Origin of the sequence: Rhizobium sp. AP16 (genome assembly GCF_000281735.1) — a bacterium.
Lineage (GTDB): Bacteria > Pseudomonadota > Alphaproteobacteria > Rhizobiales > Rhizobiaceae > Rhizobium > Rhizobium rhizogenes.
On sequence record NZ_AJVM01000002.1, the window covers coordinates 57,238 to 113,537 of the forward strand.

The 56,300-nt window shown below is 60.7% G+C and carries 59 protein-coding genes (2 of these 59 only partly in view); 25 read left to right on the forward strand and 34 right to left on the reverse strand.

The annotated features are described in order from the left end of the window. The 6 genes from PMI03_RS03255 to PMI03_RS03280 form a co-directional block, all read right to left on the reverse strand. Positions 1-116, reverse strand: partial view of an ABC transporter ATP-binding protein gene (locus tag PMI03_RS03255; RefSeq protein ID WP_007689842.1) — the start only. It extends 973 nt beyond the left edge of the window; only the first 116 of its 1,089 coding nucleotides appear in the window; it begins with the start codon at positions 114-116; its stop codon lies off the left edge, out of view. A 112-nt stretch (positions 117-228) separates the two neighbouring features. Next, positions 229-1,113, reverse strand: coding sequence for a carbohydrate ABC transporter permease (locus tag PMI03_RS03260; RefSeq protein ID WP_007689843.1), 885 nt, complete (start codon positions 1,111-1,113; stop codon positions 229-231). Between the two features lies 1 nt (position 1,114). Further along, positions 1,115-2,017 (reverse strand): carbohydrate ABC transporter permease, encoded by a 903-nt coding sequence (locus tag PMI03_RS03265; protein WP_007689845.1) that lies wholly within the window; start codon positions 2,015-2,017, stop codon positions 1,115-1,117. Between the two features lie 73 nt (positions 2,018-2,090). Beyond that, positions 2,091-3,359 carry an ABC transporter substrate-binding protein gene (locus PMI03_RS03270; protein WP_007689847.1) on the reverse strand — a complete coding sequence of 423 codons (1,269 nt, stop codon included), beginning with the start codon at positions 3,357-3,359 and terminating at the stop codon, positions 2,091-2,093. Positions 3,360-3,608: 249 nt separating this feature from the next. Then, positions 3,609-4,502: a sugar phosphate isomerase/epimerase gene (locus PMI03_RS03275; RefSeq protein ID WP_007689848.1), complete on the reverse strand. Its 894-nt coding sequence runs from the start codon at positions 4,500-4,502 to the stop codon at positions 3,609-3,611. A 19-nt stretch (positions 4,503-4,521) separates the two neighbouring features. Further along, a complete protein-coding gene (locus PMI03_RS03280) occupies positions 4,522-5,550 on the reverse strand; it encodes a Gfo/Idh/MocA family protein (protein WP_007689850.1) in 1,029 nt (342 codons plus the stop codon). A gap of 135 nt (positions 5,551-5,685) precedes the next feature. Here PMI03_RS03280 and PMI03_RS03285 point away from each other — a divergent pair, with 135 nt between their 5' ends. From PMI03_RS03285 to PMI03_RS03295, 3 genes are all read left to right on the forward strand, one after another. Then, the gene (locus tag PMI03_RS03285; RefSeq protein WP_012652082.1) at positions 5,686-6,726 is read left to right on the forward strand and encodes a substrate-binding domain-containing protein; all 1,041 of its coding nucleotides are present in this window, start codon (positions 5,686-5,688) and stop codon (positions 6,724-6,726) included. Between the two features lie 85 nt (positions 6,727-6,811). Beyond that, positions 6,812-7,201 (forward strand): group II truncated hemoglobin, encoded by a 390-nt coding sequence (locus tag PMI03_RS03290; protein WP_007689854.1) that lies wholly within the window; start codon positions 6,812-6,814, stop codon positions 7,199-7,201. Between the two features lie 8 nt (positions 7,202-7,209). Then, on the forward strand, positions 7,210-7,587 hold the full coding sequence (locus tag PMI03_RS03295) for a DUF423 domain-containing protein (protein ID WP_007689856.1): 378 nt from the start codon (positions 7,210-7,212) through the stop codon (positions 7,585-7,587). Between the two features lie 16 nt (positions 7,588-7,603). Here the strand turns inward: PMI03_RS03295 and PMI03_RS03300 are convergent, their stop codons facing one another. The 5 genes from PMI03_RS03300 to PMI03_RS03320 all read right to left on the reverse strand — a co-directional run bounded on the left by PMI03_RS03300 (position 7,604) and on the right by PMI03_RS03320 (position 10,474). After that, the gene (locus PMI03_RS03300; protein WP_007689858.1) at positions 7,604-7,918 is read right to left on the reverse strand and encodes an antibiotic biosynthesis monooxygenase; all 315 of its coding nucleotides are present in this window, start codon (positions 7,916-7,918) and stop codon (positions 7,604-7,606) included. A gap of 20 nt (positions 7,919-7,938) precedes the next feature. Then, on the reverse strand, positions 7,939-8,217 hold the full coding sequence (locus tag PMI03_RS03305; protein ID WP_007689860.1) for a hypothetical protein: 279 nt from the start codon (positions 8,215-8,217) through the stop codon (positions 7,939-7,941). Continuing rightward, positions 8,214-8,612, reverse strand: coding sequence for a DUF2325 domain-containing protein (locus PMI03_RS03310; RefSeq protein ID WP_007689862.1), 399 nt, complete (start codon positions 8,610-8,612; stop codon positions 8,214-8,216). The genes PMI03_RS03305 and PMI03_RS03310 overlap by 4 nt, the downstream gene beginning before the upstream one ends. Before the next feature lie 205 nt (positions 8,613-8,817). Next, on the reverse strand, positions 8,818-10,014 hold the full coding sequence (locus tag PMI03_RS03315) for a cell envelope integrity protein TolA (protein ID WP_007689863.1): 1,197 nt from the start codon (positions 10,012-10,014) through the stop codon (positions 8,818-8,820). Between the two features lie 4 nt (positions 10,015-10,018). Next, positions 10,019-10,474 (reverse strand): hypothetical protein, encoded by a 456-nt coding sequence (locus PMI03_RS03320; RefSeq protein ID WP_007689866.1) that lies wholly within the window; start codon positions 10,472-10,474, stop codon positions 10,019-10,021. Positions 10,475-10,671: 197 nt separating this feature from the next. Between PMI03_RS03320 and hemP the strand changes: the two genes are divergently transcribed. The 7 genes from hemP (at position 10,672) to PMI03_RS03355 (ending at position 15,705) form a co-directional block, all read left to right on the forward strand. Beyond that, positions 10,672-10,845 carry a hemin uptake protein HemP gene (gene hemP, locus PMI03_RS03325; RefSeq protein WP_034519271.1) on the forward strand — a complete coding sequence of 58 codons (174 nt, stop codon included), beginning with the start codon at positions 10,672-10,674 and terminating at the stop codon, positions 10,843-10,845. A gap of 9 nt (positions 10,846-10,854) precedes the next feature. Further along, the gene (locus tag PMI03_RS03330) at positions 10,855-11,910 is read left to right on the forward strand and encodes a hemin-degrading factor (protein WP_007689867.1); all 1,056 of its coding nucleotides are present in this window, start codon (positions 10,855-10,857) and stop codon (positions 11,908-11,910) included. A gap of 10 nt (positions 11,911-11,920) precedes the next feature. After that, positions 11,921-12,853 carry a hemin ABC transporter substrate-binding protein gene (locus PMI03_RS03335; protein WP_007689868.1) on the forward strand — a complete coding sequence of 311 codons (933 nt, stop codon included), beginning with the start codon at positions 11,921-11,923 and terminating at the stop codon, positions 12,851-12,853. Position 12,854: 1 nt separating this feature from the next. Then, positions 12,855-13,964 (forward strand): iron ABC transporter permease, encoded by a 1,110-nt coding sequence (locus tag PMI03_RS03340; protein WP_007689870.1) that lies wholly within the window; start codon positions 12,855-12,857, stop codon positions 13,962-13,964. A 7-nt stretch (positions 13,965-13,971) separates the two neighbouring features. After that, positions 13,972-14,763: a heme ABC transporter ATP-binding protein gene (locus PMI03_RS03345; protein ID WP_007689873.1), complete on the forward strand. Its 792-nt coding sequence runs from the start codon at positions 13,972-13,974 to the stop codon at positions 14,761-14,763. A gap of 174 nt (positions 14,764-14,937) precedes the next feature. Continuing rightward, complete coding sequence (locus tag PMI03_RS03350) at positions 14,938-15,291, forward strand: YqjD family protein (RefSeq protein WP_007689875.1); 354 nt, start codon at positions 14,938-14,940, stop codon at positions 15,289-15,291. A 9-nt stretch (positions 15,292-15,300) separates the two neighbouring features. Further along, positions 15,301-15,705, forward strand: coding sequence for a hypothetical protein (locus tag PMI03_RS03355; protein ID WP_007689877.1), 405 nt, complete (start codon positions 15,301-15,303; stop codon positions 15,703-15,705). 99 nt (positions 15,706-15,804) lie between these two features. On the opposite strand, the gene PMI03_RS03360 is transcribed toward PMI03_RS03355, so the two are convergent. After that, entirely contained in the window at positions 15,805-16,356 is a 552-nt protein-coding gene (locus tag PMI03_RS03360; protein WP_007689879.1) for an RNA polymerase sigma factor, read from the reverse strand. Between the two features lie 11 nt (positions 16,357-16,367). Beyond that, positions 16,368-16,574: a NepR family anti-sigma factor gene (locus PMI03_RS03365; protein WP_007689881.1), complete on the reverse strand. Its 207-nt coding sequence runs from the start codon at positions 16,572-16,574 to the stop codon at positions 16,368-16,370. 266 nt (positions 16,575-16,840) lie between these two features. Here PMI03_RS03365 and PMI03_RS03370 point away from each other — a divergent pair, with 266 nt between their 5' ends. The 4 genes from PMI03_RS03370 to preA all read left to right on the forward strand — a co-directional run bounded on the left by PMI03_RS03370 (position 16,841) and on the right by preA (position 22,012). After that, positions 16,841-17,635 (forward strand): response regulator, encoded by a 795-nt coding sequence (locus PMI03_RS03370; protein WP_007689883.1) that lies wholly within the window; start codon positions 16,841-16,843, stop codon positions 17,633-17,635. 186 nt (positions 17,636-17,821) lie between these two features. Continuing rightward, complete coding sequence (locus PMI03_RS03375) at positions 17,822-18,814, forward strand: sensor histidine kinase (RefSeq protein WP_174052487.1); 993 nt, start codon at positions 17,822-17,824, stop codon at positions 18,812-18,814. Positions 18,815-19,323: 509 nt separating this feature from the next. Then, positions 19,324-20,685: an NAD(P)-dependent oxidoreductase gene (locus tag PMI03_RS03380; RefSeq protein WP_007689887.1), complete on the forward strand. Its 1,362-nt coding sequence runs from the start codon at positions 19,324-19,326 to the stop codon at positions 20,683-20,685. Between the two features lie 13 nt (positions 20,686-20,698). Then, positions 20,699-22,012 (forward strand): NAD-dependent dihydropyrimidine dehydrogenase subunit PreA, encoded by a 1,314-nt coding sequence (gene preA, locus PMI03_RS03385; RefSeq protein WP_007689890.1) that lies wholly within the window; start codon positions 20,699-20,701, stop codon positions 22,010-22,012. A 62-nt stretch (positions 22,013-22,074) separates the two neighbouring features. Here the strand turns inward: preA and PMI03_RS03390 are convergent, their stop codons facing one another. Beyond that, positions 22,075-22,719 (reverse strand): TetR family transcriptional regulator C-terminal domain-containing protein, encoded by a 645-nt coding sequence (locus tag PMI03_RS03390; protein ID WP_007689892.1) that lies wholly within the window; start codon positions 22,717-22,719, stop codon positions 22,075-22,077. Positions 22,720-23,020: 301 nt separating this feature from the next. On the opposite strand from PMI03_RS03390, the gene PMI03_RS03395 reads away from it, so the two are divergent. Both PMI03_RS03395 and hydA read left to right on the forward strand, forming a co-directional pair. After that, the gene (locus PMI03_RS03395) at positions 23,021-24,274 is read left to right on the forward strand and encodes a Zn-dependent hydrolase (RefSeq protein WP_039973610.1); all 1,254 of its coding nucleotides are present in this window, start codon (positions 23,021-23,023) and stop codon (positions 24,272-24,274) included. A 49-nt stretch (positions 24,275-24,323) separates the two neighbouring features. Next, entirely contained in the window at positions 24,324-25,778 is a 1,455-nt protein-coding gene (hydA, locus tag PMI03_RS03400; protein WP_007689896.1) for a dihydropyrimidinase, read from the forward strand. Positions 25,779-25,808: 30 nt separating this feature from the next. Here hydA and PMI03_RS03405 read toward each other — a convergent pair whose 3' ends face one another. After that, the gene (locus PMI03_RS03405; protein ID WP_007689898.1) at positions 25,809-26,222 is read right to left on the reverse strand and encodes a cupin domain-containing protein; all 414 of its coding nucleotides are present in this window, start codon (positions 26,220-26,222) and stop codon (positions 25,809-25,811) included. 123 nt (positions 26,223-26,345) lie between these two features. On the opposite strand from PMI03_RS03405, the gene PMI03_RS03410 reads away from it, so the two are divergent. The 7 genes from PMI03_RS03410 to PMI03_RS03440 all read left to right on the forward strand — a co-directional run bounded on the left by PMI03_RS03410 (position 26,346) and on the right by PMI03_RS03440 (position 35,459). Then, positions 26,346-27,137 (forward strand): ABC transporter ATP-binding protein, encoded by a 792-nt coding sequence (locus PMI03_RS03410; RefSeq protein WP_007689899.1) that lies wholly within the window; start codon positions 26,346-26,348, stop codon positions 27,135-27,137. Positions 27,138-27,146: 9 nt separating this feature from the next. Further along, on the forward strand, positions 27,147-27,482 hold the full coding sequence (locus tag PMI03_RS03415) for a membrane protein (protein ID WP_007689901.1): 336 nt from the start codon (positions 27,147-27,149) through the stop codon (positions 27,480-27,482). Between the two features lie 2 nt (positions 27,483-27,484). Further along, a complete protein-coding gene (locus PMI03_RS03420; RefSeq protein ID WP_007689903.1) occupies positions 27,485-28,372 on the forward strand; it encodes an ABC transporter permease in 888 nt (295 codons plus the stop codon). After that, positions 28,369-29,502 (forward strand): ABC transporter permease, encoded by a 1,134-nt coding sequence (locus PMI03_RS03425; RefSeq protein ID WP_007689904.1) that lies wholly within the window; start codon positions 28,369-28,371, stop codon positions 29,500-29,502. The genes PMI03_RS03420 and PMI03_RS03425 overlap by 4 nt, the downstream gene beginning before the upstream one ends. Before the next feature lie 57 nt (positions 29,503-29,559). Continuing rightward, entirely contained in the window at positions 29,560-30,528 is a 969-nt protein-coding gene (locus tag PMI03_RS03430) for an ABC transporter substrate-binding protein (RefSeq protein ID WP_007689905.1), read from the forward strand. 396 nt (positions 30,529-30,924) lie between these two features. Next, positions 30,925-32,115: an efflux RND transporter periplasmic adaptor subunit gene (locus PMI03_RS03435; protein ID WP_007689906.1), complete on the forward strand. Its 1,191-nt coding sequence runs from the start codon at positions 30,925-30,927 to the stop codon at positions 32,113-32,115. Positions 32,116-32,129: 14 nt separating this feature from the next. Beyond that, positions 32,130-35,459 (forward strand): efflux RND transporter permease subunit, encoded by a 3,330-nt coding sequence (locus PMI03_RS03440; protein WP_007689907.1) that lies wholly within the window; start codon positions 32,130-32,132, stop codon positions 35,457-35,459. A 39-nt stretch (positions 35,460-35,498) separates the two neighbouring features. Here PMI03_RS03440 and ureG read toward each other — a convergent pair whose 3' ends face one another. From ureG to urtA, 15 genes are all read right to left on the reverse strand, one after another. Further along, complete coding sequence (ureG, locus tag PMI03_RS03445) at positions 35,499-36,110, reverse strand: urease accessory protein UreG (RefSeq protein ID WP_007689908.1); 612 nt, start codon at positions 36,108-36,110, stop codon at positions 35,499-35,501. Between the two features lie 106 nt (positions 36,111-36,216). Next, a complete protein-coding gene (locus tag PMI03_RS03450; protein WP_007689909.1) occupies positions 36,217-36,903 on the reverse strand; it encodes an urease accessory protein UreF in 687 nt (228 codons plus the stop codon). Positions 36,904-36,909: 6 nt separating this feature from the next. Beyond that, a complete protein-coding gene (ureE, locus tag PMI03_RS03455) occupies positions 36,910-37,413 on the reverse strand; it encodes an urease accessory protein UreE (RefSeq protein ID WP_007689910.1) in 504 nt (167 codons plus the stop codon). Positions 37,414-37,492: 79 nt separating this feature from the next. Next, positions 37,493-38,350 (reverse strand): GGDEF domain-containing protein, encoded by an 858-nt coding sequence (locus tag PMI03_RS03460; RefSeq protein ID WP_007689911.1) that lies wholly within the window; start codon positions 38,348-38,350, stop codon positions 37,493-37,495. 339 nt (positions 38,351-38,689) lie between these two features. Beyond that, positions 38,690-39,364 (reverse strand): TIGR02117 family protein, encoded by a 675-nt coding sequence (locus PMI03_RS03465; RefSeq protein WP_007689913.1) that lies wholly within the window; start codon positions 39,362-39,364, stop codon positions 38,690-38,692. A 7-nt stretch (positions 39,365-39,371) separates the two neighbouring features. After that, positions 39,372-41,081 carry an urease subunit alpha gene (ureC, locus tag PMI03_RS03470; RefSeq protein ID WP_007689915.1) on the reverse strand — a complete coding sequence of 570 codons (1,710 nt, stop codon included), beginning with the start codon at positions 41,079-41,081 and terminating at the stop codon, positions 39,372-39,374. A gap of 4 nt (positions 41,082-41,085) precedes the next feature. Then, the gene (locus PMI03_RS03475) at positions 41,086-41,709 is read right to left on the reverse strand and encodes a hypothetical protein (RefSeq protein ID WP_039973611.1); all 624 of its coding nucleotides are present in this window, start codon (positions 41,707-41,709) and stop codon (positions 41,086-41,088) included. Between the two features lie 43 nt (positions 41,710-41,752). Beyond that, a complete protein-coding gene (locus PMI03_RS03480) occupies positions 41,753-42,058 on the reverse strand; it encodes an urease subunit beta (protein WP_007689919.1) in 306 nt (101 codons plus the stop codon). A gap of 23 nt (positions 42,059-42,081) precedes the next feature. Then, positions 42,082-42,384, reverse strand: a complete 303-nt coding sequence (locus PMI03_RS03485; protein ID WP_007689920.1) for an urease subunit gamma — start codon at positions 42,382-42,384, stop codon at positions 42,082-42,084. 31 nt (positions 42,385-42,415) lie between these two features. Then, complete coding sequence (locus tag PMI03_RS03490; RefSeq protein ID WP_007689921.1) at positions 42,416-43,237, reverse strand: urease accessory protein UreD; 822 nt, start codon at positions 43,235-43,237, stop codon at positions 42,416-42,418. Between the two features lie 165 nt (positions 43,238-43,402). Then, the gene (gene urtE / locus PMI03_RS03495) at positions 43,403-44,098 is read right to left on the reverse strand and encodes an urea ABC transporter ATP-binding subunit UrtE (RefSeq protein ID WP_007689922.1); all 696 of its coding nucleotides are present in this window, start codon (positions 44,096-44,098) and stop codon (positions 43,403-43,405) included. Position 44,099: 1 nt separating this feature from the next. After that, on the reverse strand, positions 44,100-44,855 hold the full coding sequence (gene urtD / locus PMI03_RS03500; RefSeq protein ID WP_007689924.1) for an urea ABC transporter ATP-binding protein UrtD: 756 nt from the start codon (positions 44,853-44,855) through the stop codon (positions 44,100-44,102). A gap of 4 nt (positions 44,856-44,859) precedes the next feature. Further along, positions 44,860-46,020 (reverse strand): urea ABC transporter permease subunit UrtC, encoded by a 1,161-nt coding sequence (gene urtC / locus PMI03_RS03505; protein WP_007689926.1) that lies wholly within the window; start codon positions 46,018-46,020, stop codon positions 44,860-44,862. Beyond that, the gene (urtB, locus tag PMI03_RS03510) at positions 46,017-47,642 is read right to left on the reverse strand and encodes an urea ABC transporter permease subunit UrtB (protein ID WP_007689928.1); all 1,626 of its coding nucleotides are present in this window, start codon (positions 47,640-47,642) and stop codon (positions 46,017-46,019) included. Before urtB ends, urtC begins: the two co-directional genes overlap by 4 nt. Positions 47,643-47,713: 71 nt before the next feature. After that, a complete protein-coding gene (urtA, locus tag PMI03_RS03515; RefSeq protein ID WP_007689929.1) occupies positions 47,714-49,003 on the reverse strand; it encodes an urea ABC transporter substrate-binding protein in 1,290 nt (429 codons plus the stop codon). A 229-nt stretch (positions 49,004-49,232) separates the two neighbouring features. Between urtA and PMI03_RS03520 the strand changes: the two genes are divergently transcribed. Continuing rightward, on the forward strand, positions 49,233-52,622 hold the full coding sequence (locus PMI03_RS03520; RefSeq protein ID WP_007689930.1) for an ATP-binding protein: 3,390 nt from the start codon (positions 49,233-49,235) through the stop codon (positions 52,620-52,622). Continuing rightward, positions 52,615-53,538 carry a response regulator transcription factor gene (locus tag PMI03_RS03525; RefSeq protein ID WP_007689931.1) on the forward strand — a complete coding sequence of 308 codons (924 nt, stop codon included), beginning with the start codon at positions 52,615-52,617 and terminating at the stop codon, positions 53,536-53,538. Before PMI03_RS03520 ends, PMI03_RS03525 begins: the two co-directional genes overlap by 8 nt. A gap of 140 nt (positions 53,539-53,678) precedes the next feature. Here the strand turns inward: PMI03_RS03525 and PMI03_RS03530 are convergent, their stop codons facing one another. The 4 genes from PMI03_RS03530 to PMI03_RS03545 form a co-directional block, all read right to left on the reverse strand. Beyond that, positions 53,679-54,800, reverse strand: coding sequence for a branched-chain amino acid ABC transporter substrate-binding protein (locus PMI03_RS03530; protein ID WP_007689933.1), 1,122 nt, complete (start codon positions 54,798-54,800; stop codon positions 53,679-53,681). Between the two features lie 179 nt (positions 54,801-54,979). Next, the gene (locus PMI03_RS03535; protein ID WP_007689936.1) at positions 54,980-55,333 is read right to left on the reverse strand and encodes a DUF6867 family protein; all 354 of its coding nucleotides are present in this window, start codon (positions 55,331-55,333) and stop codon (positions 54,980-54,982) included. A 24-nt stretch (positions 55,334-55,357) separates the two neighbouring features. Continuing rightward, positions 55,358-56,086, reverse strand: a complete 729-nt coding sequence (locus tag PMI03_RS03540; protein WP_007689938.1) for an ABC transporter ATP-binding protein — start codon at positions 56,084-56,086, stop codon at positions 55,358-55,360. Beyond that, positions 56,086-56,300, reverse strand: partial view of an ABC transporter ATP-binding protein gene (locus tag PMI03_RS03545; protein ID WP_007689939.1) — the final stretch only. Its footprint extends 658 nt past the window's final position; 215 of the gene's 873 nt are visible here — the last part of the coding sequence; its start codon lies beyond the right edge, outside the window; it ends in the stop codon at positions 56,086-56,088. The genes PMI03_RS03540 and PMI03_RS03545 overlap by 1 nt, the downstream gene beginning before the upstream one ends.

Below are 56,300 nucleotides of genomic sequence, written 5' to 3' on the forward strand. Positions count from 1 at the left end.
CCGGAGCCACCCAGGAACACGACGAATTCGCCGGGCTCAATCGTGAGATCGATGTCGTTGAGAACCTGCACCGCACCGAAATGCTTGGTGACGGATTTGATGTTGATTCCTGCCATTTTTCCTCCTCCGGAAGAATTGAACTTCGCCAGACCTGCCGTTTCTTGTCTTGTATCCCGGCCTCGTGCGAATGGATCGCTCGCATGAGGCTGCATGCATTCCGGCATTTATCTATTTGACAGCACCAGCAGCCACGCCCCGCGTCAGGGTGCGTTGGAAAATCAGGAAGAAAATCACCGTCGGCGTGACGCCGAGCAGCGAGGCTGCGGCAACCGCCGTCGGATCCTGCGTATTGGCGCCTGAGAGGACACCCATGGCGACCGAAACCGTCTGGTTGTTGTTGGAGACCAGGAACACCAGCGGGATCAAGAACTCGTTCCAGGTCCAGATGAAGAAGAAAGTCGCAAGCACGGCAAGCGTCGGCCTGAGAACCGGCACGATCACCAACCACAGGATCTGCCAGCGGCTCGCATTGTCGATCTGCGCCGCCTCGATGATCTCACGCGGGAAGGTGGTCAGCACCGAGGACAGAAGATATGTGCCGAAGGCGGTGTGCAGCACGCCGACGATCAGGATCACCGACAGCATGGAATCGAACAGGCCCACCTGCTTGGCCATGTAGTAAAGCGGATAGATCAGGGCTTCCTGCGGCGCCATGATCGAGATCAGCAAGATTACCAGCAACACCCGCCCTCCCCGCACGCGACCGATACCGATGGCATAGGCGTTGAGGAGACTGAGAACGACCGCGAGAATGGCGGTGCAGCCGCTGATCAGGATGCTGTTGAAGAGCTTTCGCGTAAAGTCGACATTGCTCCAGAAATTCTTGAGCGCCGTCAGGTCGAAGCTATGCGGGAAGGCAAGCGGACCATTGGCCGCATAATCGGTCGGGGTCTTGATGGCGTTGAAAGCCGCCAGGAAGAACGGAAACAGCGTACCGCCAAGAAAAACGAACAGGACGGCCAGGACGATCCAGCGGGTCATGCCCTTCTTCTGGCGATGCTCCGTCGGCGCATCCGATGCGACCGTGGCCGAAAGTGAAGCCGTAGCAGCCATCTCAGTGTCCTCCTTCGGTCTGTTTGGATTGCATGCGCAGGAAGAAGATGCCGAGCATGATCGTTACGACGGTTTGCAGTGTCGCGATCGCCGCCGCATAGCCAACGCGGTTGGTGGTGAAGAAGTGGTAGTAAGAGAGGTAAGACGGCACCGTTGTCGCATTGTCCGGCCCGCCGGATGTCAAGACGTAGATCGGCGCGAAAACCTTCAGGGCGGCGATCAACGTGGTGAGAGCAACCACGAAAATCTCCGGCATCAGCATGGGGATCGTGATGTAGCGAAAACGGCCGAACCAGCTGGCATTATCAAGCTCGGCGGCTTCGTAGAGCGAGGGATCGACCCGCGCCAGCCCCGACATGAAGACCACCAGACAGTAGCCGACCTGGATCCAGACGATGACGGCGGAGACGGCCCAGAGCGCATAGCTTGCATCCCCCAGCCAGTTCTGCGCCATGAAATCTAGACCGATCGCTTTCAGGACCGCGTTGACGATCCCGATCGGATTGAGGATCCATCCCCACAGCACGCCGGCCGCGGTTAGCGGCAGGATTTGCGGCAGGTAGAAACCGGCGCGGAAAAAGCTCGACAAGGTCTCGCCGAACTGTGCGCTGATATAGTCGAACAGCACCGCCGCCAGCACCAGGCCCAGAATGATCGGCACGATCGTCATCGAAATGATGAACAGGAGCGTGTGCTGGATCGATCCCCAGAACGCCGCATCCACGAGCAATCTTTCGTAGTTCTGAAACCCGACATACCTCGGCGTTCCGATGCCCTTCCAGGTCGTGAAGCTGATCGCGAAATTGGCGATCAGGGGGACAAGCACGATCAGAGCGAACCCCAGCATGCCGGGCAGAATATAGAGATAATACCCCGCCCTGCCGGAGTTTTTGGACTTCTCCATCGCATTCCTCCAGTCCGAGACAGCGAGACGGCATCAAGCCGTCCCGCCGCTGCGAATTGCTTCAATACAGGGGTTACTGCGCTGCCTGAGCGTCGTCGTAAGCCTTCTTCAGGCGATCGGCGAATTGCTCCGGCGTCGTCGAGCCGTTCACCAGGCCGGTGGTCGCCTGGATCAGCAGCTCATAATAGCCGGGAACCGGCCAGTCCGGATAGAAACCGAGACCGCCCTTGCTCGAAATCTCGTTGAAGAGCTCGACGTTGCGCTTGCCGACCGGATCGGTGATCGCTGCCGGATCTGCAGCAATGGCGACGCCGCCAAAATTGGCTTGGTCATTCTGGTTCTGTTTGCTTAGCACCAGATCGATGAACTCATAGGCGAGATCCTTGTTCTTGGAGCTTTTGGGCACCATGAACAGGTTGCCGGTCGAACCCGTGCTGTATTTCGGGGTCGGGAAGATAAACTGGCTCCACTTGAAATTCTTGATCGTGCTCGCGAAATTGCCGTTGTTCCAGGTTCCGCTGACAAACATCGGCGCTTTGCCGGAAGAGAAGAGGTTGTCGGCACCTCCCGTCCCCTTCAGACCCGTCGAATCCTTGGAGATGTAACCCTTCTTGACCCAATCGACGATCTTCTGCGCGGCAAACAGGAAAGGCTTGGTATCAAGCGGCGCCTTGAGGCCCTGATAGTTCTTAACCCAGGTATCGTCAGCCTGTGTCAGCGCCAGCGTATAGAGCAGATGCTGCGCATTGGAGTCGACTGTGCCATAAGCGAGTGGTGTGATGCCTTTCTTCTGGAAAGTCTCCAGGGCGGCCTCGAATTCGTCCAGCGTCGTCGGCACCTTGATGCCGTTGGCCTCGAACATATCGATATTGTAGAAGACCGAGACGAACTCGGCGTTGACCGGAAGGCCGATGATCGGACCGGAGCCGTAAACGCCGCTCTGATCATATTTGCTGAGCTGCGTGTTGGTTTCGTTGACAATCTTGTCCCAACCGCGCGTCTTGAATTCATCGTCAAGCGGGGTCAGAAGGCCCTGCGAGGCGACGAGACCGGCCGTCGCATTACCCTTGTTGTATTCCAGCACGTCCGGCGCCTGGTCCGAATTGAGAATAAGGCTGCCTGCCTTCTGCAATTGCTCGAAGGTCTTCTGTTCAAAATTGATCGTAACGTCGGGATGCTTTGCCTTAAGTTCGCCGAGCGCCTTCGTCCAGGCCTTGGCCTGAGGTGTATCCGGCAGCTCATACCACCAGACATTTAATGTCTTGCTCTGCGCTTGCGCGACGCCGGCAGCCAACAAGAGCGACATGCCGGCGGTGATCGCCAGCTTCGAAAACATGTTCATAAATTGTCCTCCACCATGCGAACCGTGACGGTCTCAGTCCGACGGCATGGCTCGCGATGCCCGTCGGTGCTCCTCTTATTTCACCCCTCGTCCGTTCATCGACGATGAGACGAACCACTTGGATGTCGCAACGCTCCTCCGTTCCGATATCCGGGCCGACTGGAACGCCGCACGGCGACGCCGCTCCAGTTCCCCGAATTAACGCATAACTCCGTCCTTAAATCGATTCAGATTTAAGGAGCGGGCACGCTATTCGACGAATTCGCCGCCCCGGCTGTGCTTCAGATAGTTCAGGCCATGGATCTGACCAGTCATTTCCAGCTCGTCGCGATAAACCGGGTCATGCCAGCCTTCGATATCGATCGAACCGGACCAGCCGGCGAGACGCAATTCGGAGATGATGTCCGTCCAGTTGCTGTCGCCGAAGCCTGGCGTACGCATGAAGACGAACTTCTCCTTGCCGAAAATGCCGTGCTCCTTGATGACGTCCCAGCGGATCGTCGCGTCCTTGCCGTGAACGTGGAAGATTTTGCTTGCCCATTTGCGGATCTGTGGCAGCGGCTCGATCAGATAGACCATCTGATGGCAGGGTTCCCATTCGAGGCCGATATTGTCGTCCGGCGTCTCGTTGAACATCAGCTCCCAGGCATCCGGATTATGCGCGATGTTCCAGTCGCCGGTTGCCCAGTTGCCGTCCATGGCGCAGTTTTCGAAGGCGATCTTGATGCCCTTGTCGGCGGCTCGCTTGGCAAGCTCGCTCCACACTTGCTTATAGCGCGGCAGGCTATCTGTCAGCGGCTTGTTGCGAATGCGGCCGGTGAAGCCGGCAACGCAGGTGGCGCCGAAGTGATGGGCGTTGTCGATGCAATCCTTCCAGCCCTGCAGCGTCTGCTGATCGAGCTCGGTGGTTTCAAGCGGATTGCCGAACATACCAAGCGTGGAAATGGTAATGTCGCGGCTGCCGATGGCGTCGAGGCAGCGCTTGCCGAGCTCCGCCAGATTCTGGCCGTTGGTCATCTGCCAGAAGAAGGGTTCAAAGCTTTCGAAGCCGTGATCGGCGATCTTGGCGATGCCCTTGGCGGCATCCTCACTGGTCGCCTTGATCATCGTGCCGATGCGGATGGCCTTTGCCGGATTTGTCATGGTCTCACTGTCCTTATGCTTAGATTTCGATACGCCGGCCCGACTTGGCGCTTTCGATCGCGCCGAGGACCATTGCGAGGCTATGAATATTGTCGCTGCTTTCGGTTTCCGGCCGCTTGCCCGTCTTCACCGCATCGATAAAGGAGGCGATGACGCTGGCATGCCCATGCGTCTCGTCATCATGCCTGGGGCCGGGAACGTCGATGGGGGTAAAACCATGCAACAGGCCCGGCTCATGGCCGGCGACGGAAGCTTCGAAATGCTCTTCGCCGTCCCAGGTCAGCATGCCTTTGCTGCCGGTGAGCCGCCATTGGCTCTCCCAGCTCGTGCGCTTGCCTTCAGTGCACCAGGAGCCGCGATAGCTGAAGACGACGTCGTCGGAAAACTCGAATAGCGCATGCGCGGACGCACCATGCCTGTACCAGGACCCGGCAGGGTTCTTCTCGACGCAATAGACCGAAAGCGGCGTCTTGCCGGCAACGAAACGGGCGGCATCGAAAGTATGGATCGCCATGTCGAGCAGGAGCACATTGTCCATCTCCTCACGGAAGCCGCCAAAATGCGGCCCAAGGAAGAAATCGCAATGAATGCCGGTGAGCTCGCCGATCGCGCCCTCTTCGACAAAGCGGCGCAGACGGCGCACGCCGGAGATGAAGCGGCGGTTCTGGATGATGGCGTGTACCTTGCCGGTCTTGGCGGCGAGATCGATGAGGGCAGCCCCCTCTTCAAGCGAGGTTGCCATCGGCTTTTCGCTGAGGACATGGCAGCCGGCTTTCAGCGCCGTCGAGACGACGCCGAAGCGAGCGGCGGGAATGACGACATCGAACACCAGGTCGGCCTTCGTCGCCGCGATGACTGTGGCAAGGTCCGAACCGATAACGGCCTCTTCGAGACCGAACTCTTTCGCAAGGTTTTCGGCGGTCGCTCGATTGAGATCGACCAGGCCCACGACCTTGATGGTTTCGGCAAGTGACGGCGTCGAGGCGATGGCCTTGAGCCAGCCTTTGGACATAGCTCCGCACCCGCACAAAATGGCGTTAAATTTCACGATTCCCTCCAGCGAATGGTGTCAAACTCCTCGTGACACGCATTCCGTAAACGTTTACGATCCTATGCGAAAAGATTTTCCTGTGTCAATAGAGGAGGACTATGGAAAATGGCGCATGGAGGAAAACACCCGCCGATGAAGGGAATTCGTCAGCTCGCCGAACATCTCGATATCTCGATCGGCACAGTATCACGCGCGTTGAACGGCAAGCCTGATGTCAACGAAGAGACCCGCAAGCGCGTACTCGCCGCCGCCGAACAGCTGGGCTATGTGGCCAACCAATCGGGGCGCAGCCTGCGGCAAGGCACGACCAACGTCATCGGCCTGATGATCCAATCCAGCAAGGAAACGGTTGAAAACAGCGACAATTTCTTTCTGACCGTAACGGGTGGGCTGCAGAGCGTGTTCGCGCGCCACAACCTCGATTTGGTCATGCTCCCCTGCCCGAACGACGAAGATCCCTACGAGTACCTGAAACGCATGGTGGCGAGACGCATCGTCGATGCCCTGATCATTTCCGAGACACAGCGCATCGACAAACGTTTTGATCTGCTCGCCAAAACGAAAATCCCTTTCGCAGCGCTTGGCCGCAGCCTCTCGATCGGGCAGCATTCCTGGGCTGACCTCGATTTCGACGGCGTCGCCAATTGCGCTGTCGACCGGCTCGTGGCGCATGGGCATCGCCGCATCGCTATCAGCGCGCCCTCCAGCGACATCAATCTCGGCTTCATCTTCGTGGAGGGTTATCGGCGCGCGCTCGAGCGGCACGGCATCGCCTACGACCCGGATCTGGTCATTCGCGCGAAATCGAGCGAACAGGGTGGCTATCAGGTCGCCGACAAATTGCTTCACCTCGATGACAAGCCGACGGCTGTAATCCTGATCTACGAATTGATGGCCATCGGCTTCTACCAGCGCGTGATGGAAGCCGGCATCATTCCAGGGCGCGATATTGCCGTCGTGGGCTTTCGCGAGGCGCCGCGCGCCAAATTCCTGCAACCGCCGCTAACCTGCTTTCGCACATCCCTGCACGAACTCGGTGTCGAATTGGCCGAGATCTTGCTCTCCAGCATGCCCGCCTACAGCCATATCTACCCCAAGACCAAGCGCCAAATGATCTGGCCGCTACAACTCGTCCCCGGAGAAAGCGACAGTTTTCACCTGAAGGCGGAATAGCGCCGAAACGCCGCATGGGTGAAATCTGCGATTGCGATCCGCCTTGCGAATTGCCATGTAGAACGCGGCGAACGGGGACCGGCATTTGAGCGAAGAGACCATCACACTCTACCAGGCGATCGGCGGCGATCAGACCGTGCGTGCGCTGACGACACGCTTCTATGATCTGATGGACACGCTGCCGGAAGCCGCCAACTGCCGCGCCGTGCATCCGCCGAGCCTCGAAGGCTCCCGTGAAAAATTCTACGAATATCTGACCGGCTATCTCGGCGGACCACAGCTCTATATCGAGAAACGCGGCCATCCACGCCTGCGCAGCCGTCATTTCGTCGCCGCCATCGGCCCCGCCGAGCGCGACGAATGGCTGCTCTGCTTCCGCCGCGCCATGGCTGAAACCATCGAAAACGAAAAGCTGCGGGCGATCATCTGGGAGCCCATCGAGCGCCTCGCCTTCCATATGCAGAACCGGGAATGAGAGAAGACATGAGCTTCAGCACGATAATCCGTCCGCTCACCCTGTTTGTTGCCGGCACCCTCGGCGCCGCCGGTGTCGCGCTTGCAGCCGCCGCGTCCCATGGCGGCGATACACTTTTTCTCGGCTCCGCCTCGACCATGTGCCTGGCACATGCCCCTGCCCTGCTCGCCCTCTACGCCGGCTATGACCGCATCCGCGCCGCGCCGGTGGCGACCGTCCTGCTTGGATTGGGAACGCTGATCTTCGCGGGCGATCTGGTCAGCCGCCATTTTCTCGGCAGCTCGCTATTTCCCCTGGCCGCGCCGACCGGAGGAATGGGCATGGTGGCGGGATGGGTTGTCGTGGCGCTGAGCGCTTTCTTCAGGAAAGGCGCGGCGGGAGCTTGAGACGTGTCAGCCTATCTCAAACCCCGGCAACCACATTGAACCCTTCGAACTGCGGCGGCCCCCAGTACAATGCCTTGTTACTGCCGGCATTGCGGTGCGCCTCGCGGAAATTCTCGGATTTCGTCCAGTTGAGGAAATCCTCTTCGCTGCGCCAGATCGTATGCGAGGAAAATAGCGTATAACCCTCCTCGACATTCATGGAACCGCGCAGCAGGCGGAACTCCACGAAACCGGGAACCTCCCCCAGCCGGGAATCACGGTCTTTCCAAATAGTTTCGAAAGCAATCTCTGAACCGATGACGACCTTGAAGCGGTTCATGGCGATGTACATGGGCTAGACCTCTCGGGCAATCAGACCTTCTTGCGATGGTCGACAGTTTTGCCCGGTCGAGATGTAAAGGCAATGACATTCGTGCCATCGCGTGCCGTAATATCTGGCGCTATATCCGATTGCTCTCCCGGCAGACGTGCCTGCCAGGATGGAAAGGTCGTCACGTTGGGAGCCTGCCGCTGCTCCTCGGCGCGACGCATCAGCAATTCATAGAGTTCCGGCACGAGGCCATCACCATTCTGCGCGGCCAGCTTGTGCAGACCGATCATCATGAACCCGTCAGGGCCTTTGTCATTCATCGGGCGGCGTCTCGTTCGTTCATTGTCGTCAGCGCCCGCTCCAGGCTCGACTTGCTGCCATTGCGCAAGGGTATGAACGCCTTGCCGAACTTCTTGCAGCCGGTCTTCACCCGCAAGCACGCATCATGGCTGATACAGTCAATCGGGCAGAAGACGCAGTCGACGGAAGGCAGCACGGTATCTATGCGCGACACCGCCTCGCGCAAGCCGCCATCATGATGGATCAGCTCGGCGCCGAAGTTGCTGGCGATCTGCCGCAGATGCGCCACCTGGCAATCGCGACCGCCGACATACAGGAAACTGCGCCCATCGAGGCTGGATTTCCCGGATGTCTGCTCCGGCTTTTGCGCCTCGCGACTATCCCGGCCCAAATCCCTCTTCCCCTTACGCGCCATACATCACCCGTTCATTGGTTGCTCTTGCGCACCCGATTCCGTCGAGCGCAGGGCGACCATATTAAACATGAGTTTTGGAGTAAAGTATAAAGTTGAGGATTTTTATCATATTTTGTCGCGACATGTTTCCGTACGCAACAATCAGGCCCAAAGATGGTCAAACGATTGAAATCGATACGATGCTTGCTACAGGCACGAACGCAACCTACCGCCCGGTTACCTGAACCTCTTGCGTGAACGTCCAGCTCGGCTTGCCCCATTCCGAGGGTAACGGCGGAAAGGGTGCAGCCCGCCTGACACCGTCGGTGACAGCTTCGTCCAGCTCTGGAATACCCGAGCTGCGTGCTACCGAGAGGGAAGCCAGCTCACCACTCGCACCAATTGTCAGGCGCACACGCACCGTTATGCCCTTTTCATATTTCGACGACAGACGGACGGCGCGGCGAATGCGGGCCTGGACCTTACCCGGATAATTGGCAACGGCTGCACTACCCGAGCCGGTGCGGCGGGCGTTTGACAGCGAATTCGTATCGGACTGCGAGGTCTCGGTTCCTTCCACAGAACCCCTCTTCGAATCCTGCTGGCTCTCGCCACTGGAGCCGGTCCTAACCTTCGCAATCTTCGGCACCGGCTTCTTAACAACTTCCTTCGCCTTTTCCTGGCGAACGGGCTTTGCGAGCGGAGTGACAACTTCAGGCGTCGGCTCAACGGGCTGCACAGTTTCGGCCGGCTGCACGACGGTCGTCTCGGCGGGCGCTTGCGTTGCAAGGACCTGTGGCTGCTCGGTCGGTTGAACCACCTCCGCCATTTCGGTCGGCTGCACTTCCGTCTCAGCGGGCTGAACGGCTTCTGGCTCGGCCGGCTGTACTTCATCCGGCTTGATTTCGGTCGGCTGAACCGTTTCCGGCTGCACAGCCTCTGCCGTCACCTCTTCCGGGGGCTGCTGCGGGCTTTCTTCACCTGCCGCCATCTGATCCATATCGGAATTGCCGATCATTACGACACTGACGGTATCGCCGGCTTCTTCCTGCGCCTCTTCAGGCGTTGCGACGATCGCCACCAGCAACGCCGCAATCACCATGGCGTGGAAGAAGCAGGACCCCAAGCCAGCGAAAGCAAGTGACTTCTTACCGGCACCCGCTACTTTTTGCGTCCTCTCCGCCGACAACATGTCCATGACCGGCGGCTCGGAGGCATCCGGCGCGGGCTCGGTCGGGTGAGCGGGATAGGAGCCGATCTGGGTGAAGCGGCTGTAATGCGATACCGCCTCCGCGGTCGGCGGACGCGGCAGGCCGTCGAGGCCGGCCAGTTCGTGGCCCGGAAGCACGCTCGGATAGTTGTCATTCAAGCCATCGCCGGAGCGGTGGCGGTCGATGGAAACCTGAGCCGAGCGGCGTGCCATGGCTTCAGCCTTCGAAAGGAACGGAAAGCTGGGAGCGTGTCGTCAAGGCGGCCTTGCAGGCGCCCGCCGCCGGGCCATCGCAGACCGGCGTATCGTTGACGATGATGCGGGTGACGCTCTCGCACTTCACGCCGGGCATATCGAATTGCCGTACGCGCTTCTTGCCGACCGGCAGGTCGCGGAAGTCGAGAACGGTGACGCGGTCAACCGCGTTCTTGTCGTTGAAGAAGGCAAGCTCGAAGGAGATCTTGCTGATCGGCGTCGCCAGATCGTTTTCCGCGACGAAGGTCATCATGCAGCCCTTCTGGGAGGGCGCCAGCGCGTTGAGTTCGACGTTGAGCTTCTGCGCATCCGTTGCAGGAGCCGGCGCCGCGACCGCATCCTCGGCGAAGGCCGGGACGCAGGAAGCCATGGCAAACAGCCCACCGGCGGCAACGGCCAAAATCGTCTTGGTCAGCATCAGCAATCACTCCCGAAATGTCTCTTGGCGAACGCAAAGCGAGCATTGGATGCCGGCGCGCGCACCACCTAAAATTTTAAACTTGACTCTAACAGTCTTCTATTGCGTCTTTAGGAAACCATGACTATGTGAGTCAAGTTAAATCTGGCCGAAGCAACCTTCGGTCCCCTATGAATTTTCAGGCAAAACCAAGCAGGATGATTGCTGAGAAGCCCCCAATACAGCCGGTGCCGCCAGTGGCCGCACAGCAAATTAGAATGGTCGAAAGCACGGATATTTTCCGGGGCCAGACCGAAATCATGATCAGACATGAGGGTGCGGTCTATCGGATGAAGATCACGCGCCAAGGCAAACTCATTCTCAACAAATAGGCATAGCAGATGACCGAGACGACCCGCCCCACCCCCGCCGCCATCCGCGCCTTCCGCGCCGAGAATTCGAACATGCGCGAGCGCGATATCGCAGCCCGCTTGAGCGTTTCCGAAGCCGCGCTGGTCGCCGCCGAAGTCGGCATTTCCGTCATTCGCATCGATGCCGACGCCAACCGTTTCCTTGAACACATCGCCTCGCTTGGCGAAGTCCTGGCGCTGTCGCGCAACGAGAGCGCCGTGCACGAGAAGATCGGCGTCTACGAGAACATCAAGTCCGGCGTACAAGCCGCCATCGTGCTCGGTGAGAACATCGACCTGCGCATCTTCCCGAAGCGCTGGGCACATGGCTTCGCCGTCACCAAGACGGACGGAGATCAACAGAAGCTCAGCCTGCAATTCTTCGACAAGGCCGGCGACGCCGTACACAAGGTGCATCTGCGTCCCGCCTCCAATGTCGAGGCCTATCACGACATGGTCGCGGCACTTCGCCTCGATGACCAGTCGCAGGATCTGATCGAAGATTTCTCCGGCTATGACAATGGCGCGATCGACGGCGATATCAGCCGCGACGAGCTGCGCGACCATTGGAGCCGCATGACCGACACGCATGAATTCTTCGGCATGCTGAAGAAGCTGAAGATCGGCCGCCAGGCGGCGATCCGCGCCGTCGGCGATGATTACGCCTGGAAGCTCGGAACCGGTGCTGTCGCCGAGATGATGCATGCCTGCGTGCGCGAGGGCCTGCCGATCATGTGCTTCGTCACCAACGAAGGCACCGTACAGATCCATTCCGGCCCGATCGTCAACGTTGCAACCATGGGACCCTGGATCAACGTCATGGATCCCACCTTCCACCTGCATCTGCGCCAGGATCACATCGCGGAAGCCTGGGCCGTGCGTAAGCCGACCAAGGACGGCCATGTCACCTCGTTCGAGGCCTATAACGCCAAGGGCGAGATGATCATCCAGTTCTTCGGCAAGCGGAAGGAAGGCTTCGACGAACGCCGCGACTGGCGCGCCATCATCGAAAACCTGACACGGGCTGACGCCAGCGTCGCCGCCTGAGGATCAAGCCATGACGATGTTGACCAATATCAAGCGCATCAAGCCGTGGGAAATCGCGCTCACCGCCGTGGTGATGATCGTGCCGCTGGTGCCCGTCAGCCCGATCAAGGGCAACTATAGCCTGGTCCAGCGCGCCCATGCGGCCGAGGTGCCAAAGATCGACACATCGCGGCTCGTCTCGGTCGGCGGCGACGTCACCGAGATCATTTATGCACTCGGCGAGGAAAAGCGGCTCATCGCCCGCGACTCCACCAGCAACTATCCGGAAGCCGCAGCCAAACTGCCTGATGTCGGCTATATGCGCGCGCTGTCGCCGGAGGGCATCCTTGCCGTCAATCCGACCGCCATCATCGCCGTCGAGGGCTCCGGCCCGCCGGAGGCACTCGCCGTGCTGCGCAATGCCAGCCTGCCCTTCGAAATCGTGCCGCAGACCTACGACCGTGACGGCATCCTGAAGAAGATCGACGTCGTCGGCTCGCTGCTCGGCGTGCCGGACAAGGCAAAGGCGCTGGAAGGCAAGGTCGCCGCCGATCTCGATGCCGCCATTGCCAATTCCGAAAAGCGTCCGGAAGCCGAGCGCAAGCGCGTGCTCTTCATCCTCAGCAACCAGAACGGCAAGATCCTCGCCTCCGGCGACAATACCGCCGCCAATGGCATCATCAAGCTTGCCGGCGCGATCAACGCGGTCGGCAGCTTCTCCGGTTACAAGCCGCTGACGGACGAAGCGATCATCGAGGCCAAGCCCGACGTCATCCTGATCATGGATCGCGAAGGCCCGCTGTCGATGAAGGACGAGGACCTGTTGAAGCAGCCGGCGATTTCGCTGACGCCCGCGGCCAGCCACAAGGCAATCGTCCGCATGGACGGCCTGCATCTCCTGGGCTTCGGACCCCGCACCGCCAGCGCCGTACGCGAGCTGAACGCGGCGATCTACGGAGGCTGACATGGCGCTCAGCGAGGTCGTGGCGGAGCTGAAGCATATGTCACAAGCAAAAGCGCGCCGTCGCGAGGGCGACCGCACGCTGCTCGCCCTCCTCGTCCTCGCCGGCCTCGCGGTCGCCTCCGTCCTCGCTTTCGCCTTCTCGATCACCATGGGCGCCTCGAATGCGTCGATCATCGATGTCATTCGCAGCATGGTCGGCAGCGGTGCGGATAGCGCGCTCAGCAGCCGTGACCGCATCATCATCTTCGATATCCGCCTGCCCCGCGCCATCCTCGGCTTCCTGATCGGCGGCGGGCTTGCCGTCTCCGGCGCGGTCATGCAGGGCCTGTTCCGCAATCCCCTGGCCGATCCCGGCCTGATCGGCATTTCGGCGGGCGCCAGTCTCGGGGCAGTCGGAATGATCGTCCTGGGCGCCGGCATCCTCGCGCCGGTCGCGCATCTCCTGGGCATCTTCGCCCTGCCCATCGCCGCCTTCATCGGCGGCCTTGCCACAACGATCATCCTCTACAAGGTAGCGACGCGGCATGGGCAAACATCGATCGCCACCATGCTTCTCGCCGGCATCGCCATCGGCTCGCTGGCGCTGGCGGCAACCGGCCTGTTGATCTACATGGCCGATGATCGGCAGTTGCGTGATCTCACCTTCTGGAGCATGGGCTCACTTGCCGGTTCGACCTGGAGCAAGATCGCCGCCGCCGGCCCCATCATCGTCCTTGCCATGCTGCCATTGCCGTTCATGGCGCGCGGCCTCAACGCGCTGACACTCGGTGAAGCCGCAGCCTTCCACATGGGCATCGCCGTCCAGCGCTTGAAGAATATCGCCATCGTCAGCGCCGCCGCCGCAGTCGGCGCTTCCGTAGCGGTCAGCGGCGGCATCGGCTTCATCGGCATCATCGTGCCGCATATCCTGCGCATGGTGATCGGCCCGGACCATCGCTTCCTGCTGCCGGCCTCGGCTCTGCTCGGCGGCTCCCTATTGATCATCGCCGATGTGGTTGCCCGCACCATCGTCTCGCCGGCGGAACTGCCGATCGGCATCATCACCGCCAGCGTTGGAGGGCCGTTCTTCCTGTGGATGCTGCTTCGGCAACGCTCGCGCCTCAGCCTGTGAGTTCTCGATGATCGACGTCTCGAACCTTTCCGTCCAGCTTGCCGGCAAAACAGTCGTGCAGGACGTCTCCTTCATCGCCGAACCCGGTGCCCTCACGGCGATCTGCGGACCGAACGGTTCCGGCAAGACGACGACAATGAAGGCCATTTCCGGTGAGCTTGCCTATCAGGGCTCGGTGCGCCTCAATGCGGCGGAGATCGGCAGCCTCCAGCCGTGGCAACTGGCGGAAATACGCGGCGTGCTGCCGCAGGCAAACATCATCTCCTTTCCCTTCACCGTCCGCGAAATCGTCCGTATGGGGCTGACGACCGGACGCAATCGCCATCCCGAACAGGCCGATCGCATCGCCGCCGATGCGCTTGCCTCCGTCGACCTCACAGGCTTCGAAGGGCGTTTCTATCAGGAGCTTTCTGGCGGCGAACAGCAGCGCGTCCAGCTCGCGCGCGTGCTCTGCCAGATCTCGGAGCCCGTCATCGACGGCAAGCCATGCTGGCTGCTGCTCGACGAGCCAGTCTCCAGCCTCGACATCAGCCATCAGCTGACGATCATGACGCTTGCCCGGCAATTCTGTCAGCGCGGCGGCGGTGTCATCGCGGTAATGCACGATCTCAACCTTACCGCGCTTTTCGCCGACCAGATGGTACTGCTCAAGAATGGCCAGCTGCAAGCAGCCGGCCCGGTCGCCGAGGTCCTGACAGACCGGCATCTGCTGGATGTTTTCGGCTGCGCGCTGAGGGTCAACCGCATTCCCAACGACGGCGCTCCCTTCGTCCTCGCCCATAGTGCGCTTGGCGACTGAACTCGCTTTCGTTGCAAAGCCTGGAACCTTTCGTTGCATCGCCGCGTTGTTGACGGGTGACCCGGATCGATTTTCTGCGCGCCTGACGGCGCAACATGTCTTGCAGCATTCGGTCATCGCAACAGCCAGCGCGCCGTTCCCGGCGCCAGAGCAAAGACGCAAGGGAGAAAGACCATGGCCACATCCATCCTCCATTCGGCGAAAGCCAAGCGCAACGGCAGCAGCACCCTGCACGATATGGAAACCAGCATCGAGGAGCAGATCGCACATCTGCGCAGCGAGATTGCCGCTTTTACCAAGATCGTCGGTGAAAGTAGCGCCAAGCAGGGCGAGACGATGCGCGCCCGCGCGGAGACCGGCTTGGAAGACCTGACGGCACGCGGCGAAGACCTACTGCATGAGCTGCAGCGAGGCTACGCCAAGGGTTCACGCGAAATGCGCAGGACCGTCCGGCAGCATCCGGTCGCAACCATCGGGGCCGCTACGATCTTCGGTCTGGCAATCGCCCTGCTTCTGTCCCGCCGCTAAGGAGCCGCGATGCTCGCTCCAATCCTTAGCCTGCTCCTGTCGGGCACACTGAACCGTACCGTTGCGCGCACCAAGCGCAACGGTATTTTTGTCGCCATTGCCGCGATCCTTCTTCTCACGGCCTATGGCTTCGCACTGGTGGCCGCCGCCATATGGCTTGCCACCATCTATGGTGCCGCCATCTCGGCGCTGCTGCTCGCCGCTGGCGCGCTGCTGCTCGGACTGATCGTCCTGGTCATCATGGCGATCCTCAACAAGCAGGAAGAGCGGCGCGCCCGCGAACGCCGCGCCTCGTTGGAATCCATGGCTGTTGCCGCGCTCGGCCTTGCAAAGACGCAGCCGCTGCTGACCGCCGCCATCGCCACGGCACTGGTGTTCGGCAACCTGCTTGGAACGAAAAAACGGGATGATTGAGCGGCGGCCCAGCCGCTCGATGGGGTTCGCGACTGCGCGCAAACGCATACAGTGATCAGCCCGCACTATCATGAGTGATCGTGCGGGCCGATTGCAATCTCAGAAGGCAAACGCCTTGGAGGTCAGCGGCGCGGACGTGGCGTCCGGGCCGAAATCCGCTTCTCCTGAAATCTGCAGCACTTCCTGCAGACGCTGGCGGGCGCGATTGACGCGGCTCTTGATGGTGCCGACGGCACAGCCGCAGATCTCTGCAGCCTCTTCATAGGAAAAACCGGAAGCGCCGACGAGGATGATGGCTTCGCGCTGATCGGGCGGCAGCTGATCCAGCGCCTTGCGGAAATCCTGCAGGTCGAGTGCGCCATATTGGGAAGGATGCGTCGCCATCGATTCGGTGAACAGGCCATCGCTGTCCTGTACCTCGCGGCCGCTCTTGCGCATCTGGCTGTAAAGCTCGTTGCGCAGGATGGTGAAGAGCCAGGCCTTCATGTTGGTGCCCATCTCGAAATGATCCTGCTTCGCCCAGGCTTTCATGATGGTATCCTGCACGAGATCATCGGCCCGGTCGTGACGGCCGGTGAGCGAAATGGCGAAGGCACGGAGGCTCGGCAGGGCAGCCAGGAGTTCGCGCTTGAAGCTCGGTTGCTGTTCCATGATGCTTCCCCTCAATCGGAGACTTTTGCGGAAGCCAAGCGTTCAACCTGATCCAGTTTCTCGAGCAGATCGAGAAAGCGATCGGGGATAGCCTCGTCCTGCACCGCGGCGTAGAAGGAGCGCAACCGGTTGCCGATCTGATTGTTGGGATCGAGGATATCGGCAGCGCGCAGATCTGCGCGGTTCCGGTCCGTTTCCTCTTGATTTTGGGTGGTCATTTGGCCTGCTCGCTTCCGCATTTTCTCGCGTTCATGGGTCGGGTGCGCCTATATGCCCTGGTCTGGGAGACCAATCTGCCTCGCCCACGTCCGTTTCGAGCCGAATTCGGAAGAGGATGAAACCTACTGTTCGTTGGCAGGGTAATGCCATTGCCTAAAAAAAGTTCCGGTGCAGAGGAACTTTTTTACCAAACTGGCGTTTCTTTGTCATTGCAGCTCGGAGGCTGTGTTTCAATTAAGAATTGATTAAAAGGCGGGAGCCATTAATGACACTTTCCACACGCATTGCGCCGCATCTTCCGTACTTGCGCCGCTACTCCCGCGCGTTGACCGGGACACAGACTTCGGGAGACGCCTACGTCGCAGCGGTCCTCGAAGCGATCATCAGCGATCTCTCCATCTTTCCGGAAACATCCAACGATCGCGTCGCCCTTTATAAACTCTTCACCAAGCTCTTCGGTTCCTCGGCGATCCAGATTCCCGAACCGACGTCGCCCTATGCCTGGGAGCAGCGCGCTTCGATAAACCTTGCAAAGGTGTCGCCGATCGCCCGTCAGGCCTTCCTTCTCGCCTCCGTCGAAAACTTCCGCCTCGGCGAGATCGCCAACATTCTCGAAGTGTCGGAAACCGAAGCCATGAGTTTGCTCGACAAGGCGTCGCAGGAGATTTCGCGCCAGGTTGCCACCGATATCATGATCATCGAGGATGAGCCGCTGATCGCGATGGATATCGAACAGATGGTGGAAAGCCTCGGGCATCGCGTGACCGGCATCGCCCGCACCCATGCGGAGGCTGTCGCCCTGCACAATGCCACCAAACCCAGCATGGTGCTTGCCGACATCCAGCTTGCCGACGGCAGCTCCGGCATCGACGCCGTCAACGAGATCCTCAAGACATCGAACATTCCGGTCATCTTCATCACAGCCTTCCCGGAGCGTCTGTTGACCGGCGAACGCCCCGAGCCGACCTTCCTCGTCACCAAGCCGTTCAATCCGGACATGGTGAAAGCCCTGATCAGCCAGGCGCTTTTCTTCAACGAAACCACAAAGGTGGCCGCCTGACACGATTCGACACCCTGTCGCGGAACAAAGATAGCAACCGAACGTTCCGGCTGCTAAGGGACGCTTTACCGACTGTTATGGCGAGTGAATATATGGACCGGATCGAGTTTTTCCGGCGGAGAATGCCCTGTTGGCGGGATTCTCGAAATTCGAGTGAAAGGCAAACCGGTGAATACGACTGAACCATTGTCCGGCGCGCCTTTAAGTTTTGAAGGCAAGGCCGCTATGATGGAGCGGGCGCTCGGAAGCGCCGGCATCTCGATCCTCTTTCAGGATACGACCCTTGCGATCCGCTATGCCGAAAACCTGCCCGACCACCTGAAACCATCCCTGATCATCGGCGGCACCGACCTGCACCTCTTCGGCGAGAAGGACGGCGCGCACCTGCTGCAGCTCAAGCGCGGCGTGCTGGAAAGTGGCAAGCCCGCCAGCGCGGAAGTGGAGCTTCCAACCGGCGATGGCGTACGCATCTACGAGCTGAAGATCGAGCGCATAGGCGGGCGCAAGCCGCAGGGCCTGCTCTCCGTCATCTCCGAGGTCACCGAGACGCGCCACCGCGAAAAGGTCCTGAAATCGCTGCTGCGTGAGCTGTCGCATCGCTCCAAGAACCTACTGGCAATCATCCAGGGCATCGCAACCCAGACAGCCCGCCATACGCTGACGATCGACAATTTCCTCATCAAGTTCCGCGGTCGCCTGCAGTCTCTGTCGAATTCTCAGGACCTGATCACCGATTCCAGCTGGCGCGGCGCCTATCTGTTCGAACTCGCCGAAAAGCAATTCGCCCCCTACTGGCCCGATGCCGGCGTACCCATGCCGATCTACGGGATCAACGCGCATCTGACGCCGAATGCCGCCGTGCATCTCGGCCTTGCCCTGCACGAACTGATTGTCAATTCCGCCTCGCACGGTGCCATTTCCGCGGGCGCCACGAGCATCACGCTGAATTGCAGGGAATCCGAACTCGACGGCAAGAAAGCAATCGAGGTCGCCTGGTCGGAACGCTTCTATTTCCCTGCCGACCACGAATTCGAGGATAATAGCTTCAGCCGCACCGTGCTCGAGCGCGTGGTCCCGAGCTCCATGAACGGCCGCGCCGATTTCTCCATCGGCGACGACAGCATCGGCTATCGCCTGATCATCCCTGAAAGCGAATACGAAATCCTCCGCCGCGGCTGAGCGCAGCTCATGAGAACGACAAATGAAAACAGCCAGTGCGAGGGCGGCGCACTGGCTGCTTTTCACTCATCGGGAGGGGACCGTGAGTAGTTGCCCGGTAACGATGTTGGGGGCGTGCATCGAACGATGCACTCATCACCAAGCATTCTCTAAACGACGGCGCCGGGGCCTTGGTTCCCATCTTTTTCAAAAAAAATTTTGATTTTCTTCTCATGCGTCCGCCGCCCATCTCGAAGGGGCAACGACAGCCGTCGCACGCCTTGAGAGCTTCTCCATAATTCCGGACTATTACAGTTAAGTTTTTCGATCTTTCCCCGATCAGAAACTCAAGAATACAAAATACAAAACATACTCTTAGTAGAAACCCTCCGGCCAGGTTCAGCACCGTGCGGTAGAGACCAACATTTCTACTTCGACGAAAGCGAAATCAAAAATTTTACCGTTTGATAAATTTTTTATCCTGAGTTACCGTTTGTTCCACTGGCCGTTTACTATAAGAGGGAACTTCAATGGGACGACTGGAAACTGGGATTCATAAAGGCCGGCTGACGCCCGCCGAGTATGATGCGAACTTCTCCGATCTTCATCCGCGCCTGAATGATCACGAGGCGCTGGTCGCTGCCGACCGCTGTTATTTCTGCTATGACGCGCCGTGCATGACGGCCTGTCCCACCTCCATCGACATTCCGCTGTTCATCCGTCAGATCTCGACGGGCAATCCGATCGGCTCGGCCAAGACGATTTTCGACCAGAACATCCTGGGCGGCATGTGCGCCCGCGTCTGTCCCACCGAACAGCTCTGCGAGCAGGATTGCGTGCGCAATACTGCCGAGGAGCGCCCGGTCGAGATCGGCCGCCTGCAGCGCTACGCGACCGATATAGCCATGGCCGAGAACAAGCAGTTCTACGCCCGCGCCGCATCGAGCGGCAAGAAGATCGCCGTCGTCGGCGCCGGCCCCGCCGGCCTTGCCTGCGCCCATCGCCTTGCGGTGAAAGGCCACGAGGTCGTAATCTTCGACGCCCGCGAAAAGGCCGGCGGCCTCAACGAATACGGCATCGCTACCTACAAGGCGGTCGACGATTTCGCGCAGAAGGAAGTCGATTACGTGCTGTCGATCGGCGGCATCGAGGTGAAGAACGGCCAGGCGCTCGGCCGCGATTTCAGCCTCGCCGATCTCGCCTCGCAATATGACGCCGTCTTCCTCGGCCTCGGCCTTGCCGGCGTCAACGCGCTGCGCGCAGAAGGCGAGGATCTTGATGGCGTCGCCGATGCCGTTGCCTATATCGCCGGCCTTCGCCAGGCGAACGACAAGGCCGATATCGCCATCGGCCGCCGCGTCGTCGTTCTCGGCGGCGGCATGACCGCCATCGACGCCGCCGTGCAGGCAAAGCTGCTCGGCGCCGAAGAGGTGACGATCTGCTATCGCCGCGGCAAGGAGCACATGAACGCTTCCGAGTATGAGCAGGATCTCGCTGCCTCCAAGGGCGTGATGATCCGCCATTGGCTGGCGCCGAAGCGCATTCTCGACAAGAACGGCAAGGTCGCCGGCATCGAGGTGGAATACACCGAACTGCGCGACGGCAAGCTCACCGGCACCGGCGATCTCGGTGTCATCGCCGCTGACCAGATCTTCAAGGCCATCGGCCAGACCTTCGAAGCCTCCGGCCTCGGGGCATTGCGCATGGAAGCCGGCCGCATCGCCATTGACGGCGAAGGCCGCACCTCGCTCGACCACGTATGGGCCGGCGGCGACTGCGTGCTCGGCGGCGACGACCTGACGGTCTCGGCTGTCGCACAGGGTCGCGACGCGGCCGAATCCATCAACCACGCGCTCGCTGCCTCTGCGCAGCCGAACGCCGCCGTCGCTTGAAGGAGAAATCGATATGGCAGATCTCCGCAATAATTTCGTCGGCATCAAATCCCCGAACCCGTTCTGGCTCGCCTCGGCGCCGCCGACCGACAAGGCCTACAATGTCGAGCGCGCCTTCAAGGCCGGCTGGGGCGGTGTCGTCTGGAAAACCCTTGGCGAGGAAGGCCCGCCGGTCGTCAACGTCAACGGCCCGCGCTACGGCGCGATCTGGGGCGCCGACCGCCGCCTGCTTGGCCTGAACAATATCGAGCTGATCACCGACCGTGACCTCTACACCAACCTGCGCGAAATGAAGCAGGTGAAGATGAACTGGCCGGATCGCGCCCTCATCGCCTCGATCATGGTTCCCTGCGTCGAGGATGCCTGGAAGGCAATCCTGCCGCTGGTCGAAGAAACAGGCGCTGACGGCATCGAGCTCAACTTCGGCTGTCCGCACGGCATGTCGGAACGCGGCATGGGGGCTGCAGTCGGACAGGTGCCGGAATATATCGAAATGGTCGTGCGCTGGTGCAAGCAATATACCCGCATGCCTGTCATCACCAAGCTGACGCCGAATATCACCGACGTCCGCATGCCTGCCCGCGCCGCCAAGGCCGGCGGCACCGATGCCGTGTCGCTGATCAACACGATCAACTCGATCGTTTCCGTCGACCTCGACAATTTCGCACCGAACCCGACGGTCGGCGGCAAGGGCAGCCATGGCGGCTATTGCGGCCCGGCGGTCAAGCCGATCGCGCTCAACATGGTGGCCGAGATCGCCCGCGATCCGCAAACCCAAGGCCTGCCGATCTCCGGCATTGGCGGCATCACCACCTGGCGTGACGCGGCCGAATTCCTGGCGCTCGGCGCCGGCAACGTGCAGGTCTGCACGGCGGCAATGACCTACGGCTTCAAGATCGTCCAGGAAATGATCACCGGCCTCTCCGACTGGATGGACGAAAAGGGACATCGCACGCTGGACGACATTATCGCCCGCGCCGTGCCGAACGTCTCCGACTGGCAGTATCTCAACCTCAACTACATCGCCAAGGCCAAGATCGACCAGGACGCCTGCATCAAATGCGGCCGCTGCTACATCGCCTGCGAAGATACCTCGCACCAGGCGATCACCAACATGGTGGATGGCGCCCGGCATTTCGAGGTGATGGACGAGGAATGCGTCGGCTGCAATCTCTGCGTCAGCGTCTGCCCGGTCGAAAACTGCATCACCATGGAGGAACTGCCGGCCGGCAGCCTCGACAAGCGCACCGGCAAGATCGTCGACCCGAACTACGCCAACTGGACGACCCACCCGAACAACCCAATGGCGCAGCAGGCGGCGGAGTAGCACGGGGGCAGTTCCAAAGAGAGCCTTCGCACTTATGTCGACATAAGTGCGAAGGCTAAGAACTAAGGCCGCCGAATGCCTAGCCCGTCGACAAATAGCTTTTCCAGATAGCGCGCCGCATCCTCGAAGCGCCCTTCTCCCGAATGTTCCTGCCCAAGCACAGCGCGCACCTGCACATCGAAATCGGCATAATGCTGCGTCGTCGACCAAATGGAGAAGATCAGGTGGTAGGGGTCGCATTTGGCGATCTTGCCGGCCTTGGCCCAGGTACGGATGACCTCGGCCTTTTCATCGACGAGGCTCTTCAGCGGACCGCGGAGCTCGTCCTCGATATGCGGCGCGCCCTGCAGCATCTCGTTGGCGAACAGGCGGCTTTCGCGTGGGAAATCGCGGGCCATTTCGAGCTTGCGGCGGATATAGGAGCGGATCTCGCTTTCGGGATTGCCATTGGCGTCGAAGGCGCGCAACGGCTCCAGCCAAGTGAACAGCACGCGGTCGATCAGCGCGCGGTGCATGGCCTCCTTGGTGCGGAAATAATAGAGCACATTGGGCTTCGACATGCCGGCGACATCGGCGATCTGATCGATGGTCGAGCCGCGGAAACCGTGGACGGAAAATACGTCCAGCGCGGCCTCGAGTATCACTTCCTCTTTTTCTTCCTGGATGCGGGTGCGGCGCTGGGTCCTGGCGGCTCTGGGAATGGCCATGTCTGCTCTGTTTCTCCTTGAAATCCAAGCCCTTCGGCCAAGTTCTCATTGCACCCTGCCCGCGCTGTAAATTTGGGCAATTGCCTGAAATTTTATCGGGAATTTTCGCGCTTTTCGTCTTGAGCGCCGCCACGGAAGTTGTAATGTTTACCAATCGGTCAAATTATCTGTCAGATGTCTTACAAAGGCAACCGGCGATTTTTCGGGGCAAGAAAAACAAGCAAACGCTCCGGCAACGACCATCGGGAACAATTGGGCATGCGCCTTGCATGCCCCAGGACAAACAGGTGAGGATTGCATCATGGTGGCAGCGCCAGGAGAAAACATGCGTATCAACGGCGATCGCCTTTGGGACGCATTGATGGACATGGCGAAAATCGGCCCCGGCATTGCCGGCGGTAATAATCGTCAGACGCTGACGGATGCCGACGCCGAAGGCCGCAGCCTTTTCAAAACCTGGTGCGAAGATGCCGGTATGAAAGTCGGCGTCGACAAGATGGGCACGATGTTCGCCACCCGCGCCGGCACCGATCCGGACGCGCTGCCGATCTATGTCGGCTCGCATCTCGACACCCAGCCGACCGGCGGCAAGTATGACGGCGTCCTCGGTGTCCTCGGCGCCCTCGAAGTCGTCCGCACGATGAACGATCTCGGCATCAAGACCAAGCATCCGATCGTGGTCACCAATTGGGCCAATGAAGAGGGTGCGCGCTTCGCCCCCGCCATGCTCGCCTCCGGCGTCTTCGCCGGCATGCATACGCTGGATTACGCCTATGGCCGCAAGGATCCGGATGGCAAGACCTATGGCGAGGAACTGAAGCGCATCGGCTGGCTCGGCGACGAAGAAGTCGGCGCTCGCAAGATGCACGCCTATTTCGAATATCACATCGAACAGGGTCCGATCCTCGAGGCCGAGGAAAAGACGATCGGCGTCGTCACGCATTGTCAGGGCCTATGGTGGCTGGAATTCACGCTGACCGGCAAGGAAGCCCATACCGGCTCGACGCCGATGAACATGCGCGTCAATGCCGGGCTTGCCATGTCGCGGATCATCGAGATGGTGCAGGGAGTGGCGATGGAAAACCAGCCGGGCGCCGTTGGCGGTGTCGGGCAGGTGTTCTTCTCGCCGAATTCGCGCAACGTCCTGCCCGGCAAGGTGGTCTTCACCGTCGACATCCGCACGCCCGACAAGGACAAGCTTGATCGCATGCGCGCCAAAATCGAGGTTGAAGCGCCAAAGATCTGCGACGCCCTCGGCGTCGGCTGCTCCGTCGAGGCCATCGGTCATTTCGAGCCGGTGACCTTCGATCCGAAGCTGGTAACCGCCGTGCGCAACGCCGCTGAGAGGCTCGGCTACAGCCACATGAACATCATCTCCGGCGCCGGCCACGACGCCTGCTGGGCCGCCAAAGTAGCACCTGCTACCATGGTCATGTGCCCCTGCGTCGGCGGGCTCTCGCACAACGAGGCGGAAGAGATTTCCAAGGAATGGGCGGCCGCCGGCGCTGACGTCCTGTTCCACGCGGTCGTGGAGACGGCGGAGATCGTGGCGTGATGCCCGTCTTCGCCGAGCACCAGAATCTCACATATCGGGAGCAGACACCATGAGCACTGTCATCAAGGGTGGAACCATCGTTACAGCCGATCTGACCTACAAGGCCGACGTCAAGATCGAGGGTGGGAAGATCGTCGAGATCGGGCAGAACCTGTCCGGTAGTGAAGTGCTCGATGCCTCCGGCTGTTATGTCATGCCGGGCGGCATCGACCCGCACACCCATCTCGAAATGCCGTTCATGGGCACCTATTCCTCCGACGATTTCGAGAGCGGCACGCGGGCGGCCCTTGCCGGCGGCACGACGATGGTGGTGGATTTCGCGCTGCCTTCGCCCGGCCAGTCGCTGCTCGAAGCGCTGACCATGTGGGACAACAAGTCGACACGGGCGAACTGCGACTACTCCTTCCACATGGCGATTACCTGGTGGGGTGAGCAGGTTTTCAACGAGATGGAAGCCATCGTCCGCGACAAGGGCATCAACACATTCAAGCACTTCATGGCCTATAAGGGCGCGCTGATGGTGGATGACGACGAGATGTTCTCGTCCTTCCAGCGTTGCGCCGAGCTTGGCGCGCTGCCGCTCGTCCATGCCGAAAACGGCGACGTGGTGGCACAGATGCAGGCAAAGCTGCTGGCCGAGGGCAATAACGGCCCGGAAGCGCATGCCTATTCCCGCCCCGCCGAAGTCGAGGGCGAGGCAACCAACCGCGCCATCATGATCGCCGACATGGCGGGCAGCCCGGTTTACATCGTCCACACCTCCTGCGAACAGGCCCACGAAGCCATCCGCCGCGCCCGCCAGAAGGGCATGCGCGTCTATGGCGAGCCGCTGATCCAGCATCTGACGCTGGACGAAACCGAATATGCCAATGCCGATTGGGACCATGCCGCCCGCCGCGTCATGTCGCCGCCCTTCCGCAACAAGCAGCATCAGGACAGCCTCTGGGCCGGCCTCGCTTCCGGCTCGCTGCAAGTGGTCGCGACCGACCATTGCGCCTTCACCACCGAACAGAAGCGTTTTGGCCTTGGCGATTTCACCAAGATCCCGAACGGCACCGGCGGCCTTGAAGACCGCATGCCGATGCTCTGGACCTACGGCGTCAACACCGGCCGCCTGACCATGAACGAATTCGTGGCGGTGACCTCGACCAATATCGCCAAGATCCTCAATTGCTACCCGAAGAAAGGCGCGATCCTCGTCGGCGCCGATGCCGATATCGTCGTCTGGGATCCGAAGCGCTCGAAGACCATTGCCGCCAAGACGCAGCAGTCGGCAATCGACTACAACGTCTTCGAGGGCAAGGAAGTGACGGGCCTGCCGCGTTATACCCTGACCCGCGGCGTAGTCGCCATCGAGGAAGGCACGGTGAAGACGCAGCAGGGCCACGGCGAGTTCGTCAAGCGCGAGCCCTTCACCGCCGCCAACCGGGCGCTTTCGACCTGGAAGGAAGTCACCGCGCCGCGCAAGGTGCAGCGCAGCGGTATCCCCGCGAGCGGGGTGTAGCGCTTGGCTCCGAAATTTCGGCCCATCAGCTCAAAGCGGCACCAATCGCTCCAGATCCGGCAGCAGGACGACGCTTTCCTGCTCGTTCGGGTCTGTGCGAGCGATGATGGCCGTCGCCGGCTGATCGCTGAGATTGGCGGGCAGATGCGGCACGCCGGCCGGAATGTAGAACATCTCGCCTTCGCGAACGATAACGTGCTCTTCCAGCTGGTCCCCAAACCAGCAATGTGTCTCGCCGGAGAGCGCATAGATCGCCGTCTCATGCGCGGCATGCAGATGCGCCTTGGCGCGGCCGCCTGGCGGGATGATCAGAAGATGCATGCAGATGCCTGTCGAGCCAACCGTCTCGGCGGCAATCCCCTCGAAATAGCTAAAGCCCTGCTTGCCGGCATAGGTGCCGCCAGGCCGCACGACACGGCAGGTGGGCTTCGATGACATACTCATGGCATTGCTCCTCTGGATCGGGCAGCCGCGCCGCGGCCTTGCCTTCCAAAGTTACCGCAATGCCAAACAGGATAACAAGCAATCCGCCGCTCTACGCGGTGAAAACATGACTGGTAGGTGTTAATGACGTCGCCCGCTTCCTCCGTCGTCTCTGCGCGGAACCTCTGTCTCACCTACGAGACCAATGACGGACCGGTGCACGCGCTGAGCAATGTCGATCTCGAGGTGAGCAAGGGCGATTTCGTTTCCTTCATCGGACCCTCCGGCTGCGGCAAGACCACGTTCCTGCGCGTCATCGCCGATCTCGAGCGCAAGACCTCCGGCGATATCACGGTCAACGGCATGACGCCGGACGAGGCTCGCGAGGCCCGCGCCTACGGCTATGTCTTTCAGGCGCCCGCCCTTTATCCCTGGCGCACCATCGAAAAGAACATCGCCTTGCCGCTGGAGATCATGGGCTATGCCAGGGCCGAACAGGCCAAGCGCATCGCCCAGACGCTCGATCTGGTCAATCTCACCGGTTTCGAGAAGAAATTTCCCTGGCAGCTTTCGGGCGGCATGCAGCAGCGCGCGTCGATCGCCCGCGCGCTCGCCTTCGATGCCGACCTGCTTTTAATGGACGAGCCCTTCGGCGCCCTCGACGAGATCGTTCGCGACCACCTCAACGAACAGCTGCTGAAGCTCTGGAAGCGCACGAACAAGACCATCTGTTTCGTGACGCACTCAATCCCGGAGGCGGTCTATCTCTCCACCAAGATCGTCGTCATGTCGCCCCGCCCCGGCCGCGTCACCGACATCATCGAATCCACGCTGCCGCTGGAGCGCCCGCTCGACATTCGCGAAACCCCCGAATTCCTGGAGATCGCCCATCGTGTCCGCGAAGGGCTGAGAGCGGGGCATAGTTATGAGGAATAGGATCGCACCATGAACCCGCAATTCCTCCTCTGGCTCGTCGGCGCCATGGCGATCTTCATCGGCGGGGCAACCGCCTCGCGAACCTATATCGCCAACAACAACATCCTGGTCCTAGTATTCGCGCTCGTTCTCTATTGCATCGGTAATCTGATGATGATCCGGCTCATGCGCGAGGGTGGGCTGGGGCTGGCGATATCAGCCTCCTCCATCGCCCAGCTCGTAGTCGTCAACATTGTTGCCTTCGTCGTCTTCGGCGAGCGGCTGAGCCTGCCGCAACTGGCCGGCGTCGGGCTCGGCATCGTCGCCATGGCGCTGATGCTGTTTCCCGCACAAGGGAGAGCGTGAGCATGGAGAAGGAGCAGTTCTTCAAGCACAAGTTCCTGCCGGTGACGACCATCGTGCTGGCGATCGTCCTGCTGTGGTACGTCTTCGCCGTCATCCTCAATGCGCCGTTCCAGCGCGATCTCGACCGGCGCGGCAACATCACCTCGACGACGATGGAATTCATCGGCAAGACGCTGGCGCAGCCGAAACCGATCCTGCCCGCGCCGCATCAGGTGGCGCAGAACGTCTTCGAAAACACGTTTCTGCGAGCCCCAACCAGCAATCGCAGCCTCGTCTACAATGCCTGGGTAACGCTCGCCCCCACCGCTGTCGGCTTTGCCTTCGGCACCGTGCTCGGTATTCTTTTTGCTGTTGGCATCGTGCATATGGTCGCGCTCGACCGCAGCCTGATGCCTTGGATCATCGCTTCGCAGACGATCCCTATCCTGGCAATCGCGCCGACGATCATCGTCGTCTTCAGTGCCTTAGGCATCGACGGCCTGATCCCCAAGGCACTGATTTCCACCTACCTGTCCTTCTTCCCCGTCACCGTCGGCATGACCAAGGGGCTACGCTCGCCGGAGACCATGCATCTGGACCTGATGCGTACCTATAACGCCAGTACGTCGCAGACCTTCTGGAAGCTGCGCGTGCCGGCCTCGATCCCCTTCCTCTTCACGTCAATGAAGGTGGCGATTGCCGCAAGTCTGGTTGGCACCATCGTCGGCGAACTTCCGACCGGAGCCGTCGCTGGCATCGGCGCCAAGCTGCTCGCAGGCTCCTATTACAGCCAGACGATCGACATCTGGGCGGCACTCGTCGCTGGCTCGGTACTTGCGGCGATCCTTGTCGCCATCGTCGGCATTGCCGCCCGTATCGTCAATCACTCGATGGGAGGGAGACCGGCATGAAACTGCTCCAGCTCTCCTGGCAGGGTCTTCTTGCCCTCCTGCTCTGCCTTGCCGCCGCGCTCACGCTACCGCTGTTTGCGGATGGCGCGCCGGAGCCGATCCCGTCGAGCGTTGTAGTACTCGTCTTCTTTCTCATCGTCGTCACTGCGATTTTTTCCCAATCTACTCTGCCGGCGCCTATCACTGCGGCCATCCTGTTTCTGGGCGCGCACGAAACCGCCTGGCTGCTGCTGTCCCAGATCACCGGCAACGAGGGCAAGGCTCAGCCCTCCTTCTTCCTGCTGGTCGCGGCCGGCTGGCTTCTCGCCTGGCGCTGCGTCTCCGTGTTGTCATCAACCCGGCCGCACTCCACCGTCGGCAATTATGGGCTGCGGCTGCTGATTCCATTGATTTTCGGCGTCTGGATTCTGATCATATGGGAGGCCGTGACGCGCGGCGCTGGCGTCTCCCTGGTTCTGCTGCCGCCGCCGAGCGCCGTCGGGGCAAGGATTGTCAGCTCGCTTCCAACACTTTGGACCGATATACAGCAGACCATCTTCAAATCGGTCCTGATTGGCTATATCATCGGCTGCGGCAGCGGTTTTATCGTCGCCATCCTCGCCGACCGCTTCGCTTTTCTGCGTCGTGGCCTGCTGCCGATCGGCAATTTCGTCTCGGCGATGCCGATCATCGGCGTCGCGCCGATCATGGTCATGTGGTTCGGCTTCGACTGGCAATCCAAGGCCGCCGTCGTCGTCATCATGACCTTCTTCCCGATGCTGGTGAACACCGTCGCCGGCCTTGCCGCCGCCGGCAACATCGAGCGCGACCTCATGCGGACCTATGCGTCGAGCTACTGGCAAACGCTGTTCAAACTGCGTCTGCCGGCCGCCGCTCCCTTTATTTTCAATGCGCTAAAGATCAACTCGACCTTGGCCATGATCGGTGCCATCGTGGCGGAGTTCTTTGGTACACCCATGTCGGGTATGGGGTTTCGCATCTCGACCGAAAACGGTCGGCTGAATCTCGACATGGTCTGGGCGGAAATCGCGGTCGCCGCAATTGCGGGGTCCGTCTTCTACGGCATCGTCGCCATTCTCGAGAGGATGACGACGTTCTGGCATCCGTCTATCCGCGGTGGAAAGACGTAGACTAAGATCCTGGGCAAGGGATCAGGGCATAACTTCAGAGGGAAAAGGGTGAAGACCATGAAAAGACTGATGCTTACACTGATGGCGAGCGCCATGGCGCTGACCATGGCTCAGGCCGCCAACGCCGCCGACAAGGTGACGCTGCAGCTGAAATGGGTGGCACAGGGCCAGTTCGGCGGCTACTTCGTTGCCAAGGACAAGGGCTTCTACAAGGAAGAAGGCCTCGACGTCGACATCAAGCCGGGCGGCCCGGATATCGCTCCGGAACAGGTGATCGCCGGCGGGGGCGCTGACGTGATCGTCGACTGGATGGGTGGTGCTCTGGTTGCCCGCGAAAAGGGCGTGCCGCTGATCAACATCGCCCAGCCCTTCGAAAAGTCCGGCCTCGAGCTGATTTGCCCGAAGGACGGCCCGGTCAAGACAGAGAAGGATTTCAAGGGCCATACGCTCGGCGTCTGGTTCTTCGGCAACGAATATCCCTTCTTCGCCTGGATGAACAAGCTTGGCCTGAAGACCGATGGCGGCAAGGATGGCGTCACCGTCTTGAAGCAGAGCTTCGACGTCCAGCCGCTCGTCCAGAAACAGGCCGACTGCATCTCGGTCATGACCTACAACGAATACTGGCAGGCGATCGATGCCGGCTTCAAGGCGGAAGACCTCACCGTCTTCAACTACTCCAAGCTCGGCATCGACCTTCTGGAAGACGGCCTCTATGTCAACGAGGACAAGCTGAAGGATCCGAAGTTCAAGGCCGACATTGTCAAGTTCGTCCGCGCGTCGCTGAAAGGCTGGAAATACGCCGTCGCGCATCCGGATGAAGCCGCCGAAATCGTCATGGACAATGGCGGCCAGGACGAAAACCACCAGAAGCGCATGATGGGCGAAGTCGCCAAGCTGATCGGCAGCGGCAAGCTCGACACCAAGCTCTATGATCGCACGGTCGAGGCCCTTCTCGATCAGAAGATCATCAACAAGAAGCCGACCGGCGCGTACACGCACGAGATCACCGACGCCGCGCTGAAATAGTCTCGGCGCAAACAAATGACCGGAGCGCGCGGGTTTCTTTACTCGCGCGTTTTTTTCATTTTGTAACAACCATCACAAAAAGCTGGCTTTATCCTCGCGCTTGCATGAAAAGCCAGACGTCGATCAAGTATCTGAATGCAGACATCACAATGCCGTGATTGATCCATAGCGTCTCTACCATTAGTATCACCCGACGATGGAAATCATTTTCTCGTGATCTTGCAGGATTTGGAAAACGTTCCCATGTAATGGGACAAATTGAGGATGAGGGGCTTTCTGGCATGACAGACGGATGTTGATCCGCCGGACGAAGCCGGCCCGCATGCATATCCCCCGTGTTCGCGACGGAAACAGCGAAATCCCCGTTACCCAAAATGCCGAACTGGAACCGGACGCATGGCCCTCACGCCGCATAGATTTCTGAGCACGACCGCAATCCTGCTTGCCCTTTTGTCAGCGCCCGCGGCCTTAGCGGAAGAGCCAGCCGTAACCGCTCCGAAACAGAATCTACCGGCCATCGTCGTCACGCAGGCGCAAACGCGAAAGCTGGTCGACAAGGTGGTCGCCACCGGCACGGTGAAAGCCGTGGAAGAGGTTTATATTCAGCCGCAGGTCGACGGCCTGTCGGTTCGCTCGCTCAATGCCGATGTCGGCGACAAGGTCGAGGCTGACAGCACGCTCGCCACGCTGAACGACGACGCGCTGATCCTGCAGAAGAGCCAGATGGCGGCGACGAAGGCCAAGGGTCAGGCGACGCTTGCACAGTTACACGCGCAACTCACCGAAGCGCACGCCAATGCGGAAGAGTCTGAATTGCAGCGCCTGCGCGCCGTCTCCATGGGCGCCAAGGGTACCGTCTCGACCTCCTCGGTCGAGCAGGCGAACGCGACGGCCGCCGCCAACAAGGCGCGCGTGGCCTCGGCCGAACAGGCGATCGCCGTTGCCGAAGCCGATCTCAAGGTCACCGACAGCCAGATTGCCGATACCGATCTGAAACTCGCCCGCACCGGTATCAAGACGCCGGTTGCCGGCACCGTTGCCTCGCGCAACGCCCGCATTGGCGCCATCGCCAACGGTAGCAGCGATCCGCTGTTCACCATCATCCGCGACAGCAAGCTTGAGCTTGTGGTCGATGTTTCCGAAAGCGACATCACCAAGATCAGTATCGGGCAGAAGGCGTTGATTTCACTGTCCGGCAGCCGCGAAAAGCTCTCGGGCACAGTGCGTCTGGTTGCGCCGATCGTCGATTCGGTGACCCGTCTGGGCGCTGTCCATATTTCCATCGATGAGGGCGACAAGGCTCGCGCCGGCATGTATGGCAGCGCCGAGATCGTGATCCGCGAGACCCAGGGCGTCGCCCTGCCATTGACCGCCGTCAACAGCGATGAGAATGGCTCCTCCGCCCGCAAGGTCGAGAGCGGCGTGGTCAAATTCGTCAATGTCGAGACCGGCATCCAGGACGGCGCCTATGTCGAGATCGTCAAGGGCCTGCAGGATGGCGAAGAAGTCGTGGCCAAGGCTGGCGCCTATGTCCGCGACGGCGACCATATCACGCCCGTTAAACAAGCGCCGCAAGCGTCCAACTGAGCGAGAACGGCAAGATGAACTTTTCCGCCTGGTCCATCCGAAATCCGGTCGCGCCGCTTCTGGGCTTTTTCCTGCTGATGGTGGTAGGAGCGCACGCCTTCTTCAATCTGCCGATTACCCGTTTCCCGAATATCGACGTGCCGGTCGTCAACGTGACCGTGACGCAGAGCGGCGCATCGCCCGCCGAGCTCGAAATGCAGGTGACGAAGGAGATCGAAGACGCCGTCGCCAGCATCAACGGCATCGACGAGATCCAATCGACCGTCACTGACGGCCAGTCGCAGACCGTCGTGGTCTTCCGCCTCGAAGTGCCGACTCCGCAGGCTGTTCAGGATACCAAGGACGCGATCGACCGCATCCGCGGCAACCTGCCCTCTACCATCGATGAACCGATCGTCTCCAAGGTCGATGTCGAAGGACAGGCGATCCAGAGCTTCGCCGTCTCCTCACCGAACATGACGCTCGAGGAAATGTCCTGGTTCGTCGACGATGTCGTCAAGCGCGCACTGCAGGGCCAGTCCGGCATCGGCCGCGTCGATCGTTACGGCGGCGCCGACCGCGAAGTCCGCATCGAGCTCGATCCGAACAAGCTGAACGCCTATGGCATCACCGCGCTTTCGGTCAGCCAGCAACTGCGCGGCACCAATATCGATCTCGGTTCCGGCCGTGGCCAGGTGGCGGGCAGCGAGCAGGCAATTCGCGTCCTTGGCGACGCCCGCGAGGTTGCCCAGCTTGCCGACACCACGATCGCGCTGACCAATGGCCGCTTCGTCAAGCTCTCCGATCTCGGCGTCATCAAGGACACCTATCAGGAGCCGAAGTCCTTCTCGCGCTTCAACAGCACGCCCGTCGTCACCTTCGGCGTATTCCGCGCCAAGGGCGCCAGCGAAGTGACCGTCGCCAAGACCGTGGGCGACACGCTGGACAAGGTGCGCGCCGAAAACCCGAATGTCTCCATCGAGCTGATCGACGACTCCGTCTACTATACCTACGGCAACTACGAAGCGGCGATGCATACGCTGCTCGAGGGTGCGCTGCTGGCGGTCATCGTCGTCTTCCTGTTCCTCAGGAACTGGCGAGCGACACTGATCTCGGCCGTCGCCCTGCCGCTCTCGGCGATCCCGACCTTCTGGATCATGAACCAGATCGGCTTCTCGCTGAACCTCGTCAGCTTCCTGGCACTGACGCTGGCGACCGGTATCCTCGTCGACGACGCCATCGTCGAGATCGAGAACATTGCCCGCCATATCAAGATGGGCAAGACGCCGTATCGTGCCGCGATCGATGCCGCCGACGAAATCGGCCTCGCCGTCATCGCCACCACCTTCACCATCATCGCCGTCTTCGTTCCGGTCTCCTTCATGCCGGGCATTCCTGGCCAGTATTTCATCCAGTTCGGCCTGACGGTCGCCTTCTCGGTGTTCTTCTCGCTGCTGGTCGCGCGACTGATCACGCCGATGATGGCCGCCTATCTGATGCGTCCGGAAGACGCCGTTGACGACCATCACGATAATGATGGCCGCTTCATGCGCGGCTATAGCTGGCTGGTTCGGTTGACGACAAGAAAATGGTACACGCGCTACCCGACCTTGCTCGCAGCCTTCGCATTCTCCATCGCCTCCGTCTTCGCGCTGATCATGTTCGTGCCCGGCAGCTTCATCCCCCCGGAAGATGCGTCCCGCATCGTGCTCTCGGCAGAGCTGCCGCCCAATGCCCGGCTCGACGACACAGAGCGCGCAACCAATGAAATTTACAGCCGCGTCAAGGACATCAACGGCGTTGCAAGCGTCTTCGTCCTCGGCGGCGCCTCGCCCAAGGGCGATCTGGAACTGCGCCGCGCAACGATTACACTGACGCTCGGCAAGCTCGACCAGTCACTCGTCAAGAAGCTGGTCAACGATGTGCTCGGCTCGTTGCCGGTCATCGGCCCCTATCTGCCGAAAGTGACCGTCCATGGCCGCGAGCGCCCGCAATGGGATATAGAAAAGGAAGTCTTCGCCAAGCTGCGTTCGCTTCCCGACGTCCGCATTACCAAGCTCAACGATCGCGGCGATCGCGACCTGACCTACAACTTCCTCTCCCGCAACGAGAAGGATCTGAACCAGGCCGTCGGCATTCTCGAAGCCAAGCTGCGCAGCGATCCGGCCCTTGCCAATGTCAGCGCCGACGGTGCCCTGCCCCGGCCGGAGCTGCAGATCTATCCGCGCAAGGATGAAGCCGCCCGCCTCGGCATCACGCCGCAGATGATTTCCGACACGGTGCGTGTTGCGACCATCGGCGATATCGACGCCTCGCTGGCCAAGATCTCGCTTGATGATCGCCAGATCCCGATCCGGGTGCAGGCATCGCTCGGCCTGCGCCGGGACCTCGCCTCGATCCGGGCATTACGCATCAAGGCTGCCTCGGGTGCTTCCGTTCCGATGTCGAGCATCGCCGACATCGACTATTCTGAAGGCCTGTCCTCGATCAAGCGCAACAACCGCTATCGCGTCGTCGCGATTGGCGCGGATCTGCCGCAGGGCGTGGCGCTGGATACGGCTTCCAGCCACTTCCTGAGCATCGTCAACAGCGCCCAGATCCCGGCTAGCGTCCATCTGGCGGAAAGCGGCGACACTAAGATCCAGAAGGAAATGCAGACAAGCTTCGGCAACGCGATGCTGATGGGCCTGCTGCTGGTACTGACGGTGCTGATCCTGCTGTTCAAGGATGTGATCCAGCCCTTCACCATCCTACTATCACTGCCTCTGGCGATCGGCGGCGTGGCGCTGGCGCTGATCATGACCGGCAACGCCCTGTCCATGCCCGTCATGATCGGCATTCTGATGCTGATGGGCATCGTCACCAAGAACGCTATCCTGCTGGTCGATTTTGCCATCGAAATGATGCATCACGGCATGCCGAGGCTGGAGGCCGTGGTCGAGGCCGGCCGCAAGCGCGCCCGCCCGATCATCATGACCTCGATCGCCATGTCCGCCGGCATGCTGCCATCGGCGCTTGGCGTCGGCGAAGGCGGTTCGTTCCGCGCGCCGATGGCAATCGCGGTAATCGGCGGCATCATCGTCTCCACCGTGCTCAGCCTGGTGGTCGTGCCGTCCTTCTTCCTGATCATGGACGACCTGTCGCGCCTGCTTGCCTGGCTCTTCGGCCGTCTGGTCGGCAAGAGGGATGCGGATGACGAGGTCCTAACCAAGGAAAGCCTGGCAGCCGCCGTCAACGAGAACCGCAAGTCGCTGACCGCGTTGGAAGAGCGCATCGACGCCGTGGAGCACAAGGACGCGCCGCAACATGGCAGCGCGATGACAAGGACAAATATCCTGAAGCTGCCGCCATTCGCAGCCGAATAGCCGCGGCCCGGCAGTAGAATTAACGAACGGAGGGGCGGCTTAAAGGCCGCCCTGTTCCTTTAGGAAGTCGACGATCGCTCCAACACCATCACCGCGCTTCATGTCAGAGAAGACGAAGGGACGAGCCTGACGCATCCGCGTCGCATCGCGGTCCATCACGTCGAGATCGACATCGACGAAAGGCGCGAGATCCTTCTTGTTGATGACGAGAAGGTCGGACTTGGTAATCCCCGGACCACCCTTGCGCGGAATTTCCTCACCCTGGCAGACCGAGATCACATAGATGGTGATGTCGGCGAGATCCGGCGAAAACGTCGCCGCCAGATTATCGCCGCCGGATTCGATGAAGACGACGTCGAGATCGGGAAGCCGCTCGTTGAGGCCGGCAATGGCCTGCAGGTTGATCGTTGCATCCTCGCGGATGGCGGTGTGCGGACAGCCGCCAGTTTCGACGCCGACGATGCGATCCGACGTCAGCGCCTGCATTCGCACCAGCGCCTCGGCATCTTCCGTCGTGTAGATATCGTTGGTGACGACGGCAACGGAATAATCGTCCCGCATCGCCTTGCACAGCTTCTCCGTCAGCGCCGTCTTGCCCGAACCGACAGGCCCGCCGATGCCGACGCGCAGAGGTCCATTTCTCGATTTCATGCTCAAAACTCCAATGAAAAATCAGGATAGCGAAGCGCGATCCTGCCGCACAGCGGCGAATGACGTAGGAATGGCTTCGAATATAACATTTTCCCGCACCGTCTGTTCATGAGCGAAAGAGGCGCGTGCCCTGCGTTTCATGACGAAGGCTCGCAATATCGGCCTGAACCGTCGCAGCGCCGAGATCATCGAGGCTTGAGCGCGCGGCACGTTTCGCCACATCGGCGATGACATCCTCCAGCGCCGCCAGGATTGCGACACCGTCCTTCTGCCCGCTCACCCCGAGACGGATGCCAGCAGACATCATCTGCGACGCCAGCGCATGCAGGAAGGCGGCAAGCGCCTCTTCACAGGCGATCCCATGCGCGCGGGCGACGGCACCGACAGCGACAGGATAGGCCGTCTTTACGGGCAGTATCGAAAAGACCGGATGCGGCCAGGCAACGGCTGCGGAAAGAAAGGCCTCGCCGAGCAGCATGGTTTCCTGATGCCGCTCCTTGGAGCCGGCGAGCGCCTCAGCAAGCTCGGCCACGTCTGCCAGCCGCACCGCATCCTCACCGGCGCCATGCGCCTCGGCCAGCAGGACGGCATCGTTCCAGGCGGAGCCATGACGGATCAACGCTGTAATCCAGTCCTTGAGGCTTTCCGCATCCTGTACCAGCCCATCATGAACGGCACGCTCCAGGCCGCCTGAATAAGCAAAGGAGCCGATGGGAAAAGCCGGTGACAGCCATGCCATCAGCCGCAGGAGCGCCTGCAGATCGCGATTGCCTGTCGCTGGAACCTCGGTCATCGACGGTCAGTCGTGCGAATGATCATGATGGTCGTGGCCATGGCTGTGCCCATGGTCGTGACCATGCGAATGACCGCCATGCGCGTGATAGGCGCCGCGTGCAGGCTGGAAGGGCTCGCTAACCTCCGTCACGGTCGCGCCGAGACCTTCGAGCATGGCGCGGATGACGTGATCGCGCAGGATGAGGATGCGCTCCTCTTCGATCTGCGCCGAAAGATGCCGGTTGCCGAGATGCCAGGCGAGCTCGATCAGATGCAGGCGGTTACGCGGCCTGATCTCGAACAGCTTTTCCGCGGCGGCGACGATCTCGATCAGCTCGCCGTCCTCGCGCACCAGCAGGTCGCCATTGGCGAACAGAACCGGCTCCTTGAGATCGAGCATGACCATCTCGCCATTTTCGAGATGCAGCAGCTTGCGGCGCAGATGGCGCAGATCATGCGGCAGCTCGACACGATCGATCGGATTGGAAGAAGGGGTGCCGGCTGGCAGATAGGAAGTGACGCGTTGCATGACGTATCCAATTCAAAGCTTTGTCAGACCATGCAAAATAGTCGCTTTCCGCGCAAGGACCAATGCCGGTTTCGCAGGCCTATATCCGGGTGCCGTATCGATATTGCTCGACATGATCCGGCACCGTCTCCTGCTCATCGGTCGCACAGCGATGCCAGGCCTGGTTCATCCATTCGCTCTCATGGACGATGCGATTGCGACCGAGCGCCTTGGCGAGATAAAGCGCCTTGTCGGCGGCGGCATAGGCGGCCTCTTTCCTGCGTGGCCCCCATATGTCGGCGATCCCTGCCGAAATGGTGATCGTCACCGCGCCGCCCTCGACGGCAATGGCGTGTTCCGCAATCAGCGCCTTCACATCCTCGATGCGGGCGATGCGCTCAGCCATATCGCGGCCATGGACGATGGCGCCGAACTCCTCGCCGCCCAGACGGGCAACCACATCCCTGCCTCCGAAAATGCTGGAAAAGATCTGCGACACGGCGATGATAACGGCATCGCCCGAGGCGTGCCCGTAACGGTCATTGATCGTCTTGAACCGGTCGACATCGAAGATCACCAGCGAAGCATCGGCCTCAACGCTGTCCAGAGCCTCGGTAAAGGCGCGGCGATTCAACAAGCCGGATAGCATGTCCGTGCGGCTCAGTCGTTCGAATTCGGCATTGGAGAGCGCGAGCTTGTGAATTGCATGGCCGGCCAACAACGCCAAGGCGGCGGAAACAATGCCACCGATGAACGACGCGAGGAGAATGCAGAGGCGAACAGCATCCAGCATCGGCAACGGCAATAGACCAAACCACTGTACGACCGGCAGCATCAGGAGGATGATTGCAACGGACAGAACGATGGCGGCGCAACTCATCTTTAGCGCGAAAAAGTATATCGTGCGGCGGCACTGAAAATCACCCAGTTCGGCCTGCAGCGAAATCCATTGTTTCATGCGACTCACCTTCCTCAGCCCACCGTGCCCATGAGGTGAGATAGGGGTGAAGGCTCTTCCAGGTCTTTAAGGCAATGATTAAAATGCGTGGCATTTCCCAACTTGTGAACGATTAGAAATAACTGCCGACGGCATGCACGGTATCGGGTGAGACAACGACTCCTGAGCTTGATTACGCAAGTCTCTGATAATGCTTCATTAGTTCGGAGGCCTTATAGAAAACCCCTGAAATCCTAGGGATGCAGCACCGGTCGATCGATAAAACGCAATGGGAGCGGCAGAAAACCGAGGATAAAAGTGGGCGACGGCCTGTAATCGCGCTCATCAATCGGAGACAGCTTAATTGTAAAAAGCGAGCGACAGTTTCAGCGTCTCCGGAACCGGATTCCACAGGCCGGTTCTGATCCCCGCGGTTCGCAAGGCAGCCGCCGTCCAGGTATTGCAGCCGAAGAGTAAATTGAAATAACCCTTCGCCTCGAAGAAGCGATCGGCAACACCATAGGCTGCATCGGCGACAGGCATGACCTCTCCGTTTTGTTCCTCAAAGCTCCCCGCAACGAAGCCCAACAGAGCCTTGAATTCCCCGGAGTTGATATCGAATGCCTGCACGGCAGGATGCTGCTCGGGAAGGTGTCCTGCGACATCGACGTGCAGCACCGATCTGTCCAGCGTCAGAGCCCGCAGCACCGGCATCGGCTTCAGGTCGGCCCAGTGTGGCGTTTCCAGATAAAAGGCGCGACCGCCCCAGCCGAAGATCAGCCATTCGGCATCAGGCGACGCCAGCGGAATGCCGGCCTGTCCAAGAAAGGAAAACGCCGCCCGGGTCTCGTCATTGAGCGGCACCGCAATGTCGGTGTGGATCGGGTTGGAAAGCACCAGAATGCGTCGCGTAGCCGCAACTTCGTCGGCCGCCTTGGCAGGCGCAAATAATGGTCTCGGAATGAAAGTTCCGCCCGCCACGGCCAGCACAGCCAGCAGCACCAGGCGAAACAACCAGCGGATGGCTCCCCCCATCAGGCGCTTAGAACAGGAAGTAACGCTGCGCCATCGGCAGCACTGTCGCCGGTTCGCAGGTCAGAAGCTCGCCGTCAGCCCGCACCTCGTATGTCTCAGGATCGACCTCGATATGCGGCGTCAGGCTGTTATGGATCATCGACGCCTTGGAGATGCCGCCACGGGTATTCTTGACGGCAAGGAGCTTTTTGGCAACGCCGAGCCTGCCGGCGAGACCGGCATCGAGCGAGGCCTGCGACACGAAGGTGACCGAAGAATTCGTCAGGCTCTTGCCATATGCGGCAAACATTGGGCGGTAATGCATCGGCTGCGGCGTCGGGATCGAGGCATTCGGATCGCCCATGGGCGCCGCCGCGATCGAACCGCCGAGCAGAACCATCTCCGGCTTGACGCCGAAAAAGGCCGGGTTCCAGATCACCAGGTCGGCACGCTTGCCGACTTCGATCGACCCAACTTCATGGCTGAGGCCCTGGGCGATCGCCGGATTGATCGTATATTTGGCGATGTAGCGCTTGACGCGGAAATTGTCGTTGTCGCCGGTTTCCTGGGCCAGACGGCCGCGCTGGCGCTTCATCTTGTCGGCAGTCTGCCAGGTGCGGATTGCCACCTCGCCGACGCGGCCCATGGCCTGGCTGTCGGACGAGATGATCGAGAAGGCGCCGATATCGTGGAGGATATCTTCCGCCGCGATCGTCTCCTTGCGGATACGGCTTTCGGCGAAGGCGATGTCTTCCGGGATAGACGGCGACAGATGATGGCAGACCATCAGCATGTCGAGATGCTCGGCAATCGTGTTAACCGTATAGGGCCGCGTCGGATTGGTCGAAGACGGAATGACGTTCGACTGACCGCAGATCTTGATGATGTCAGGCGCATGGCCGCCGCCGGCACCTTCGGTGTGGAAAGCATGGATGGTGCGGCCCTTGATGGCGCCGATCGTGTCTTCGACGAAGCCGCTTTCATTCAACGTATCCGTGTGAATCATCACCTGCACGTCATACTCGTCGGCGACGGACAGGCAGCAGTCGATCGCGGCTGGCGTCGTGCCCCAATCCTCGTGGAGCTTCAACGAGCAGGCGCCGGCAAGCACCATTTCCTCAAGGGCGGCCGGCAGCGACGCATTCCCCTTGCCGGCAAGCGCGAGGTTCATGGGAAAGGCATCGAAGCTTTCGATCATCCGTTCAATATGCCAGGCGCCGGTGCAGGTGGTCGCAAGCGTGCCATGCGCAGGCCCGGAGCCGCCGCCGAGCATGGTCGTCACACCGCTCATCAGCGCCTCTTCGATCTGTTGCGGGCAAATGAAGTGGATATGTGCGTCCATGCCCCCCGCAGTCAGGATCTTGCCTTCACCGGCAATGATTTCCGTCGAAGGACCGATGATGATCGTGATCCCTGGCTGGGTGTCCGGGTTGCCAGCCTTGCCGATCGCGGCGATACGGCCGTTCTTCAGACCGACATCCGCCTTGACGATGCCCCAGGTGTCGACGATCAGCGCGTTGGTGATGACGGTATCGACGGCGCCGTTTGCCCGCGTCACCTGGCTCTGCCCCATGCCGTCGCGAATGACCTTGCCGCCGCCGAACTTCACCTCTTCGCCATAGGTGGTGAAATCCTTCTCCACCTCGATGAAGAGCTCGGTGTCGGCAAGCCGGACCTTGTCGCCGGTGGTCGGCCCGAACATGTTGGCATAGGCGGCGCGGGAGATCTTGTAGGACATGAAATCAGGCTCCTTGGGAGGAAAGAATGGATGTTGTGCTGGCGATGCGCCGGAGGCGGCCAAGGGAAATATAAAAGTCGACCAATCGCTTCTCAGCCGCGAAGGGGTGACCGTCCCAGCCGGTGTGGCTGAAGCCGGTGATGGCGATGTCGTCGTCGGGGTGGAGCAAAAGCAGCGCGCCGATCGCGACCAGGCCGCTGCTTGGTACGATATAAGAATCCGGTTCATGCGCAGAAAGCGCCTCGTCAAGGCGCTCATGAACGGATTGGTCGATCACGACATGGCGCTTGCCGGTTGCGCGGCAAAAGGCGGTGAACTGATCGGTGTAATCGTCGCAGAAATCATTGAGTTCCGGATGCAACAGGGCAAGCGGCGCACGCAATGCAGCGAACTTGCGGGGATCGCGCGCACTCCAGATTTCCGATGCTGCCGCAACTGGCGGGCTTTTGCGCCATTCGGCGGAGCCGAGCATGGCACGGGCGGGCCTGCCGGTATTGCAGACGGCGACGATATCCGTGCGGGTGCCACCTGCCCCGAAAGAACGGCAATCATTGAAGCGCACGACCATGTCGGCGGCGTCGATCTCACTCGCCGCCCCCTCAGCAATCTCGCCGTTGCCGACGATCATGATCCTGCGTTTCGCGCTCACTATGCGCCCTCCCCGGCAAGCTTCAGAGCTTGCCCATGACCTGCTGGCGGAAGCCGTAGACCTCGCGCTTGCCGGACAGCGGGATCAGCGTCACCGAGCGCGTCTGGCCCGGTTCGAAACGCACGGCGGTTCCCGCCGGAATATCCAGCCGCATGCCCCTCGCCTTATCCCGATCGAAAGACAGGCCGCCGTTCGTCTCGGCGAAATGATAATGGCTGCCGACTTGCACCGGCCGGTCGCCGGTATTGGAGACCTCCAGCGTTACGGTCGGCGCGCCGACGTTGAGTTCGATATCGCCGCTCGCGGCAATGATTTCGCCTGGGATCATGGTCTTTCTCCTCTGCCCGTCGCTCAGCGGATCGGCTCGTGCACGGTCACCAGCTTCGTTCCATCCGGAAACGTCGCCTCGACCTGCACGTCATGGATCATCTCGGCAATCCCTTCCATCACCTGATCGCGGGTGATGACATGGGCGCCGGCCTCCATCAGCTCGGCGACCGGGCGGCCATCACGGGCGCCCTCGACGACGAAGTCGGAGATCAGTGCGATGGCTTCGGGATAGTTGAGCTTGACGCCGCGCTCCAGCCGTCGCCGCGCCACCATCGCCGCCATGGAAATCAACAGCTTGTCTTTTTCTCTCGGAGTGAGGTTCATCGCCTACCTATGTGATTGCTATGTTCTTGAACTAGAGATTCCAGACTTTCGGCACAGGCGCTCCGTTGCGCAAGGCGGAAATGACCGGGATCAGGATTTTTCTGAGTGCGAAGCCATCGGACGCCGCCAGCCGCACCACCAGCTTGTCGCGCCATTGGCTGACACCGCCCATGTGCCCCTCGACGAGCGGGCGAACCTGGGCGAGATAAGTTTCCGCCAGCGGCCCGGCATAAAGCAAAGTCGCAAAGGCGACCTGTCCGCTCAATACGGCATGCTCGGCGGTCAAGGCCGCGACATCACCATCGAGCCGCAATTCCTCGGCATGGATCAGCCGCCCAGCGCGACGGATACGCCAGCGATCGCGGAACAACCCCTGCCTCATCGCCTCGCCCATGGCCTTTCGCCCCAACAGGATCGCCTCGACCGCCAGGAATTCGGCCGTCTCGTCGAGATCGACATCGAGCCTACGGGACAGTGAAGCGCGATCGAACAGAATGGTCTCCTGCGGCAACCAGTCAACGCGAGCGCCGGCGCCGGCCCTGATCGAGGTCACGACCTCGGCGGTGCTGGCCGATGCTTTGTAAATTTTCTCGCAGGCCTGCGTGGTCACGTCGATGCGTGTGCCTGGCCCGGCGACGACGCTCCAATCCATGCAGTCGCCGCCGGTCAAGCCGCCGGCGGTGTTGATGATGACCGCTTCCATGGAATTGTCGAACGTTGCGGGCAAGCGGATCTTCGCCGACCCCTCCTGAAAAAGCTCGGCAAGACGCGTACGCCCGTCAAGCGCCTTGGCCGCCAGATGGCCGCGTCCGCGCGCCCTCTGCGGTCTCGTGCTCGCCGCCGCCACCGTCATCCCGTTTCTCCATTTAACCCATCATGTCGTCGCAGGTCATTGAAACCCGCCAGGGAACAAACGCAAGCAATTTCTGTGCCTTATGCGATCGCCCTGAACCCTGGCCCGGAGCATCCCGGTAGCCGCCGCATTTTTCGCCAGACGATGAAAAGAACGGCAGCGGCCTCAGACCGTCAGATGCCGGCGTGCCTCGGGCGTGTCCAGCGTCTCCGCCAGCCCCTCATGAACGATCTCGCCACGGTCCATAATGTAGACGTAGTCGGCGAGCTCGCGGCAGAAATCGAGATACTGCTCGACCAGCAGGATCGCCATGCCGGTGGAATCCCGGAGATAGCGGATCGCCCGGCCGATATCCTTGATGATCGACGGCTGGATACCTTCCGTCGGCTCGTCCAGCACCAAGATCCTCGGCCGCGTCACCATCGCCCGGCCGATCGCCAGTTGCTGCTGCTGGCCGCCTGAGAGATCACCGCCACGGCGCGACAGCATGGATTTCAGCACCGGAAACAGGCTGTAGATGTCATCGGGAATATTGCGATCACGGCGAGGCACGGGCGCAAAACCGGTTTCCAGGTTTTCCTTGACCGTCAGCAACGGAAAGATCTCGCGGCCCTGCGGCACGTAACCGATGCCCTGCTTGGCGCGGGCAAACGGCGCCATGCCGTTCAGCGTCACGCCGTTGAAAGCAACTGTGCCCGCCGACAGCGCATACTGGCCGGTGACGGCGCGCAGCAGCGAACTCTTGCCGACACCGTTGCGCCCGAGCACGCAAGTGATCTTGCCCATCTCGGCCTTGATCGAGATGCCACGCAACGCCTGTGCGGCGCCATAATGCAGATTTGCGTTTTCGACTGTCAGCATCTCATCGCCCCAGATAATTCTCGATCACCTTCGGATCGCTGCTGACGAAATCGATCGATCCCTCAGCCAGCACAGACCCTTCCGCCAGGCACGTCACCTTGACGCCGAGGTCGCGGATGAAGCCCATATCGTGCTCCACCACCACCACCGACCTCGTCTTGGCGATTTCCTTCAGCAGCAACGCCGTCTCCGCCGTCTCGGCGTCCGTCATACCGGCAACGGGCTCGTCGACCAGAAGCAGCTTCGGCTCTTGTGCGAGCAGCATGCCGATCTCCAGCCATTGCTTCTGCCCGTGCGAGAGATTCGCGGCCAGTTCATCGCGGCGATGCGAAAGCCGCACGGTGTCGAGGATTTCGTGGATGCGGTCGCTATCGGCCGGTGTCAGACGATAGAACAGCGTCGAGAAAACGCCGCGCTTGCGGTTGAGTGCCAGCTCCAGATTGTCCCAGACCGTATGGCTTTCGAAGACGGTCGGCTTCTGAAATTTGCGACCGATGCCGAGTTGGGCGATATCAGCCTCATCCTTCTTGGTGAGATCGACCTGGCCGTTGAAGAACACCTCGCCCTCATCGGGCCGCGTCTTGCCGGTGATGATATCCATCATCGTCGTCTTGCCGGCACCGTTCGGGCCGATGATGGCGCGAAGCTCTCCCGGTTCTATGACGATCGACAACGAATTCAGCGCCTTGAACCCGTCGAAGGAGACGGAGACGTTGTTGAGATAGAGCATGCTATTGGGTTTGATATCCGGGATCATGCTCTTACTCCGCCGCCTGAATGGTCTTGCTGGCTTCGTCTTCCTCGGCCTTCGGCTTCGGGCTGACGGGCTTGCGGCCATTGCCGATATACTGCGCCGCCGTCCCAACGATGCCCTTGGGCAGGAACAGCGTCACCGCGACGAAGAGGCCGCCGAGCGCAAAGAGCCAGAAACTCGGGAACAGGCCAGTGAAGATGGTCTTGCCGCCATTGACGAGGATGGCGCCGATGATCGGGCCGATCAGCGTTGCCCGGCCGCCGACCGCCGTCCAGATGACCACTTCGATGGAATTGGCCGGCGCGAATTCGCCAGGATTGATGATGCCGATCTGCGGCACATAGAGCGCGCCGGCAATGCCCGCCATCATCGCCGATACCACGAAGACGAAGAGCTTCATGTGCTCGACACGGTAGCCAAGGAAGCGCGTCCGGCTCTCCGCGTCACGCACGCCGACCAGCACCTTGCCGAATTTTGAGCGCACGATCGCCGAAGACAGCATCAGCGCCAGCGCCAGGAGCAGCGCCGTGATGGCAAAGAGCGTGGCACGCGTACCATCGGCCTGGATGTTGAAGCCGAGGATGTCCTTGAAATCGGTGAGGCCGTTATTGCCGCCAAAGCCCATATCGTTGCGGAAGAAGGCAAGCAGCAGCGCATAGGTCATGGCCTGCGTGATGATGGAGAGATAGACGCCGTTGACGCGTGAGCGGAAGGCGAACCAGCCGAAGATGAAGGCAAGCAGGCCGGGTGCTGCCAGCACCATGATCATAGCGAACCAGAAATGATCGAAGCCGTACCAGAACCAGGGCAGCTCCTTCCAGTTCAGGAAGACCATGAAGTCCGGCAGGATCGGATTGCCATAGGTGCCACGCGTGCCGATCTGCCGCATCAGATACATGCCCATCGCATAGCCGCCAAGCGCGAAGAAGGCGCCATGGCCAAGCGAGAGAATGCCGCAATAGCCCCAGACCAGATCGAGCGCCAGGGCGAGCAGCGCATAGGTCAGATATTTGCCGAACAGCGACATCAGATAGGTCGGCACATGCAGCGCGCTGGTTTCCGGCAAAGCCAAGTTCGACAGCGGCACGAGAAAGGCGATCGCAATCAATATCACGATGGCGATGCTGATGCGGCGGTCGAGCGAACGGAGGATAAAGGCCGTGATCATGCTTCCACCGCCCTGCCCTTGAGGGCAAAGAGCCCGCGGGGACGTTTCTGGATAAAGAGGATGATGAGGACGAGCACGAGGATCTTGCCCAGCACCGCGCCTGCATAGGGCTCGAGGAACTTATTGAGGATGCCGAGCGAGAAGGCGCCGACCAGCGTGCCCCAGAGATTGCCGACACCGCCGAACACCACGACCATGAAGCTGTCGATGATGTAGCTCTGGCCGAGGTTCGGCGAGACATTGTCGATCTGCGAAAGCGCGACGCCCGCCATGCCGGCAATGCCCGAGCCGAGCGCAAAGGTGAAGGCATCGACCCAGGGCGTGCGAATGCCCATCGAGGAGGCCATGCGCCGGTTCTGCGTCACCGCGCGCATCTGCAGCCCGAAGGCCGAGCGCTTCAGCAGCAGCAACAGAGCGACGAAGACACCGAGCGAAAAGACGATGATCCAGAGGCGGTTCCAGGTGAACGAGAGATAGCCGATATCGAAGGAGCCGGACATCCAGGAGGGATTGCCGACTTCCTGATTGGTCGGCCCGAAGATCGAGCGCACCGCCTGCTGCAGGATCAGCGAAATACCCCAGGTGGCGAGCAGCGTTTCCAGCGGCCGGCCATAAAGAAAGCGGATAACGCCGCGCTCGATGACAAGGCCGACGGCACCCGTCACCACGAATGCAACGGGCAAGGCGATCGCCAGCGACCAATCGAAGAGTTCCGGATAGGACGTGCGAATAACGCTTTGCACCATGAAGGTGGAGTAGGCCCCGAGCATCACCATCTCGCCATGCGCCATGTTGATGATCCCCATGACCCCGAAGGTGATGGCAAGGCCGATGGCAGCCAGCAACAGCACCGAACCGAGCGACAGGCCGTACCAGACATTCTGCACCGCATCCCAGATCTGCAATTGATCCTGGATGCCGGCAATGGCGGCGGCAACATCGGGCTTCAGGCTGTCATCGACGGAAACGGAGGAAAGGATGCCGATGGCGTCACGTCCGCCCTCGGTCTTGATCGTTTCGATCGCGGCTTTCTTCTGCTCCAGCGGACGATCGGAGCTAAGGACGGCAACCGCGCGCGCCTTTTCCAGCACGCCGCGAATTTCGCCGTCCTTCTCATTCTGAAGGGCTGCCTCCAGCACTTCCAGCGAATCCGGGCTCGGCGACTTCAGCACCGATTGCGCCGCTTCCAGCCGGACGCCGCGATCCGGGCTCAACAGCGTCAAGCCGCCGAGTGCCGCGCGGACCGAGCGACGGAGATTGTTGTTGATCTTGATTTTCGTGAGGTTGCCCTTGGCTTCCTCGCCGGCCGCCTGCCCGGTGACCGGGTCGATCAGGCCCATGGCATCGCCGGAAGATTTGGCAATGAAGACCTGGTTGTCGGATTTCCTGACGTAGAGATCGCCATCCGAGAAAGCCTGCAAGGCCGGCACCACCTTGGGATCGCCGGTCTTGGCCAGGTTCTTGACGATCTCGTCGGCCTGCTGGAAGTTCGCCGGACCAAGCGCGTTGATGAGGCTATGTGCATCCTCCTCAGCGCGCAGCGCCGTGGCGGTCAGCACCAGCATCAGGCAAAAGCCGGCAACGAGCACCAAGGCTATGCGGTAAGCGAATTTGTCGATCATCGCGCTTGTCCCCTCAAGCTGTCGCGGGCAGAGAAGCCTGCCCGCGACGGTCTCACATCAGCAGGCGGAACTCAGGAACCCTTGCCGCCGCACTTGCCAGTGGCAACGTTGAAGTTGCCGCAGTTCATTGGCAGGCGCCAATCCGAGATCAGGTCCTTGCTGTCGGGCAGAAAGTCGGACCATTCGTCACCGACGACTTCCGGAGTCTGCGAAACGACGTCGAACTGACCGTTTTCCTGCACTTCACCGATCAGCACAGGCTTGGTGATGTAGTGGTTCGGCATCATGGTGGCGTAGCCGCCCGTGAGGTTCGGAACCGAGACGCCGACGAGCGCGTCGATCACCTTGTCCGGATCGGTCGTGCCGGCCTTTTCGACAGCCTTCACCCACATGTTGAAGCCGATATAGGCGGCTTCCATCGGGTCGTTGGTCACGCGCTTGTCGTTCTTGGTGTAGGCGTGCCATTCCTTGATGAAGGCGGCATTGGCAGGCGTATCGACGGACTGGAAGTAGTTCCAGGCGGCGAGATGGCCGACCAGCGGCTTGGTGTCAACGCCGGCCAACTCTTCTTCGCCGACCGAGAAGGCGACGACCGGAATGTCTTCAGCCTTGACGCCCTGGTTGCCGAGTTCCTTGTAGAAGGGAACGTTGGCGTCGCCGTTGATGGTGGAGACCACGGCAGTCTTCTTGCCGGCAGCGCCGAAAGCCTTGATCTTCGAGACTTCCGTCTGCCAGTCGGAGAAGCCGAACGGCGTGTAATTGGTGATGATGTCTTCGTCCTTGACGCCCTTGGACTTCAGATAGGCTTCAAGGATCTTGTTGGTCGTGCGCGGATAGACGTAGTCGGTGCCTTCGAGCACCCAGCGCTGTACGCCTTCGTTCTTCATCAGGTAATCGACGGCGGGGATCGCCTGCTGGTTCGGAGCAGCGCCCGTGTAGAAGACGTTGCGCTCGGACTCTTCACCTTCGAACTGGACCGGGTAGAACAGGATCGAATCCAGTTCCTTGAACACCGGCAGGACTGACTTGCGCGATACCGAGGTCCAGCAACCGAAGACGGCCGAAACCTTGTCTTTCTGGATCAGCTCGCGCGCCTTTTCGGCAAACAGCGGCCAATCGGATGCCGGGTCGACGACGACAGGCTCAAGCTTCTTGCCGAGAACGCCGCCCTTCTTGTTCTGCTCGTCGATGAGCATCAGCATGGCGTCTTTCAGCGTCGTTTCCGAAATCGCCATGGTGCCCGAAAGCGAGTGGAGAACGCCGACCTTGATGGTGTCGTCGGCAGCAAAGGCTCCATGGAATGCCGTTGTCGACATGATGGCGCCCAAAAGCGCGCCGGAGACGAGAGTCTTCAATTTCATGTTTAGTTCCCCTCTTTTTATCTGCCGCAACGGCTCGTAAACGAAGATTAACCGTTGCCTGCCCGGAATATCCGGCAGCAGCGGGGGAAACCACATACGTAATATGACGTAGATGCCGGGGCGAAATGTGCAGTCTATGCCCCTCTCATGCCCTTAAGTGCCGTATCGATCCGTGTTACGACATCTCTGGACCGCCGGAATACTGTGGCGGAACTGCTGAAGGGTTGGCATGGCAGCGCGGCAACGCATCATCCCGGTAAGACGCGAATATAACCGCTGGGTCGCGAACCAGACGCTGGAAGACTATGCCCTGCGTTTTACCGCCAAGAGCGCCCGGCAATTTTCCTCGCAGCGCATCTCGCAGACGGCGATCGGCGCCATTTCCTTCCTGGCGCTGGAAGCGATCGGCGGCGCCATCACGCTCTCCTACGGCACCACCAACGCCTTTTATGCCATCATCGTCGCCAGCATCGCCATGCTGGCAATCGGCCTGCCCATCAGCCGCTATGCCATCCGCCATGGCGTCGACATCGATCTGCTGACCCGCGGTGCAAGCTTCGGCTATATCGGCTCGACCATCACCTCGCTGATCTATGCCAGCTTCACCTTCATGCTGTTTGCGATCGAAGCCTCCATCATGTCGGGAGCGCTCGAGCTGACGCTCGGCATCCCCTTGTGGATCGGCTACATCATCAGCGCCGTCATGGTCATCCCGCTGGTCACGCACGGCGTTAGTCTGATCAGCCGGTTCCAGCTGCTGACCCAGCCATTCTGGATCGTCCTCAACATCCTGCCCTTCGTCTTCATCGCCTTTTCCGATTGGGGCAAGTTCGACCTCTGGCGCGCTTTCGCCGGCATCCACCATGCCTCGGGCGTGCCCGGAAGCGCTGCTCCCTTCAATCTCGTCGAATTCGGCGCGGCCTCCGCCGTCATCCTGGCGTTGATGTCGCAGATCGGCGAGCAGGCCGACTTCCTGCGCTTCCTGCCGCCGGAAGGCCATCGCAAGTGGCGGCATCGTCTGGTCATCTTCCTCGCCGGCCCCGGCTGGGTGATCATCGGTGCGCCGAAGCTGCTGGCCGGTTCGTTTCTCGTCGTCCTGACCTTGAGCTCGGGCGTGCCTGCCGATCGCGCCGCCGACCCAGCGCAGATGTATCTCACCGCCTTCGGCTACATGATCCCCTGGCACAATGCAGCGTTGCTGCTGATGGCCGCCTTCGTCATGATCTCGCAGTTGAAGATCAATGTGATGAACGCCTATGCGGGGTCGCTTGCCTGGTCGAATTTCTTCTCCCGGCTGACCCATAGCCATCCCGGCCGCGTCATCTGGCTGATCTTCAACGTCGCCATCGCCCTGCTCCTGATGGAGCTTGGCATCTACAAGCTGCTGGAGGAGACGCTCGGCATCTTCTCGATCATCGCCATGGCTTGGCTCTGCACGATCTCTGCCGATCTCTTCATCAACAAGCCGCTCGGCCTTGCCCCGCCCGGCATCGAGTTCAAGCGCGCCCATCTCTACGACATCAACCCGGTCGGCCTCGGTGCCATGGCGCTGTCGGCAACAATCTCGCTGATCGCCCACTTTGGCGTCTTCGGCGCGGTCGCCGCCTCGCTCGCCCCCTATATTACCCTGGTCATCGCGCTGATCGCCTCGCCCACCATCGCCTGGGCGACCAAGGGCAAGTTCTATCTCGCCCGCAAGCCTCGCCAGAGCTGGAAGAACCTCAGCACCATCACCTGCTCGATCTGCGAACATCCTTTCGAGCCGGAGGACATGGCCTGGTGCCCGGCCTATGCCGCGCCGATCTGTTCGCTCTGCTGCTCGCTCGACAGCCGCTGCCACGACATGTGCAAGCCGAAGGCGCGGCTCAACACGCAGGTCGGCACCGTTGCCAAGACATTGCTGCCAGCGACCATCGTCGCCAAGCTCGCTACCCGCCTCGGCCGCTACGGCATCGCTGTCGCCTTGGCTCTCACAGCTGTCGGCGCCATCCTCGCGATGATCGCGCATCAAGTGGGCTCTGCCTCGCCCGAGACCGCGCAAGTGGTCGACCGCACCATCCTGATCGTCTTCTTCGTCTTTGCCGTCATCGCCGGCGTCGTCTGCTGGTTCTACGTACTTGCCCATGACAGCCGCGTCGTCGCAGAGGAAGAGTCCTCGCGCCAGAACACGCTGCTGCTGAAGGAGATCGCCGCGCACAAGAAGACGGACGCCGCCTTGCAAAGCGCCAAGGAGGCGGCAGAGGCGGCCAACCGCGCCAAGAGCCGCTATGTCGTCGGCCTCAGCCACGAATTGCGCACGCCGCTCAACGCCGTCCTCGGCTATGCCCAGATCCTCGAGCGCGACGAGACCATTCCGGCGCCACGGCAATCCTCGCTGAAAGTCATCCGTCGCAGCGCCGAACACCTGTCGGGGCTGATCGACGGGCTGCTGGACATTTCCAAGATCGAGGCCGGCCGCCTGCAGGTCTATTCCAACGAAATCAACATCAAGGACTTTCTCGACCAGATCGTCGACATGTTCCGCCCGCAGGCGCAGGCCAAGGGTCTTGCCTTCGTTTACGAGCCCACCGCCGCCCTGCCCGACTATGTCCGCACCGACGAGAAGCGGCTGCGGCAGATCCTCGTCAATCTGCTCTCCAATGCGATCAAATTCACCGACACCGGTAGCGTTCGCTTCGAGGTCGGCTATCGCAGTCAAGTCGCGACTTTCACGATTGCCGATACCGGTCGGGGGATCGCCGAGAAGGACCTCACCCGCATCTACGAACCCTTCCAGCGTGGCGAAGCGGAGAGCATCCGCCCAATGCCGGGCCTCGGCCTTGGCCTCACCATCACGCAGCTGCTCACCAACACGCTCGGTGGCGAGATTGCCGTCGTCAGCGAGAAGGACAAGGGCTCGACTTTCAAGGTGCGCCTGATGCTGTCGGCGGTGCTCCGGCCGATGAAGCCGCCGGCACAGGAGCAGCGGATCGTCGGCTATGAAGGCCCGCGCCGCACCATCGTCGTCGTCGACGACAATGAGGATCATCGCGAGCTGATGCGCGAAGTGCTGTCGCCACTCGATTTCATTGTGCTGACAGCCACCGGCGGCCCGGACTGTCTGACGCTGATCGAGGGCATCAAGCCCGATCTCTTCCTCGTCGATATCTCCATGCCGGGCATGAACGGCTGGCAGCTGGTCTCGCGGCTGAGGGAAAGCGGTCAAACGGCGCCGATCCTGATGCTGTCGGCCAATATCGGCGACAGCGCCGCCGCCAAGGACAGCGACGACAGCCACAATGACGCAATCGCCAAGCCGATCGATATCCGCCAGCTGCGCGACAAGCTTGCCCTGCATCTCGGCCTGAAATGGGTCTATGCAGATGCCTCCGCACCCGTCCTGCCAAAGGCACCGCTGCCGATGAGGAGCCCGGGAATAGAGCATGTGCGCGAGTTGATACGGCTCGGCGAAATCGGCTATGTCAGAGGGATCGAGGCGAAGCTCGCGGACCTTGCCAAGCTGGATGAAAACCAACCCTTCACCGACGCCTTGCGCACCTATGTCCAGGCCTTCAACCTCGACGGCTTCCTGGATTTCCTGAGCAAATTCGACAACGAAAAGGTAGAACCGATTGGCTGAGCCCGCCCTTCCCCGCGATATAGTCTTGCTCGTGGACGACTCGCCGGAGGCACTCGGATTCTTGACCGATGCCCTGGAACAGTCAGGCTTCTCCGTGCTGATCGCCACCTCGGGATCGGCGGCGCTGAACATTGTCGAGCGCATCACGCCGGACCTGATCCTGCTCGACGCCGTCATGCCATCCATGGATGGCTTCGAGACCTGCCGGCGACTGAAGGCCAATGTCGGCGTCGCCCAGATCCCGGTCATCTTCATGACCGGGCTGACCGAAACCGAACATGTGGTGCACGCGCTGGAGTCCGGTGGGGTCGACTATCTCTCCAAGCCGATCAACGTCGATGAGCTGCGCGCCCGCATCCGTGTCCACCTGCGCAATGCCCGCTCCGCCCAGAGCGCCCGGGTGGCGCTCGATGCCGCCGGGCGGCACCTGCTGGCGGTCAAGGGCGATGGCGCGATCCATTGGTCGACACCGCAGGCAACCCGGCTGATCAACGCCGCCACCGGCAGCGACGATGGGCTAGAACTTGTCGTGAAGCACATCGCCGCCTTCATGAGCGAGCGCGCCCGGCTCGGCCCGGCGCGCGACAACCTGGTCTCGATCAGCAATGGCGGCCAGGCCGCCCTGCAATTCTCCTTCCTCGGCGCAATCGGCGCGGACGAATATCTCTTCCGCCTGACCGCCACCAACCAGCGCGCCGACGACGGCGTGCTGCGCCAGCATTTCTCGCTCACCCAGCGTGAATCCGAGGTGCTGCTCTGGATCGCCAAGGGCAAGTCGAACCGAGATATTGGTGAGATTTTGGGTCTCTCCGCCCGGACAGTGAACAAGCATCTGGAGCAGATCTATGTGAAGCTCGGCGTCGAGAACCGAGCGTCTGCCGCCGTCAAGGCGGCGCATGTGCTGCATGAGATGTAGATAAGACTGTTCACTCCTCCGCTTGCGGTGTGAAGAGACCTCCCCCCGATACGGCAGTTCGCAGCCCCGAACGAAAGAAGCCCGGCCAATGGCCGGGCTCCCCAGATCGAACGCATCGCCGGAAACCGGCGTCGCGAAGATTACTTCGAGATTTCATCGTAGGTGTATTTGCCGTCGGCACCCTTGGACCACTTGTACATGACGTAGTCCGGACGGGTGATGTCGCCCTTCGCGTTGAAGCCGAGTTCGCCGATGGCGGTCTTGAACGGACCCTTTGCCTTCAGCGCGTCGGCAACAGCCATCGGGTCGTTGGAGCCGGCAGCCTTGGCGGCGTCGGCAATGACCTGAACGGCAGAGTAGGCGTAGAGCGTGTAGCCTTCCGGCTCGTAGCCTGCGGCGCGGAACTTGGCGACGAGATCGGTGGAAGCCGGGTTCTTGCGCGGATCCGGAGCGAAGGTCATCAGCGTGCCGTCAACAGCGTCGCCGGCGATCGAAGCCAGCTCGTTCGAGACGATGCCGTCACCGGACATGAAGTGTGCCTTGACACCCTGGTCGGCCAGCTGACGCAGGATCAGGCCGGCTTCGGTGTGCAGACCGCCGTAGTAGACGAAATCGACGCCGGCATCCTTCATCTTGGCGATAAGGGCCGAGTAGTCCTTGTCGCCGGGGGTGATGCCTTCATAGAGAACTTCCTTCACGCCAGCAGCGTTGAGGTTCTTCTTGGTTTCGTCGGCAAGACCCTGGCCATAGGGGGTCTTGTCGTGAACGACAGCAACCTTGGCGCCCTTGAAGTTGTCGGCAATGTACTTGCCGGCGACTGCACCCTGCTGGTCGTCGCGACCGCAGGTACGGAAGGTGTTCCACAGGCCGCGCTCAGTAAAGGTCGGATTGGTCGAAGCAGGAGTGATCTGCAGAATGCCGTTTTCGGCGTAGACTTCCGAAGCCGGGATGGAAACACCCGAGTTGAAGTGACCGACCACGAACTTCACGCCGTCAGCGACGAACTTGTTGGCAACCGAAACGCCCTGCTTGGCGTCGGAAACGTCGTCGCCGAGTTCGAGCTTAAGCTTTTCGCCATTGATGCCGCCGGCTGCATTGATGTCGGCAACAGCCTGTTCAGCACCCTTCTGAAGCTGAGCACCAAAGGCAGCATTCGGGCCTGTCAACGGACCGCCGACGCCAAGGAGAATGTCAGCCTTCGCAACGCCGCTGAAAGCGATCATCGCCGACAGAGCCACGGCCGACATGAGATACTTCTTCATATTGTTACTCCCAATTTTTTAAGCGGGTTCCGTTTGCTTTGCCCTGCGCAATACCCACCAACCATCGCGCCGGTATATTTGTCTCTTAACGCCTGGAAAGTATGTTCCCGAAATATGTTAAGCGATTTCGCGAGCATTTCCAGCTTGGTATTCAGACTGTGCCCAGTTTCAGCGCGGTGTCAATTCTTCTTCTTCCATGAAAAGGCCGAGGTCTTTTCATAGAGCCAATAATAATTATTCACCATCTGGTCCGTACGCCGGTAACGATATCCGGCGGTGGCGAAGACGAGCAGAAGAGCCACGTCGACGATATAGTTGAGAAGGTCGAACACCGGTCCATTGAACAGCGCGTGATGCAGGAACTGCAGCGCAAGCCCGATCATGAATGTATAGATGACCGCCAGCGGATAAGAGTTCCAGTTGGACGCCACGGCGCGGCCGGCACGCCATGCGGTCCAGAAACCCAGGAGCACGATGACCGCGCGGATGATCATGCGGCCGCCGGTATCGCTATCGATGAAAAGTCCCTGCATATCAAATTCTCCGCGAAACGGGGCTCAATGGTGGCCGCCTTCGAGATAGGCCGCACGCACTTCGGGATTGGCAAGCAACTCCCTGCCCGAGCCGCTCATTGTCACCCGGCCATTGACCATGACATAGCCGCGATCGGAGAGCTTCAGCGCCGCAAAGGCGTTCTGCTCGACGAGGAAGACGGTCAGCCCCTGAGTTTTGTTCAAAACCTTGATGGCCTCGAAGATACCCTTGACGATCAACGGTGCGAGGCCCAGCGAGGGCTCATCGAGCAAAAGCAGCTTCGGGCGCGCCATCAGGGCACGACCGATCGACAGCATCTGCTGCTCGCCACCCGACAGCGTGCCGCCGCGCTGCGACTGACGCTCCTTCAGGCGCGGAAACAGGGTGAAGATCTTCTCGACATCCTCATTGAAATATTTGAGCTTGTCGAGGCTCGCGCCCATCTGCAGGTTTTCATAGACCGTCATGCGCGGAAAGATGCGCCGTCCTTCCGGTGACTGCGCAATGCGCAGCCGGGCGATCTCATGCGTCGGCATGCGGGTGATGTCCTGGCCGTCGAAGGTCACCGAACCAGCGCGGGCCTGCGGGCTGCCGCAGATCGTCATCATCAGCGTCGACTTGCCGGCACCGTTGGCGCCGATCAGGCTGACGATTTCGCCACTGTTGACTTCAACATTGACGCCGGCAAGAGCGCGGATATTGCCATAATAGGTTTCGACGCCGTCAACTTTCAGAAGCGGTTGGCCCGTCATCAGTGTTCACCCTCCTGGAGGTGCTCGACTTCGGCGATAACCTCTTCCACTTCTTCATCCTCGACGCCGAGATAGGCCGCGATCACTCTTGGATCGTTCTTGACCTGGTCCGGCGTGCCGTCGGCAATCTTTTGTCCGTATTCGAGCACGACCACATGATCGGAGATTTCCATCACCACCGACATGTCGTGCTCGATCAGGAGGATCGACGTGC

Coding starts and splice junctions, on each gene's coding strand:
- PMI03_RS03260 (WP_007689843.1), bottom strand. CDS start 1,113: ATGGCTGCTACGGCTTCACTTTCGGCCACGGTCGCATCGGATGCGCCG.
- PMI03_RS03265 (WP_007689845.1), bottom strand. CDS start 2,017: ATGGAGAAGTCCAAAAACTCCGGCAGGGCGGGGTATTATCTCTATATT.
- PMI03_RS03270 (WP_007689847.1), bottom strand. CDS start 3,359: ATGAACATGTTTTCGAAGCTGGCGATCACCGCCGGCATGTCGCTCTTG.
- PMI03_RS03275 (WP_007689848.1), bottom strand. CDS start 4,502: ATGACAAATCCGGCAAAGGCCATCCGCATCGGCACGATGATCAAGGCG.
- PMI03_RS03285 (WP_012652082.1), top strand. CDS start 5,686: ATGAAGGGAATTCGTCAGCTCGCCGAACATCTCGATATCTCGATCGGC.
- PMI03_RS03295 (WP_007689856.1), top strand. CDS start 7,210: ATGAGCTTCAGCACGATAATCCGTCCGCTCACCCTGTTTGTTGCCGGC.
- PMI03_RS03300 (WP_007689858.1), bottom strand. CDS start 7,918: ATGTACATCGCCATGAACCGCTTCAAGGTCGTCATCGGTTCAGAGATT.
- PMI03_RS03305 (WP_007689860.1), bottom strand. CDS start 8,217: ATGAATGACAAAGGCCCTGACGGGTTCATGATGATCGGTCTGCACAAG.
- PMI03_RS03310 (WP_007689862.1), bottom strand. CDS start 8,612: ATGGCGCGTAAGGGGAAGAGGGATTTGGGCCGGGATAGTCGCGAGGCG.
- PMI03_RS03315 (WP_007689863.1), bottom strand. CDS start 10,014: ATGGCACGCCGCTCGGCTCAGGTTTCCATCGACCGCCACCGCTCCGGC.
- PMI03_RS03320 (WP_007689866.1), bottom strand. CDS start 10,474: ATGCTGACCAAGACGATTTTGGCCGTTGCCGCCGGTGGGCTGTTTGCC.
- hemP (WP_034519271.1), top strand. CDS start 10,672: ATGATTGCTGAGAAGCCCCCAATACAGCCGGTGCCGCCAGTGGCCGCA.
- PMI03_RS03330 (WP_007689867.1), top strand. CDS start 10,855: ATGACCGAGACGACCCGCCCCACCCCCGCCGCCATCCGCGCCTTCCGC.
- PMI03_RS03335 (WP_007689868.1), top strand. CDS start 11,921: ATGACGATGTTGACCAATATCAAGCGCATCAAGCCGTGGGAAATCGCG.
- PMI03_RS03340 (WP_007689870.1), top strand. CDS start 12,855: ATGGCGCTCAGCGAGGTCGTGGCGGAGCTGAAGCATATGTCACAAGCA.
- PMI03_RS03345 (WP_007689873.1), top strand. CDS start 13,972: ATGATCGACGTCTCGAACCTTTCCGTCCAGCTTGCCGGCAAAACAGTC.
- PMI03_RS03350 (WP_007689875.1), top strand. CDS start 14,938: ATGGCCACATCCATCCTCCATTCGGCGAAAGCCAAGCGCAACGGCAGC.
- PMI03_RS03355 (WP_007689877.1), top strand. CDS start 15,301: ATGCTCGCTCCAATCCTTAGCCTGCTCCTGTCGGGCACACTGAACCGT.
- PMI03_RS03360 (WP_007689879.1), bottom strand. CDS start 16,356: ATGGAACAGCAACCGAGCTTCAAGCGCGAACTCCTGGCTGCCCTGCCG.
- PMI03_RS03365 (WP_007689881.1), bottom strand. CDS start 16,574: ATGACCACCCAAAATCAAGAGGAAACGGACCGGAACCGCGCAGATCTG.
- PMI03_RS03370 (WP_007689883.1), top strand. CDS start 16,841: ATGACACTTTCCACACGCATTGCGCCGCATCTTCCGTACTTGCGCCGC.
- PMI03_RS03380 (WP_007689887.1), top strand. CDS start 19,324: ATGGGACGACTGGAAACTGGGATTCATAAAGGCCGGCTGACGCCCGCC.
- preA (WP_007689890.1), top strand. CDS start 20,699: ATGGCAGATCTCCGCAATAATTTCGTCGGCATCAAATCCCCGAACCCG.
- PMI03_RS03390 (WP_007689892.1), bottom strand. CDS start 22,719: ATGGCCATTCCCAGAGCCGCCAGGACCCAGCGCCGCACCCGCATCCAG.
- PMI03_RS03395 (WP_039973610.1), top strand. CDS start 23,021: ATGGTGGCAGCGCCAGGAGAAAACATGCGTATCAACGGCGATCGCCTT.
- hydA (WP_007689896.1), top strand. CDS start 24,324: ATGAGCACTGTCATCAAGGGTGGAACCATCGTTACAGCCGATCTGACC.
- PMI03_RS03405 (WP_007689898.1), bottom strand. CDS start 26,222: ATGAGTATGTCATCGAAGCCCACCTGCCGTGTCGTGCGGCCTGGCGGC.
- PMI03_RS03410 (WP_007689899.1), top strand. CDS start 26,346: ATGACGTCGCCCGCTTCCTCCGTCGTCTCTGCGCGGAACCTCTGTCTC.
- PMI03_RS03415 (WP_007689901.1), top strand. CDS start 27,147: ATGAACCCGCAATTCCTCCTCTGGCTCGTCGGCGCCATGGCGATCTTC.
- PMI03_RS03420 (WP_007689903.1), top strand. CDS start 27,485: ATGGAGAAGGAGCAGTTCTTCAAGCACAAGTTCCTGCCGGTGACGACC.
- PMI03_RS03425 (WP_007689904.1), top strand. CDS start 28,369: ATGAAACTGCTCCAGCTCTCCTGGCAGGGTCTTCTTGCCCTCCTGCTC.
- PMI03_RS03430 (WP_007689905.1), top strand. CDS start 29,560: ATGAAAAGACTGATGCTTACACTGATGGCGAGCGCCATGGCGCTGACC.
- PMI03_RS03435 (WP_007689906.1), top strand. CDS start 30,925: ATGGCCCTCACGCCGCATAGATTTCTGAGCACGACCGCAATCCTGCTT.
- PMI03_RS03440 (WP_007689907.1), top strand. CDS start 32,130: ATGAACTTTTCCGCCTGGTCCATCCGAAATCCGGTCGCGCCGCTTCTG.
- ureG (WP_007689908.1), bottom strand. CDS start 36,110: ATGAAATCGAGAAATGGACCTCTGCGCGTCGGCATCGGCGGGCCTGTC.
- PMI03_RS03450 (WP_007689909.1), bottom strand. CDS start 36,903: ATGACCGAGGTTCCAGCGACAGGCAATCGCGATCTGCAGGCGCTCCTG.
- ureE (WP_007689910.1), bottom strand. CDS start 37,413: ATGCAACGCGTCACTTCCTATCTGCCAGCCGGCACCCCTTCTTCCAAT.
- PMI03_RS03460 (WP_007689911.1), bottom strand. CDS start 38,350: ATGAAACAATGGATTTCGCTGCAGGCCGAACTGGGTGATTTTCAGTGC.
- PMI03_RS03465 (WP_007689913.1), bottom strand. CDS start 39,364: ATGGGGGGAGCCATCCGCTGGTTGTTTCGCCTGGTGCTGCTGGCTGTG.
- ureC (WP_007689915.1), bottom strand. CDS start 41,081: ATGTCCTACAAGATCTCCCGCGCCGCCTATGCCAACATGTTCGGGCCG.
- PMI03_RS03475 (WP_039973611.1), bottom strand. CDS start 41,709: ATGATCGTCGGCAACGGCGAGATTGCTGAGGGGGCGGCGAGTGAGATC.
- PMI03_RS03480 (WP_007689919.1), bottom strand. CDS start 42,058: ATGATCCCAGGCGAAATCATTGCCGCGAGCGGCGATATCGAACTCAAC.
- PMI03_RS03485 (WP_007689920.1), bottom strand. CDS start 42,384: ATGAACCTCACTCCGAGAGAAAAAGACAAGCTGTTGATTTCCATGGCG.
- PMI03_RS03490 (WP_007689921.1), bottom strand. CDS start 43,237: ATGACGGTGGCGGCGGCGAGCACGAGACCGCAGAGGGCGCGCGGACGC.
- urtE (WP_007689922.1), bottom strand. CDS start 44,098: ATGCTGACAGTCGAAAACGCAAATCTGCATTATGGCGCCGCACAGGCG.
- urtD (WP_007689924.1), bottom strand. CDS start 44,855: ATGATCCCGGATATCAAACCCAATAGCATGCTCTATCTCAACAACGTC.
- urtC (WP_007689926.1), bottom strand. CDS start 46,020: ATGATCACGGCCTTTATCCTCCGTTCGCTCGACCGCCGCATCAGCATC.
- urtB (WP_007689928.1), bottom strand. CDS start 47,642: ATGATCGACAAATTCGCTTACCGCATAGCCTTGGTGCTCGTTGCCGGC.
- urtA (WP_007689929.1), bottom strand. CDS start 49,003: ATGAAATTGAAGACTCTCGTCTCCGGCGCGCTTTTGGGCGCCATCATG.
- PMI03_RS03520 (WP_007689930.1), top strand. CDS start 49,233: ATGGCAGCGCGGCAACGCATCATCCCGGTAAGACGCGAATATAACCGC.
- PMI03_RS03530 (WP_007689933.1), bottom strand. CDS start 54,800: ATGAAGAAGTATCTCATGTCGGCCGTGGCTCTGTCGGCGATGATCGCT.
- PMI03_RS03535 (WP_007689936.1), bottom strand. CDS start 55,333: ATGCAGGGACTTTTCATCGATAGCGATACCGGCGGCCGCATGATCATC.
- PMI03_RS03540 (WP_007689938.1), bottom strand. CDS start 56,086: ATGACGGGCCAACCGCTTCTGAAAGTTGACGGCGTCGAAACCTATTAT.